41 protein-coding genes and 1 tRNA gene are annotated in these 42,519 nt (G+C 37.2%); 17 read left to right on the top strand and 25 right to left on the bottom strand.

What is annotated here, in order from left to right; genetic code table 11:
• The first annotated feature begins 213 nt into the window (after positions 1-213).
• Entirely contained in the window at positions 214-681 is a 468-nt protein-coding gene (locus V7068_RS08255) for a thioredoxin family protein (protein WP_499712164.1), read from the top strand.
• A gap of 138 nt (positions 682-819) precedes the next feature.
• Here the strand turns inward: V7068_RS08255 and V7068_RS08250 are convergent, their stop codons facing one another.
• Positions 820-1,236: a DUF5365 family protein gene (locus tag V7068_RS08250; RefSeq protein WP_252293072.1), complete on the bottom strand. Its 417-nt coding sequence runs from the start codon at positions 1,234-1,236 to the stop codon at positions 820-822.
• Positions 1,237-1,466: 230 nt separating this feature from the next.
• Here V7068_RS08250 and V7068_RS08245 point away from each other — a divergent pair, with 230 nt between their 5' ends.
• Entirely contained in the window at positions 1,467-2,372 is a 906-nt protein-coding gene (locus V7068_RS08245) for an RluA family pseudouridine synthase (protein WP_499712169.1), read from the top strand.
• A 41-nt stretch (positions 2,373-2,413) separates the two neighbouring features.
• On the opposite strand, the gene V7068_RS08240 is transcribed toward V7068_RS08245, so the two are convergent.
• Both V7068_RS08240 and V7068_RS08235 read right to left on the bottom strand, forming a co-directional pair.
• Positions 2,414-3,880, bottom strand: a complete 1,467-nt coding sequence (locus V7068_RS08240) for an alanine/glycine:cation symporter family protein (protein ID WP_499712161.1) — start codon at positions 3,878-3,880, stop codon at positions 2,414-2,416.
• A gap of 476 nt (positions 3,881-4,356) precedes the next feature.
• Positions 4,357-5,187, bottom strand: a complete 831-nt coding sequence (locus V7068_RS08235) for an aldo/keto reductase (protein ID WP_499712159.1) — start codon at positions 5,185-5,187, stop codon at positions 4,357-4,359.
• 277 nt (positions 5,188-5,464) lie between these two features.
• On the opposite strand from V7068_RS08235, the gene V7068_RS08230 reads away from it, so the two are divergent.
• From V7068_RS08230 to ald, 4 genes are all read left to right on the top strand, one after another.
• On the top strand, positions 5,465-6,082 hold the full coding sequence (locus V7068_RS08230; protein ID WP_499712157.1) for a DUF47 domain-containing protein: 618 nt from the start codon (positions 5,465-5,467) through the stop codon (positions 6,080-6,082).
• Between the two features lie 16 nt (positions 6,083-6,098).
• Positions 6,099-7,097 carry an inorganic phosphate transporter gene (locus V7068_RS08225; RefSeq protein WP_499712155.1) on the top strand — a complete coding sequence of 333 codons (999 nt, stop codon included), beginning with the start codon at positions 6,099-6,101 and terminating at the stop codon, positions 7,095-7,097.
• A gap of 109 nt (positions 7,098-7,206) precedes the next feature.
• Positions 7,207-8,469 carry a helix-turn-helix domain-containing protein gene (locus tag V7068_RS08220; RefSeq protein ID WP_499712153.1) on the top strand — a complete coding sequence of 421 codons (1,263 nt, stop codon included), beginning with the start codon at positions 7,207-7,209 and terminating at the stop codon, positions 8,467-8,469.
• Between the two features lie 114 nt (positions 8,470-8,583).
• Positions 8,584-9,717: an alanine dehydrogenase gene (gene ald / locus V7068_RS08215; RefSeq protein ID WP_252293064.1), complete on the top strand. Its 1,134-nt coding sequence runs from the start codon at positions 8,584-8,586 to the stop codon at positions 9,715-9,717.
• Positions 9,718-9,878: 161 nt separating this feature from the next.
• Here ald and proC read toward each other — a convergent pair whose 3' ends face one another.
• Entirely contained in the window at positions 9,879-10,688 is an 810-nt protein-coding gene (proC, locus tag V7068_RS08210) for a pyrroline-5-carboxylate reductase (protein WP_499712151.1), read from the bottom strand.
• A 119-nt stretch (positions 10,689-10,807) separates the two neighbouring features.
• On the opposite strand from proC, the gene V7068_RS08205 reads away from it, so the two are divergent.
• Positions 10,808-11,416: a DNA-3-methyladenine glycosylase gene (locus tag V7068_RS08205; RefSeq protein ID WP_252293060.1), complete on the top strand. Its 609-nt coding sequence runs from the start codon at positions 10,808-10,810 to the stop codon at positions 11,414-11,416.
• 96 nt (positions 11,417-11,512) lie between these two features.
• On the opposite strand, the gene cobT is transcribed toward V7068_RS08205, so the two are convergent.
• Positions 11,513-12,547 (bottom strand): nicotinate-nucleotide--dimethylbenzimidazole phosphoribosyltransferase, encoded by a 1,035-nt coding sequence (cobT, locus tag V7068_RS08200; RefSeq protein WP_286676632.1) that lies wholly within the window; start codon positions 12,545-12,547, stop codon positions 11,513-11,515.
• Between the two features lie 408 nt (positions 12,548-12,955).
• Here cobT and V7068_RS08195 point away from each other — a divergent pair, with 408 nt between their 5' ends.
• The 5 genes from V7068_RS08195 to V7068_RS08175 all read left to right on the top strand — a co-directional run bounded on the left by V7068_RS08195 (position 12,956) and on the right by V7068_RS08175 (position 18,484).
• Positions 12,956-14,038, top strand: coding sequence for a GerAB/ArcD/ProY family transporter (locus V7068_RS08195; RefSeq protein WP_252293058.1), 1,083 nt, complete (start codon positions 12,956-12,958; stop codon positions 14,036-14,038).
• Between the two features lie 153 nt (positions 14,039-14,191).
• A complete protein-coding gene (locus V7068_RS08190) occupies positions 14,192-15,790 on the top strand; it encodes a spore germination protein (protein ID WP_252293057.1) in 1,599 nt (532 codons plus the stop codon).
• Positions 15,791-15,823: 33 nt separating this feature from the next.
• Positions 15,824-16,054 carry a hypothetical protein gene (locus tag V7068_RS08185; RefSeq protein ID WP_252293055.1) on the top strand — a complete coding sequence of 77 codons (231 nt, stop codon included), beginning with the start codon at positions 15,824-15,826 and terminating at the stop codon, positions 16,052-16,054.
• A 35-nt stretch (positions 16,055-16,089) separates the two neighbouring features.
• Positions 16,090-17,298: a Ger(x)C family spore germination protein gene (locus tag V7068_RS08180; protein ID WP_499712148.1), complete on the top strand. Its 1,209-nt coding sequence runs from the start codon at positions 16,090-16,092 to the stop codon at positions 17,296-17,298.
• A 70-nt stretch (positions 17,299-17,368) separates the two neighbouring features.
• On the top strand, positions 17,369-18,484 hold the full coding sequence (locus V7068_RS08175) for a GerAB/ArcD/ProY family transporter (RefSeq protein ID WP_499712146.1): 1,116 nt from the start codon (positions 17,369-17,371) through the stop codon (positions 18,482-18,484).
• Positions 18,485-18,510: 26 nt separating this feature from the next.
• On the opposite strand, the gene yhbH is transcribed toward V7068_RS08175, so the two are convergent.
• The 7 genes from yhbH to queG form a co-directional block, all read right to left on the bottom strand.
• Positions 18,511-19,680, bottom strand: coding sequence for a sporulation protein YhbH (yhbH, locus tag V7068_RS08170; protein WP_499712144.1), 1,170 nt, complete (start codon positions 19,678-19,680; stop codon positions 18,511-18,513).
• A gap of 305 nt (positions 19,681-19,985) precedes the next feature.
• Positions 19,986-20,279, bottom strand: coding sequence for an SCP2 sterol-binding domain-containing protein (locus V7068_RS08165; protein WP_499712142.1), 294 nt, complete (start codon positions 20,277-20,279; stop codon positions 19,986-19,988).
• 131 nt (positions 20,280-20,410) lie between these two features.
• Positions 20,411-22,306, bottom strand: coding sequence for a PrkA family serine protein kinase (locus V7068_RS08160; RefSeq protein WP_252289011.1), 1,896 nt, complete (start codon positions 22,304-22,306; stop codon positions 20,411-20,413).
• A 381-nt stretch (positions 22,307-22,687) separates the two neighbouring features.
• A complete protein-coding gene (gene nfsA, locus V7068_RS08155; protein WP_499712140.1) occupies positions 22,688-23,437 on the bottom strand; it encodes an oxygen-insensitive NADPH nitroreductase in 750 nt (249 codons plus the stop codon).
• Positions 23,438-23,726: 289 nt separating this feature from the next.
• Complete coding sequence (gene trmL / locus V7068_RS08150) at positions 23,727-24,251, bottom strand: tRNA (uridine(34)/cytosine(34)/5-carboxymethylaminomethyluridine(34)-2'-O)-methyltransferase TrmL (protein WP_499712167.1); 525 nt, start codon at positions 24,249-24,251, stop codon at positions 23,727-23,729.
• A gap of 32 nt (positions 24,252-24,283) precedes the next feature.
• Positions 24,284-25,150 carry an amidase domain-containing protein gene (locus tag V7068_RS08145; protein WP_499712138.1) on the bottom strand — a complete coding sequence of 289 codons (867 nt, stop codon included), beginning with the start codon at positions 25,148-25,150 and terminating at the stop codon, positions 24,284-24,286.
• Between the two features lie 209 nt (positions 25,151-25,359).
• A complete protein-coding gene (gene queG, locus V7068_RS08140; protein ID WP_499712137.1) occupies positions 25,360-26,493 on the bottom strand; it encodes a tRNA epoxyqueuosine(34) reductase QueG in 1,134 nt (377 codons plus the stop codon).
• Between the two features lie 92 nt (positions 26,494-26,585).
• Here queG and V7068_RS08135 point away from each other — a divergent pair, with 92 nt between their 5' ends.
• Positions 26,586-27,254: a B3/B4 domain-containing protein gene (locus V7068_RS08135; protein ID WP_499712135.1), complete on the top strand. Its 669-nt coding sequence runs from the start codon at positions 26,586-26,588 to the stop codon at positions 27,252-27,254.
• Positions 27,255-27,402: 148 nt separating this feature from the next.
• On the opposite strand, the gene V7068_RS08130 is transcribed toward V7068_RS08135, so the two are convergent.
• From V7068_RS08130 to V7068_RS08120, 3 genes are all read right to left on the bottom strand, one after another.
• Positions 27,403-27,476 (bottom strand) — tRNA-Gly (locus tag V7068_RS08130).
• Between the two features lie 241 nt (positions 27,477-27,717).
• Positions 27,718-28,509: an HAD family hydrolase gene (locus V7068_RS08125; RefSeq protein WP_499712133.1), complete on the bottom strand. Its 792-nt coding sequence runs from the start codon at positions 28,507-28,509 to the stop codon at positions 27,718-27,720.
• Positions 28,510-28,755: 246 nt separating this feature from the next.
• On the bottom strand, positions 28,756-30,081 hold the full coding sequence (locus V7068_RS08120; RefSeq protein ID WP_499712132.1) for a short-chain fatty acid transporter: 1,326 nt from the start codon (positions 30,079-30,081) through the stop codon (positions 28,756-28,758).
• 238 nt (positions 30,082-30,319) lie between these two features.
• Between V7068_RS08120 and V7068_RS08115 the strand changes: the two genes are divergently transcribed.
• Positions 30,320-31,234, top strand: a complete 915-nt coding sequence (locus V7068_RS08115) for a LysR family transcriptional regulator (protein WP_499712130.1) — start codon at positions 30,320-30,322, stop codon at positions 31,232-31,234.
• A 150-nt stretch (positions 31,235-31,384) separates the two neighbouring features.
• On the opposite strand, the gene fabG is transcribed toward V7068_RS08115, so the two are convergent.
• The 3 genes from fabG to phaQ all read right to left on the bottom strand — a co-directional run bounded on the left by fabG (position 31,385) and on the right by phaQ (position 33,250).
• A complete protein-coding gene (fabG, locus tag V7068_RS08110) occupies positions 31,385-32,119 on the bottom strand; it encodes a 3-oxoacyl-ACP reductase FabG (protein WP_499712128.1) in 735 nt (244 codons plus the stop codon).
• A 90-nt stretch (positions 32,120-32,209) separates the two neighbouring features.
• Positions 32,210-32,740, bottom strand: coding sequence for a polyhydroxyalkanoic acid inclusion protein PhaP (gene phaP, locus V7068_RS08105; RefSeq protein WP_499712126.1), 531 nt, complete (start codon positions 32,738-32,740; stop codon positions 32,210-32,212).
• An 81-nt stretch (positions 32,741-32,821) separates the two neighbouring features.
• A complete protein-coding gene (gene phaQ / locus V7068_RS08100) occupies positions 32,822-33,250 on the bottom strand; it encodes a poly-beta-hydroxybutyrate-responsive repressor (RefSeq protein WP_252293033.1) in 429 nt (142 codons plus the stop codon).
• Between the two features lie 176 nt (positions 33,251-33,426).
• Between phaQ and V7068_RS08095 the strand changes: the two genes are divergently transcribed.
• The 3 genes from V7068_RS08095 (at position 33,427) to phaC (ending at position 35,838) form a co-directional block, all read left to right on the top strand.
• The gene (locus tag V7068_RS08095; protein WP_499712124.1) at positions 33,427-33,882 is read left to right on the top strand and encodes a polyhydroxyalkanoic acid synthase subunit PhaR; all 456 of its coding nucleotides are present in this window, start codon (positions 33,427-33,429) and stop codon (positions 33,880-33,882) included.
• A 65-nt stretch (positions 33,883-33,947) separates the two neighbouring features.
• A complete protein-coding gene (locus V7068_RS08090) occupies positions 33,948-34,691 on the top strand; it encodes a 3-oxoacyl-ACP reductase (RefSeq protein ID WP_499712122.1) in 744 nt (247 codons plus the stop codon).
• Positions 34,692-34,743: 52 nt separating this feature from the next.
• Positions 34,744-35,838, top strand: coding sequence for a class III poly(R)-hydroxyalkanoic acid synthase subunit PhaC (gene phaC / locus V7068_RS08085; protein WP_499712120.1), 1,095 nt, complete (start codon positions 34,744-34,746; stop codon positions 35,836-35,838).
• Positions 35,839-35,923: 85 nt separating this feature from the next.
• Here phaC and V7068_RS08080 read toward each other — a convergent pair whose 3' ends face one another.
• The 7 genes from V7068_RS08080 to V7068_RS08050 all read right to left on the bottom strand — a co-directional run bounded on the left by V7068_RS08080 (position 35,924) and on the right by V7068_RS08050 (position 42,190).
• Positions 35,924-36,655 (bottom strand): alpha/beta fold hydrolase, encoded by a 732-nt coding sequence (locus V7068_RS08080; RefSeq protein ID WP_375351081.1) that lies wholly within the window; start codon positions 36,653-36,655, stop codon positions 35,924-35,926.
• 468 nt (positions 36,656-37,123) lie between these two features.
• Positions 37,124-37,666, bottom strand: a complete 543-nt coding sequence (locus V7068_RS08075; RefSeq protein WP_499712118.1) for a histidine phosphatase family protein — start codon at positions 37,664-37,666, stop codon at positions 37,124-37,126.
• A gap of 71 nt (positions 37,667-37,737) precedes the next feature.
• Positions 37,738-38,199: a hypothetical protein gene (locus V7068_RS08070; protein WP_499712116.1), complete on the bottom strand. Its 462-nt coding sequence runs from the start codon at positions 38,197-38,199 to the stop codon at positions 37,738-37,740.
• A 169-nt stretch (positions 38,200-38,368) separates the two neighbouring features.
• A complete protein-coding gene (sdaAA, locus tag V7068_RS08065; protein ID WP_499712114.1) occupies positions 38,369-39,931 on the bottom strand; it encodes an L-serine ammonia-lyase, iron-sulfur-dependent, subunit alpha in 1,563 nt (520 codons plus the stop codon).
• 372 nt (positions 39,932-40,303) lie between these two features.
• Complete coding sequence (locus V7068_RS08060) at positions 40,304-40,933, bottom strand: carboxypeptidase regulatory-like domain-containing protein (protein WP_499712112.1); 630 nt, start codon at positions 40,931-40,933, stop codon at positions 40,304-40,306.
• A 243-nt stretch (positions 40,934-41,176) separates the two neighbouring features.
• Positions 41,177-41,731, bottom strand: a complete 555-nt coding sequence (locus tag V7068_RS08055) for a DUF6241 domain-containing protein (RefSeq protein ID WP_499712110.1) — start codon at positions 41,729-41,731, stop codon at positions 41,177-41,179.
• A 237-nt stretch (positions 41,732-41,968) separates the two neighbouring features.
• Positions 41,969-42,190, bottom strand: coding sequence for a hypothetical protein (locus tag V7068_RS08050; protein WP_499712108.1), 222 nt, complete (start codon positions 42,188-42,190; stop codon positions 41,969-41,971).
• Between the last annotated feature and the right edge of the window lie 329 nt (positions 42,191-42,519).

The following is a 42,519-nucleotide window of genomic DNA, read 5'->3' as shown; positions in this document are numbered from 1 at the left end:
TTCATTATAGAGACAAATCTTAGTTCATAAAAGAACATATATTTTACACAAGCGCTTTAAACATACTATAATTTCAACAGAAAAGAATAAAACAAAAACATAAAAGAGGGTCTTATACTGAGCTATATAGTAACTTCCATTTTTAGTTCTAACGGCATTTTTCATCCTCTATCGTTATATCATTTGGAACAAATCTAAGGAGGCCAAAGCTTCATGAAAAAAATGCTGATTCTTTCAACGGCCCTGATTGCCTTTACCGCCGTTATCTTAATTACAAATACAAAACAAGAAGAACAATCCAATAGCAACCCGTATGGTAAAAAAGAACTTCATCCTGCGACTATTAAGCAATTAACAGATCCTAATTATCAAAATTTAATTTTACCAGACGAATTAGCAGCAGATCTTCACAACAAAAAAAACAAGACCGTCTATTTCTATAGCCCTAAAGATTCTCAGTCTCAACACATAACACCAATTGTTGCTCCACTAGCTGAGAAAATGGGAATTGATTTAGTTCAATTTAATCTATTAGAATTTAAAGAAAGTCAAGACGACTATCATATAGATATACTGCCAACAATCGTGTATTTTGAAAACGGAGTTGAAGTGGAACGGATAGTAGGCTCTAACGAGGAAGCCACCTTTCGAAAGTGGTTTGAAAAGAATGAAATCAATTAAAATCTAGGGTTTGTTAACGATTATGGTTAATAACACGTTCTCACACAAATGAGCCCCAATCTAATACAGAAAGAGCCAGCTTATATGAAAGAAGGACAAACCTTTCCCATTCATATAAACTAGCTCTTTCTTTAACATTTAAATTAAAAATTCGTTATCCGGCTGAGTGTACATCATATTTGTATTTTCAGGACTTTCCTTTTGAATACGATTAAAATGTTTATAATAAAAAGGAAAGAAAATCCCGTATTCATTCAAAAGTGTAATATTTTGCTCAAATTGTTTAACTAACTCAGAATCAACTGAAGAAGCATCCTGTTCTTTTTTCTCAAGAATAACAATCATTACTTGTAAACATGCGATAACTTGGAAAGCCGCTCTTAACGTACCGCTATACGGAAAATCACTCTTATTCACTTGTAGTACACCAATCTCTTGAAAGTGTCGAATCTCTTCTTCTGTAAAAAATTTAGGAAACACAGAATCATAGAGATACGAGACAAGGTTAGCAATTTCTTGTTCCTGTTCTACCGTTGAAGAAAGTACAATCTTCATAAAAACACCACCTTCTTTAACACATTAGACCTATAGCCATATGTATAGATAATCTGTGTAACAATGCTTTCTCTAGAATAACATAATAACTGTAAAAAAACTGTGGGAATTATCCCCACAAACAAAAGAACAATAGGTCTAACGATAGAATAAAAATCCTTATATTGTTATCGTTGTACCTACATTCACCAAGCTATCCATATTATATTTTGAAAGTAGGAAGAAAATTGATTCATACTAGTAAAAAAGCCAACCACTTACTTATAGAGGTCCCGGAAAAATGGAGTAAACTTACAATCGAAGATCTTTTTAAACAATACTGGCAAGCTCCCAAAAAACTCATACATGAGTGGCGAATGAGTAAAGAAGTAACGATAAACAACGAACAAATGCCTTGGTCAACGAAGCTTGTAAAAGGGGAAGAATTGAGCATCCCTCTTTTTAAAAATAATGCAATAGAAAAGGTTCCTCCTACAAATTTACATATTTCTATTTTATATGAAGATGATCATATTTTAATTGCTAATAAACCCGCGCAAATGGATACTCATCCTTCTCAAGAACATGACCATAAAACATTGATTAACGGTGTTGCTTATTATCTACAACAAACGGGCCAAAACTGTATGATCAAGCATATCCATCGTCTAGATAAAGACACAACAGGAGCAGTTCTTTTTGCCAAAAATCGTCTTGCCGGATCCATGTTGGATAAAATGCTGGAAGAACGGAAAATCAAACGAACGTATTATGCCTTAGTAGAAGGAATTATGAAGCTAAACCAAGGAACCGTTCAAGAGAAAATCGGCCGTGATCGCCATCACGCTACAAGACGCAGAGTTTCGCCTACAGGTCAAACTGCCCGAACAAACTATCAAGTGTTACAGCGTTACCCAGATCAAAATAGAACACTCGTTAGCTGTACATTAGAAAGCGGAAGAACACATCAAATTCGCGTCCATTTCAGTCACATTCATCACCCTTTAGCAGGTGATACATTATACGGCGGAAAACGAACATTCCCCCGCCAAGCTTTACATGCAAGAAAAATTGAATTTATCCACCCTATTACCGAAGAAAAAATTGTATGCATAGCTCCTTTTTTAGACAAACCAGCTATTTTTCCACATATATAAGAAGAAGAGCATCCGCCAATGAAGCGGATGCTCTTCTTTTATTATGATACTTGATCCTTTTTCTTTTCTGGATGTTTATAACCATTCGCCCAGAAATCAGCGTTCTTAATACCGAGTTTCGTCGAGTTAAAAGTAGGATCCAATCCTTGCTTCTTCTGTTTCTCATAGTCTCTTAATGCGATAAACGCCGGTTTAGCCAATAGAACACAGGCAATCAAGTTCAACCACACCATAATTCCAAGTCCGATATCCCCTAATGTCCATGCTAACGTAGCTTCTTTTACAGCTCCATAGAAAACAGCTGCTAAGAAAACAATTTTTAACGCTGCTGAAGCTACCTTACTACTTTGCCCTTTTAATAAATAAGCTACATTGGTTTCAGCAATATAGTAATAAGCCATAATTGTTGTAAAAGCAAAGAATAGTAAAGCAATCGCTACAAACCCGGATCCAAAACCTGGGATAATTGTTTCAATAGCTGCTTGTGTATAACCAGGTCCTTCTTCTACACCTTCAATATTTTGAACAATATATTCTCCAGATTTTTCATCAATCGTATTGTACGTACCTGTAAATAAAATCATAAAAGCAGTTGCTGTACAGATTAAGAATACATCAAGATAAATCGAGAAAGCTTGTACTAAACCTTGTTTAGCCGGATGAGATACTTCAGCTGCTGCCGCTGGGTGAGCACCTGTACCTTGTCCAGCTTCATTAGCATAAATACCACGTTTTACTCCCCAAGCAATCGCAGAACCAAGAATACCACCAAACAACGAATCTGCTCCAAAGGCACTGCTAAAAATAAGACCAAATACAGCTGGAATTTGAGAGAAATTCATAATAACAACAATAATAGCTACAAGAACGTAGGCACCAGCCATAAACGGAACAACATATTGTGCAACATTAACAATCCGCTTTACTCCACCAAAAATAATAAGAGCTAATATGACAATAATAACAATACCGACCCAAAGTTTATTGATATGAAAGGCATTGTCAATAGCTACAGCAATTGAATTGGATTGTACTCCAGGCATTAGCACCGCCATCGCAATTGTAATAGCAATGGCCATAATGACCGCAAACCATTTCAAACCTAACCCTTTTTCAATATAATACGCGGGACCACCACGATACTCTCCATCTTGCTTCTCTTTATAGATTTGAGCTAGCGTCGACTCAACAAACGCTGTCGCTGCACCTAAGAATGTAATCATCCACATCCAAAAAACAGCCCCTGGTCCACCGAACGCAATCGCTGTTGCTGTACCTGAGATATTCCCTACCCCAATACGACCAGATAGCGCCAACGCTAATGCTTGGAAAGATGAAACACCGGCATCAGAACTTTTCCCAACAATCAACAATCGCACCATATCTTTCACATGGCGGATTTGTAGAAAACCAGAACGTACACTAAAATATAATCCCACTAGCACACAAAAGATAATCAGTGGTGGGCTCCATAAAAACTCACTAATTTTCGTTACTAATTCTTCCAAAGAAATCCCTCCCTTAGCCTATTCATTTTTTATTTATAAACCCAAGTATAAAGTATATCATTATATCAATTCAATATTTTTTTCAAAAATTAACAAAATTTTCTGAAATTTATTCCCCTTAAATCACCTTTTATCCCCTTATAAACGAACGTTATTAATAAATAAAAGGCGAATATTCGCTAAAATTAGACACCCTTCAATATGTAAATAAGTAAATCGCATGAAATATGGATAAATATGTATTGTGGAATATCATCAATACTTTCTGAATCCTATATTTAATCAAAAATAACTAAAACGATTTACTGAACGAATAGAATAGTAGATACATTAACCGATAATCAATCTATTTCTACGATTATTATTTTAAAAATAGTTTTTTTCTAAATATTTCCTTTAAAAAGCATGGACTATACATAAATTCGGCTCCCTTCAACAATGCTGAAAGGAGCCGAACTATTCACTCATATCATGCTTTAAAAAAGCAGCTCATCTGGATTGCTTCCAACCCGTTCATTTGCATGTAATCCATCAATTTCCTTCATTTCTTCAACACTTAACTCAAAATCAAATACTTGAGCATTTTCTTCGATTCTTGCAGGTGTCACAGATTTCGGAATTACGACAACCTCATGCTGAAGATGCCATCTAATAATAACTTGAGCTGAAGTTTTACCATGTTTCTTTGCAATCTCACCAATCGTTGGATTATCTAATAAAACTCCGCGTCCTAAAGGAGACCAAGCTTCTACCTGAATATCATGCTTTTGGCAAAACTCACGAATTTCCACTTGGGTTAAACGTGGATGAAGCTCAATTTGATTAATAACCGGTTTCATTTCACTAGACTTCAACAAGTTCTCTAAATGATGAATATGAAAATTACTCACACCAATCGCTCTTACTTTTCCCTCTTTATACAGCGTCTCCAGCGCTCTCCATGTGTCTACATATTTATCTTTACCCGGCCAATGAATTAAGTATAAATCTAAATAATCCAGCCCTAATCGTTTTAAACTAGCGTCAAAAGCGGCTAATGTCGATTCATACCCTTGATCCGTATTCCACACTTTAGACGTTACAAAAATGTCTTCACGTGGAATGCCGCTCTCTCGAATCGCTTGGCCTACTCCTTCTTCATTTTGATAAATCGCAGCTGTATCAATGGAGCGATATCCTACCTCTAAAGCTTTTTTCACAGATTGTACCGTCTGACTTCCATTCTCTACTTTAAACACCCCAAAACCGAGCTGTGGAATTTTTACTCCATTATGTAAGGTGATGGTTTCTTTTATATTAGAGATCATTCGAACCCCTCCTTTTTTCATTTTCCAATTATATCATAAAGGCCCTTTATATCCCAACTATCCAACTTGGGATTGATGAACCACCTCCACTTTTATTAACTTTGTGTGGAGAATATTTATTCCCTTTTGTTTTTTTGTAAAGTTTTATTAAGATTTTGTAAAGATTCATTAAAATCTCTTCATGTTCGATAATGTATTCGCTACAATGATTTAGCAAATACTATTGATACATAGCATTTTGCTTATACGTTTTACTAATTTTAGGGGGCTTTTAAATATGGCTTTTAAGAAAAAAGATAAGTTTGCAGTAATGCTGCTAGACATTGCACACAATATTAAAGAAGGAGCAGACTATTTCGCAGACTATAAACTAAAAAATATTAGTGATTTAAAGGTATTTTCTGAAAAGATGAAAGAGTATGAGCATAAAGGCGACTCTATGGTTCATACAGTCATTAAAGAATTAAATAATGCCTTTATCACACCAATCGAACGAGAAGATATTCTTGAATTAACAATGAGAATGGATGATGTGCTAGATGGCCTTGAACATTGTGCCGCTCTATTCGAAATGTACTCAATCGTAAATGCAGACGAATACATGGTGAAGTTTGTTGAAGCAATTAAACAATGTGGTGCTGAAATTGAAATAGCTGTTGATAAGCTTTCCACGAAAAAGCTAGCAGCGATTCGTGAAAATGCGATCAAAATTAAAGATTTAGAATCAGTTTGTGACGGTGTTCAACGTCAATCCATTAAAAGCTTATTTACAAATGAAAAAGATCCGATTCGCATTATTCAATATAAAGAAATTTATGAAAGTCTTGAAGACATCGCTGATGATTGCCAAGCCGTTGCCAACACATTAGAAACAATCATCATGAAAAATGCGTAAGGGGTCTTCCTAAAACATGGATACTTTATTAATTTTAACTATACTTATTGTTTTCTTTGCTTTAGCATTCGACTTTATTAACGGATTTCATGATACAGCGAACTCAATTGCTACTTCCGTTTCAACAAAAGCATTAAAACCGCGTCATGCGATTATTTTAGCAGCCACGATGAACTTTGTCGGTGCGCTGACTTTTACAGGTGTAGCAAAAACGATTACAAAGGATATTGTGGACCCATTTACTTTACCTAATGGTTCATATGTCATTCTTGCTGCCTTAATTGCCGCAATCGCCTGGAATTTAATTACTTGGTATTACGGAATTCCAAGTAGTTCTTCACATGCCTTAATTGGTTCTATTGCAGGCGCAGCCATCGCAGCCGCAGGCTTCGGTGCAATTAAATGGGAAGGATTTCTTAAAATTGTCCAAGCGTTAATTATTTCACCATTACTTGCTTTCGCTGTCGGTTTTCTTGTATACAGCATTTTTAAAGTAATTTTTAAAAACAACAATTTAGCAAAGACGAATAAAAAATTCCGTATGATGCAAATTGCAACAGCGGCTTTACAATCGTATACACATGGTACAAATGACGCTCAAAAAGCGATGGGGATTATTACAATGGCCCTTATGACTAATGGATACGCTACCACAAACGATATTCCATTTTGGGTTCAATTATCCTGTGCACTAGCTATGGGGCTTGGAACATCAGTTGGTGGTTGGAAAATTATCAAAACTGTCGGCGGTAAAATTATGAAAATCCGTCCTGTTAACGGAGTTGCTGCTGATTTAACCGGAGCAAGCGTTATTTTCGGGGCAACAGCTATGGGAGTACCAGTAAGTACAACACATGTTATTTCATCTTCTATTCTTGGGGTAGGTTCCGCTCACCGTGTAAAAGGGGTTAAATGGGGCACTGCACAAAGAATGATTATCACATGGTTTATTACATTGCCGATTTCTGCTACTATCGCAGGGTTGACATATATCATCATTAATTTCTTATTTTAAGTAAAAAATCCTTTCTAATTCTTTTTAGAAAGGATTTTTTTGTATGAGTAAATATGGTAAAATCAACTAAAATTCAACCCGATAGTATAGAACGCGAGGGGCAAAACGTATGACAGAATATATGAACAACAGACATATTTTCAAAGATTTATATGGAGACTTAATGGAATTCGCTGACCGAATTAGTTCTGTTTTAGGCTGTCCAATTACAATAGAAGATGGCAATCATCGTTTACTCGCCTACAGCACCCATGAAGATACAACTGACCAAGCACGAATCTCCACGATTATCGGTCGCCGCGTCCCAGAGAAAGTCATTAATAGCTTATGGAAAGATGGTATTATTCCCGCTCTTTTAAAAGATGATACACCGATAAAGATTATGGCTATTCATGAGGTTGGTCTCGGCAACCGTGCGGCCGTCTCTATTCGGAAAAACAACGAAATTCTCGGTTTCATTTGGGCATTAGAAGCCAATAAACCATTTAACGAAGAAGATTTAAACTTCCTACAGTTTGCCGCAAAAGAAGCAAAAAACCAACTTCAACAACTTCAATTAAAGAAAAAAAGAACAGAAGCCAGTCAACAAGAATTTTTATGGCGTTTAATCACTGGACATTACCAAGATGAAGCAGAAATTACCGCTAACTTCAAGAAACTTTCGCTTTCTACACCACAAAATTTCGCCATTATCGTCTTCGAATTTCCACAGGACATTACTAGGGAAAGCGAGCGTTATATTTCCTATATGCTAACAACCTCTCAAAAAATAAAAACTTTTTTATTTACGGTTGACCAAAACAAACTCATTATTTTAACTGGCACAGAACGAACCAATGATGCTTCCCTCTCTTCATCTAGTTACGAATTTATCCCGTTTTTTATTTTAGAAATGAGGAAGCGCTTCGGTGTAGAACCTATTCTCGGCGCATCAGGTCATTGCTATCAACAGATTGAAAATGTCAGGCTTAGTTATGAGGAAGCACTATACACATTAAAATTAAAACAGATTTTCCTACTAGAATTAGCTTCGGTTCTTCACTATGAAGAATTAGGTATTTTTCAATTACTAGAAAAACTAAGCAACAAGAACGATTATCTCCCTCATCCGTGCATTCGCAAATTACAAGAATATGATGAAAAACACCAAACAGCATTATTGCATACCCTGACTGTATATTTAGGAATGGATGGAAATCCAAATGATGCATCCAAGCAACTTCATATACATGTCAATACACTTACTTATCGTTTAAAGCGCATAACGGAAATCGGGCATGTTCGACTGAAAGACCCTCTCCAAAAGATGTCAATCTTTTTAGACCTAAAGCTTGTACAATATCAACAAGCCGTAAAAAAAGAGTCTTTGTGAAATTCCACAAAGACTCTTTCTTACGTTCTTTCTTTTTCACAAACACGCCTTCCTCATTTCAAGCTTATAATATTTATATTAAGAATATTCAGAACAATAGGGGGACTGAAAAATATGCGTATAGGTATTCCAAAAGAAATCAAAAATAATGAAAATCGTGTAGCCATCACTCCAGCCGGTGTCATCGCATTAGTCAGTGCCGGTCATGAAGTATTCATCGAACAAGATGCTGGACTGAGTAGTAGTTTTACAAATGAAGCTTACCAACAAGCAGGAGCTGTACTTGTTGAAGATGCGTCTAGTGTTTGGGCAAGCTCCGACATGATTTTAAAGGTAAAAGAACCAATTGCAGAAGAATATCAATATTTCCGTAAAGATTTAATTCTATTTACTTATCTGCATCTAGCAGCTGATTCAGCATTAACACAAGCATTAAAGAACAGCGGCGTTATGGCCATTGCCTATGAAACAGTATCCGTTAATCGCACCCTGCCGTTATTAACGCCAATGAGTGAAGTAGCAGGACGAATGGCGGCACAAATTGGCGCTCAATTTCTTGAAAAACCAAAAGGCGGAAAAGGAATTCTTCTCGGAGGAGTGCCTGGTGTCAAGCGTGGAAAAGTCACGATTATCGGCGGCGGGGTCGTTGGAACAAATGCAGCGAAAATCGCTATCGGCCTAGGAGCTGACGTCACGATTCTTGATTTAAGCTCAGAGCGTCTTCGCCAACTGGATGATATATTTGGAAACCAGCTGACTACTTTAATCTCTAATCCTTATAATATTAGCGAAGCGGTAAAAGAAGCTGACTTAGTTATTGGCGCCGTGTTAATTCCAGGAGCAAAAGCACCAAAGCTTGTCACAGAAGAGATGGTTCAATCAATGTCACCAGGTTCTGTCATTATCGATGTAGCGGTTGACCAAGGAGGCATTTTTGAAACGGTTGACCATGTTACAACACATGATTATCCAACGTATGTCAAACATGGTGTTGTACATTACGCAGTTGCGAATATGCCTGGTGCAGTTCCACAAACTTCCACAACTGCATTAGCGAATGTCACAATCCCTTATGCTTTACAAATTGCTAATAAAGGTGTCATAAAAGCCATTCTCGAAAATGACGCACTTGCACAAGGAGTAAACGTAGCGAATGGCGAAATCACCTTTGCCGCCGTCGCACATGATCTTGGTTATACGTACGTACCTGTTCAAGATGCAATAAATCCGAAAAATATTAGTGCTTAATAAACAAGGAAACCCCACTGTAAGTTTAGTCTTCGCGGGGTTTCCTTTTGCTTTATCCCAACACTTAACGGGCAGTAAGACCCCCACTGATGGAAGTTTCACTTTATCGTTAAAATACATTATGTATCAGCGAGAACCCCTATTAAGTTAAACGGGAAAAATCAATGATCCTTTAAACCTTTTGTCTTGCTCGTACAAGCTTTCATCGCTTCTAAAATCGAAGCTCTAAATCTATTTTCTTCTAATGCAGCGACTGCCTGAATGGTTGAGCCGCCTGGCGTGCATACATCATCCTTTAACATACTAGGATGTTGCTCGGTTTCTAATACCATTTTAGCCGCACCTAGTACTGCTTGCGCTGCCATGCGATACGCTTGTCTTCGTGGAATCCCATCACGAACTCCCCCGTCTGCTAACGCTTCAATAAACATATAGACATAAGCTGGTGAAGAACCACTAATCGCAGGTACAGCATCCATTAATGCCTCTTGAATTAACTCTGCTTTACCAAAACTATTGAATAAACGTTCTACTTCTACTAATTCTTTTTCCGTCATTTCCTTGTTTACACTCATTGCCGTCATCCCTTCTCCAACTAACGAAGGTGTATTCGGCATTGTCCGAACGACTTTCACTTTCCTGCCTACCCCTTTTTCAATTTGTTCAATACTCACCCCGGCAGCCATCGTAATAATCGTGACCTCTTCCTTTAGAACAGATTTTATTTCCTTCAATACATCCTGGTGAAGGGCCGGTTGAATCGCTAAGAAAAGGTAATCAGCGAACTTGGCCACCTCTTGATTATTTAAACTTCCTTTTATCCTATATCTTTGTTCAACTTTTTTAAGAGTAGAAGCTGTTGAGGCACTTACTTTTATATCAGCCGGCTGTATAACTTCTGCTTTTAACATCCCTTCTATCATGGCACTTCCCATTTTTCCACAGCCGATAAACCCAATTTTCTTGTCCATCTACATTCACGTCCATTCTTTCCTTATCTCAACCTTCATTATATCCAAACAAAGCTGAATTTTAGAACTGATTCCCTTTTTGTTAAAATACAGTTGAGACATTCAAATAGGAGGATACTATGAATTATACTCAAGGTCTACCTGCTGACTTTTTTCAACAACCAACCCTACAGCTTGCTCAATCATTGCTTGGCTGTCTTCTCATGAAAGAAACAGCAGAAGGAACAGCTTCCGGCTATATCGTTGAAACAGAAGCCTATATTGGACCGGAAGACCGTGCCGCTCATAGCTATAACAATCGACGGACAAAACGGACAGAGGTGATGTTTGGAGAAGCAGGCTTGATTTATACATACAAGATGCACACTCATACATTGGTGAATGTTGTCAGCGGCCCACTTGAAAAACCAGAGGCAATCTTAATTCGAGCCGTCGAACCTTATATGGGCATTGACTTAATGCAAATAAGACGTGGTACAGACAATCTAAAAAACTTAACGAGCGGACCCGGCAAACTAACGAAAGCATTGGGCATCACGATGGAAGATTACGGACATTCTTTTTCAACCCCTCCCCTAGTTATTGTCCAAGGGAAAATTCCAGATGAGATTTCATCTGGAGCTCGTATCGGAATTGACAATACAGGGGAAGCGAAGGAATATCCTTGGCGTTTTTGGGTTACTAATAACCCCTTTGTATCACGTCATCGAAAAGGCACCTCTAAATAGATTTTTCTCATTCTTTCTTACCTATTTAATCTAGCTAAAATAAAAAACGTACCTGAAATAGTTACTGATTATAACCATTCAGATACGTTTTTATCATTAATTTGAAGACACGCCTGCATCTGCAAAAGTTGCCATTTCTTTAAGCGCAAGTGTCGCTGCTTGCAAAATCGGAAAAGCAACAGCGGCCCCTGTTCCTTCACCTAATCGCATGCCTAAGTCTACAAGCGGTTTCTTGCCTAGTAATTCAGCTGCCGCTTTGTGACCTGGCTCAACCGACTGATGACCAACAAACATATAATTAGAAGCACCTTCTGCAATCATGTTAGCTATTAAAGCAGAAACAGTCGCGATAAATCCATCAACAAGAATTGGTACACGATGACTAGCTGCCGCAAGCATCGCTCCAGCCATTCCTGCAATTTCTAAACCGCCAATTTTTGATAAAAGATCAATTGGATCTTCTGCATTCGGTTGTCTATTATGAATCGCTTCTGTAATGACTTTTTGCTTATGTAAAACACTCTCACTTACAAGTCCTGTACCAAAGCCAACAAGCTTCTCCATATCTTGTCCGCTTAAAACGGCGGTAATTGCACTGCTCGGTGTCGTATTGCCGATTCCCATCTCACCAAGAATGAAGCACTTCACTCCTTTGGCAAGCATTTTTTCTCCTTCTTCATAACCGACTTTCAGCGCTTGAATCGCTTCTTCACGCGTCATCGCTTCTTCTCTATAAAAGTTGCCTGTACCACGGCGTACTTTTTTAGATGTTAAACCTTCTGCTTCTATATCTGAATCAATTCCGATATCCACAATCGCAAACTCGGCACCAATCGCTCGGCTAAATACATTAATCGCCGCTCCACCATTTAGAAAATTTCGCACCATTTGCTCGGTTACTTCTTTTGGAAATGCCGACACACCTTCCGCAGTAATCCCGTGATCTGCAGCAAACACAATCACACCTGGTTTTGTTACTTGCGGAAAAGCTTCCCCTGTCATTTTTCCAAGCTCAATCACTAATTCTTCTAATCTCCCTAAACTGCCAGGCGGTTTTGTTAAAGTATCTAAATATTTTGTTACCTGTTCCCCCATTGCTTCATCAAGCGGTGGAATCTTAATTTCTGACACAAATTCTTCCGTCAATTTTATATCCTCCTATGCCAAATCCATATAACTTGAAGACATTTTCATGTACAATCTCATCTCATTTTATCATGACTCGTCAAGGAAGGTAAAACAAACACTTTGGGAAGCATTTTTCACTAATGGCTGGCGATTTCGGAGTACTACTTCTTACCTCTGCTTGCACATCCCCATCAAGCTCAATTGACTTGTGATGACATTTCCTCATTTGTTTGAACAGTTTTTAGAACAAGGATCTACGGGGATACAATCGTAAAAAATGTTAAAATCAACCTTCGTCAATTTAGTATATTGGTAAGTATTTACATGCCGATTAAAACCCTTTAGATAAGGGAAAAAAGAAATGATAGGGCCATACAATTTTGGCGATAATTCTAAGGGAGGTGTGGAAAGGTGCTTAACAATGAGAAGATATCTGTACGTCAATTTAGAGTGTTAGTAATCTTGTTTACGATTGGAACAATTATATTGCAAGCCCCTGTTGCCGAAGCAAAGCGAGATGCTTGGATTGCGGTCATATTTAGTGCGGGATTAGGACTATTGGTAATTTGGTTGCTTAATACGATTGCTTTATTATTTCCTACTATGAATTTTGTTCAAATCATTGAGACACTTTTCGGAAAATGGTTGGGAAAAGCCATTTCTCTTTTCTTTCTTTCCTTACCTTTCGTTTATACGGCTGAAATGTTATATTATTCAGGAAATTTTCTCAATACACACCTCCTGCCAGATACACCTGTAGAAGTGCTTTATATCCTGACAGCCATTATTGTCGTAATGGCTGTCCGCCACGGACTAGAGACATTTTCACGGACCGCAGAACTTTTATTTATCGCCTTTATGATTCTTTTTTTATTATTGCTATTTATTTCTCCTCAAATTAAGTTTGAAAACATACAACCTGTATTGGAGGATGGCATAAATCCTTTGCTGCACCCAACCATACAATTATTAGCGCTTTTCGCTTTCAATGCTGTTATTTTATTAATGATTTTCCCCTCCGCTGTGAATCAACCGAAAGAAGCTCAAAAATCATTTTTTATTGGAAATCTAATGGGTATTTCTATCATTTTAATTATAACCATATTATCTATTTTGGTTCTTGACCCGTATCAGATTGAAAGAAGACTATACCCTAATTATGCAATGGTCAAAATGATAAATATTGGTGACTTTCTACAACGAATAGAAGTAGTCATAGCAACCATGTGGATTATAACAGTTTATTGTAAGACGGTTCTTTATTTTTATGCTACTTGTTTAGGGATTGCACAAGTTTTAAATTTGAAAGATTATCGACCTTTAACTTTACCTTTAGGAATGATTATTGTGACTTTTGCTTCAATGCTCTTTCCTAATGTTATTGAACAGCGATATTGGGATAGTGAAATTGGTTTTGTATTCTCTTTAGTCATTGGTGGACTTTTGCCATTATTCATGTTAGGCGTAGCCATATTCCAAAAAAAACGTACATGAGTTAATCTCTCCCAACCCATTATGAAATGTAGTTAGTATAAAACAACCAGCAATAACCTAAATGTATTGAAAATTGGAAAATCGACATGCTAATAAGGAACCTAATAAGTCTACTTTCTGAAGAATCGAAAGACTAAGAAGGGGATAAAATGTATGAGTTTGTTTAAGAAACAACGAGGGAAAAACAACGTTAACCGCTCCTTATTCAAGAAAGACAATCAAAATAAGGAAACAAACGAAGACTTATTAAAAACAAACCTTCAAGAAAACATTCAACAGGTACAGCAACTGCTTGGAAATAGCAGTGACATCGTGATTAGAGAAGTCCAAATTGGCAAAGAGCGATTCATTAGAGCCTGCATTTTTTATACGGATGGATTGGTAGACACTAATGCTATTCAGAACTTTATCATGGAATCACTCCTATTAGATATCCATACCGATCAAGAACAAATGATAGCATCTCAACAGAATGTTTTACAAGTATTGAAGGAGCGCATCCTTGCAGTTGGAGATATACGAGATGTGACGGAATTCAATTCTTTATTCACTTCCTTGTTATCAGGGGATGTTATTCTCTTATTGGATGGCTATTCACAAGGTTTTACAATCGGTATGCGTGGTGGAAAAGACCGTGGTGTAATGGAATCCACCACAGAAACCGTCGTTCGGGGCCCAAAGGAAGGTTTTACGGAGAACTTGCGTACCAATACGGCGTTAATTCGCCGAAAAATAAAAACGCCCCAACTTTGGTTAGAGTCGAAAAAAATTGGAAAATTGACCAAAACCGATGTAGCGATCATGTATATCGATGGAATTGTGAATGACAAAGTCGTCGAAGAAGTGCACAGGCGTCTGGATCGGATCGATATCGATGGAATTTTAGAAAGTGGTTATATCGAGGAATTGATTCAAGATGAAACATACAGTCCTTTTCCGACTATCTATTACTCGGAACGTCCTGATGTGATTGCCGCCGAGCTTTTGGAAGGGAAAGTCGCCATACTAGTCGATGGAACGCCTATTGTTCTAGTCGTCCCGGCACTGTTCGTCTCCTTTATCCAATCTCCAGAAGATTATTATCAGCGTGCAGATATTAGCAGCCTTATTCGTTTGACTCGTTTTTTTTGTATTTTTATTGCTCTACTAGGACCATCCCTATATGTCGCCATCACCACGTTTCATCAGGAAATGTTACCTACTCCACTGCTGCTAAGTTTAGCCGCTCAACGGGAAGGGGTCCCCTTTCCTGCATTCATTGAGGCTACCATTATGGAAGTGTCGTTTGAAATCTTGCGTGAAGCTGGTTTACGCATGCCCAAGGCTGTAGGACAGGCTATATCTATTGTAGGGACACTCGTGATTGGGACAGCGGCTGTAGAAGCCGGAATTGTATCGGCTGCCATGGTAATCGTTGTTGCAGTCACTGCAGTTTCAAGCTTTGTACTTCCTGGCGCAACTATGTCTATGTCCGTTAGAATGCTTCGTTTCCCATTGATGGCGCTTGCCGCTTCGTTTGGCTTGTTCGGGATATTAGTCGGGGTCATTGCACTTGTACTTCACATGTGTAGCTTACGTTCTTTTGGGGTTCCTTATATGAGTCCTTTAGGTCCTTTTATCAGTAAGGACCTAAAGGATACGCTTATTCGGGTACCTCATTGGGGTATGTTTTCTCGCCCTCGCTTAATCAGCCAGAAAAACAGCAAACGTGAACAAACGTCAGCCCCGAAACCGCCACGGAATAAAGTGTGAGATTGACAACGAAGAAAGGAGTAATCGAAAGTAATGGCTGTTGCAGGAATCCTTCTCATCGTCGCGGTAATCATCGCGATTGATGTTCCTCCTCTGTTGAGGAAAAAATTTAAAAAGGAACTATGGATATTTTCCATTCTTCTACTATTCGGAACTGTGTTAAGCATTGCTCAAGCCTTGAATATCAAGATTCCTAATCCGATAGATTGGATTACAGCCATTTATAAACCGCTTTCCGACATGCTTGAGAAATTATTAAAGTGAAAATAGAAATAAATAAAGCGAAAGGAGTTTAATCTATGAAACGGAGCTTGACAATTCTGATCATGCTGATTGTATTTCTATTATTCACTACAGGTTGCTGGAATAGTCGTGAATTAAATGAACTTGGCATTACACTGGCCATGGGGCTAGATCGTGCAACGGACGGTCAATATCTTGTAACTGCCCAAGTAGTAAATCCAGGGGAAGTGGCCGGAAAAGGCGGTGGAGCTACTGGCCATTCACCGGTCGTCATCTATCAAGCGAAAGGAAAAACTGTATTTGAGGCTATTCGAAGAATGACAAAGGAATCTCCAAGAAAAATTTATCCCTCACATCTTCGAATACTCGTGATTGGAGAGTCTTTAGCAAAAGAAGGGCTTGGAAAACCATTAGATCTTCTCTCAAGAGACTGGGAACTTCGATCAGATTTTAATATCGCTGTAGCTAAGGGAATGAGAGCAGAAGATATCTTGAAGGTACCCACATCTTTAGAAAAGATACCTGCCAATAGTTTATTTAGTACTCTTGAAACTTCAGCAAAAGCATGGACAGCGACAAGTACCGTTAAGTTAGATGAATTGATCGCGAATATAGTAATGGACGGAAAACAGCCAGTGTTAACTGGAATCCGCGCCGATATAAAAGGCGACAAAAAAACAGCTTTAAGCAAACAGGATGTAGAAATGATTGATTCCCCTGCTCGATTACGCTTTCAAGAATTAGCGGTATTTGATCGAGATAAATTAGTTGGCTGGTTAAATGAGAAGCAAAGCATAACGTATAGCGTCATTACCAACAAAGAGCACAGTACAACTGTGAATATAACGTGCCCTAAAGGTGGAAAAGCTGTGTATGAAGTGAAAAAATCAAATACGGAAATGAAAGGAAAGGTAAATAACGGAAAACCGGAGATTGATCTACATATTTATGTCGAAGGCAATCTAGGCGAAGTAGAATGCCAAATCGATTTGACAAAACCAGAATCGATTGATCAATTAGAGGATAGTTATGAAAAAGAATCGGAGAAAATGTTTCAACAATCAATCAAACAAGTACAGAAAAATAATAAGGTGGACATTTTTGGATTTGGTGAGGCAATTCATCGAGCTGATCCTAAAGCCTGGGAACAACTCAAAAAAGATTGGGATAAACATTTTGAGAACGTACCTGTAAATATAAAAGTACAAGGAGAAATCCGACGCGTAGGTACAATTGGTAATTCACTCCTAGACAAATTAAAGTAATAGGCTTAGTTTGGGAATTCTCTTTAATAACAAAGAACTAGGATAGCACATAACAAGAAAGGAGGATACAATGGTAAAAAACGTTAAAATCAGCTCTCGTCAATTTGGCATTTTGGTGATTTTATTTTCAATAGGAACGACCATCTTAACTATTCCAACAACTATCATAGGAACGGCACAACAAGATGCCTGGATCTCAGCTATACTCGGTATAGGACTAGGTTTATTACTAGTAGCGTTAATCACTACCTTAGCAAGCCGCTATCCGAATATGACATTGGTCGAAATCAATGAAAAACTTCTCGGAAGATGGTTAGGAAAGACCGTTTCTCTTGCGTTTGTTTTCTTTTCTTTTATCTCTGCATCAGGACTATTATTCCAAGTTGGGACTTTTTTGACGACACAAATAATGCCTGAGACACCCATCGAAGTGATTAATTTTATTTTTATGTGCGTCGTGATTATGGGAATTCGCCTTGGACTTGAAACCTTGGCTCGTTCAGCCGAGATTTTCTTTGCTTTTTTCATTACCGTATTTATCATTTTGGTCGTTTCTATTGCTCCTCAAATCGATTTTCAGAACATACAACCTGTATTCGAAGTGAGAATGAAACCCATTATATGGTCAAGCTTAATTTTTGTCAGCATTTTTTGTCTGCCTTCTGTTGTATTATTAATGGTTTTTCCCGTTTCAGTAAATCAGCCTAAACAAGCCAAACAAGTCTTTTATTCAGGAATAATCATTGGGGGACTCTTGTTAACCATCATTATCATTTTATGCATTTTAGTTTTAGGTGTTGATGCTTCTTCGAGACACATGTATCCAAGTTATGTGTTAGCCAGAAAAATCAATGTAGGAAATTTTCTCCAACGAATAGAAGCCCTAATGGCCATCATGTGGATTATCACGATTTATTTTAAAATGATCTTTTATTTTTACGCAGCGATTATAGGGCTTGCCCAAACATTAAATGTAAAAGACTATCGACCACTTGCTTTACCATTAGGGATGATTATGGTTGTCATGTCCCTGACCTTACATCCTGATAGCCTCGATTATAATCAATACAATAGGGGCATTTTCATGGTACACGCTTCAACCTATGGACTATTTCTTCCTCTATTATTGCTGGGAATCAGTCTATTACGAAAAAAAAGAAAGCCCCCTAAGTCCATATCGACTTAGGGGACTACCTCTTTATGAATAATCGTTTAAACATACTGCTGATCTTCTTGTTGCTTGAAAAAACTCTTCATTGCATGAAAAACATCGGATTTTTGCTTTAAAATATAATAGTAAAACTTCTCATTATTAATATTTTTATAGGCAGTCATTAAGGTAGAATGGCGATTATACTGATTTACTTCCCCATATCCGAACATATTCGAAATCTTCATTAACTCCTCAACAAGCTTCACGCAACGAACATTATCTGAAGTCAAATTATCTCCATCGGAAAAATGAAACGGATAAATATTATATTTAGCGGGGTCGTACTTATCTTCTATGATTTCCAAAGCTTTACGATAAACGGAGGAGCAAATGGTTCCTCCACTTTCACCTTTTGTAAAGAAATCATCTTGTGATACTACTTTCGCTTCCGTATGATGCGCAATAAATTCAATTTCCACTGTTTCATACTTTGTCCGCAAGAAACGGGTCATCCAAAAGAAGAAACTACGTGCCATATACTTCTCCCAAAGTCCCATAGAGCCTGACGTATCCATCATCGCTAACACAACAGCTTTAGAGTCCGGCTTTTGAACCTCATTCCACGTTTTAAATTTAAAATCTTCTTTGTAAATCGGATGAAAACCTGGTTTACCGCTTAACGCATTCCGTTTAAAAGCAGAAATCATCGTTTTCTTCTTATCAATATTCCCCATTAACCCTGTTTTACGAATATCATTAAATTCAATATGCTCCAATGTATGCTCTGCCTGTTCTTTTTTCTGAAGGTTAGGCAACTCTAGTTGTTTAAATAAAGCCTCTTCTAATTCCATCATAGATACTTCAGCTTCGTAATAATCTTCACCAGCTTGATCTCCTGCTCCTTTTCCTTTTCCAGGGCCGCTTTCAGATGGAGAGCCATCACGCGCAACAACATCCCCTACCTTGCTGCCCCCGCCTCCTTGACCTACATGCTTATTTTTATCGTAATTATAGCGGATCTTATACTCATCGAGAGAACGTATCGGAATCTTTACAACATCGCGACCATTAGACATAATGATACTTTCTTCAGAAATTAAATCCGGTAAATTGTTTTTGATTGCCTCCTGCACCTTTTCTTGATGACGCTGCTGATCATCATATCCTTTTCGATGGAGGGACCAATCTTCCTTAGAAATTGCAAATTGATGGTTATTTTCGTCCTTCATCTTCTTCCCCCTCAAAAACATTATGCACCTTTTTTGGCATTCCTTCATAAGATAGGTTAGTGTGATATGAATACAATCTTTCATTTTTGCCCATGATTTCCCTTGCTCTTTCACCGTAATAAAAGAAAAGTATTACTCTATCCTATGCAATAAAATCAATAAATTTACACTATTTTTCAAGATTAGACGATTGCCTATGCTCAAATGTTAACTAAACATGAATAAATAAAGATACAAGCCCTCTAAGCAAGAAATCACTCGACCTTACAGCCGAGTGATTTTTTACTTATTAATATTTTGCAACTTTAGGTGAAGTCCACCTTCCCCTCTACTTTTAAAGGGCCAGCCATAAAAGCTTCCGTTGCATTTGAATCGTCGTTTAGCAATTTGAATAAATTCTCAGCTGATAGTTTTAGAGTGATTTCAGGATGATAAGGCGTTCCCTCTAGCACTTTCACCTTACCCTCTTTAATCAGTAATTGAAATGAACCACTTTCTTCTAAATCAAACTGATACACACGTGCCCGCTTACCAAAAGTTTGCTTTCCATTACTATTTAGTTTCTCCGCTAATTTGTTCAACTCATCTAATATACTCATGCCAGCCCTCCCTTATTGGATTACAAGTCGATAGATAAGGAAACTTTTCCATCCCAAGCAGGCACTCTTATTTAACATACGTTTAAATAAGAATAACCCCCCACCTCTATTTGGCAGGGGAACATCTTCTGTTAGCGATTTAACAAGCTGCCTACATATCTCAATAACTCATTAGCAGAAGTTGAGTTATAGCCATGCTCTTCAATTAATCTAGCAATCACTTCATTTACTTTCTTCAATTGACGTTCATCCGGTGTTTTGGTTGACGTTGTAATCTTCACAACATCTTTTAAGTCAGCGAATAACTTTTTCTGAATCGCTTCACGAAGACGATCATGCGAGCTATAATCAAATCGTTTTCCTTTACGAGCATAAGCCGAAATACGAATTAAAATTTCTTCTCGGAACGCTTTTTTCGCATTTTCTGAAATGCCGATTTGTTCTTCAATAGAACGCATCAGCTTTTCATCTGGATTGATCTCTTCTCCTGTTAATGGATCGCGTAATCTTGTTTTATTGCAGTAGGCCTCGACATTGTCGAGATAATTGTCCATAAGAATTTTGGCAGACTCTTCATATGAATAAACAAACGCCTTTTGAACCTCATTTTTAGCAATCGCATCATATTCCTTACGCGCAAGTGAAATAAAGTTTAAATAACGCTCCCTAAGCTCGTTCGTAATCGAAGGATGCTGATCAAGTCCATCCTTTAAGGACATTAATACATCCAGCGCATTAATCGATGGATTTTCCTTTCTTATAATCGTCGAAGAAATGCGGTTAATCACATAACGCGGATCGATTCCGCTCATTCCCTCATCTTGATGTTCTTTTTTCAATTCACGAATATCAGCTGAATTAAACCCTTCTACATTTTCTCCATCATATAGACGCATTTTCTTCACTAAATCAATATCGCCTTTTTTAGGATCCTTCAGACGTGTTAAAATACTAAACATCGCGGCAATCTTTAACGTATGCGGTGCAATATGAACATTGGAAACATCGCTCTCACGAATCATTTTTTCATAAATTTTTTCTTCTTCCGACACTTTTAAGTTATATGGAATCGGCATCACAATAATCCGTGAATGAAGGGCCTCGTTTTTCTTATTAGAAATAAATGACTTATACTCTGTTTCATTCGTATGGGCAACAATTAATTCATCCGCTGAAATTAACGCAAAGCGGCCTGCTTTAAAATTTCCTTCCTGTGTAAGAGACAATAGGTGCCATAGGAATTTCTCATCACATTTCAACATTTCCTGGAACTCCATCATCCCACGATTTGCTTTATTTAACTCCCCATCAAAACGGTAGGCGCGCGGGTCGGATTCTGAACCAAACTCCGCAATTGTGGAAAAGTCAATGCTTCCTGTTAAATCGGCGATGTCTTGTGATTTAGGATCAGACGGACTAAATGTACCAATCCCTACTCGACGGTCCTCCGAAAGAAAAATTCGTTCAACCATGACATCTTCAATACGATTTCCATACTCTTTCTCCAGCCTCATTAAGTTCAATGGAGATAAGTTTCCTTCAATTCGAATACCATACTCTTCATAGAAATCATCACGTAAGTATTGTGGAATCAAATGTAGAGGATCCTCGTGCATTGGGCAGCCTTTAATCGCATAAATAGCACCTTGCTCCTTTAAAGAATATGACTCCAGCCCTCTCTTTAATAAAGAAACAAGCGTCGATTTCCCACCTGAAACAGGACCCATCAACAACAAAATTCGCTTACGAACATCTAGTCGCTTTGCCGCTGGATGAAAATATTCTTCAATCAAGCGCTCCAATGAATCTTCTAAACCAAATAATTGACCACTAAAGAAGTTATATCGCTTCACACCATTGACTTCTTCTATCCCAGCATCTTTAATCATGTTATATACACGCGAATGTGCAGACTGTGCGACCAAAGGCTTTTCTTTAAGGATCTCTAAGTATTCTGCAAAAGTCCCTTCCCACTTCAGCTTCTGTTCATCTTCTCTAAACTTTTCAATTTTTCTTAAAATGTCCATTACTGGAGCCTCCCCCTATCCCTTTATAGAGAATACTTAAATCTATGCGACAACTTTGACAAACATGTGCATAGTTTCAAAAGAGGTTGTTCAAACTACGATTGAATTGCGATAAAATCAGTAAATATTCTCTAACAAATTATACAAGCAATGGAAACAAATAATTCACATTTTTTGGTAACTGAGGTATACTACATGTATAAATTTGGACAATTCGGTTTAAAGGAGGACTGCGATAATGGGCGCAGGTACAATTATCATTCTTGCTGTAATTGTGACATTTTTATCCGCTATCTTTACTGCAGGTTATAACGACAAACCGAGTGTTAAATAAAAAAAGCTGAGTTGCCTATTTTTAGCAACTCAGCTTTTTTACTTTCTTTAACGCTTTTTCAATCCTTTTCCTTCCACGTACTCTTTCATGTACATACGGCTTTTTTTCCCTAACATATCAGCCATTTGCTCTGTCCATGTATCTTTACGCTTTCCTTTTGTTCTTCTATCATAATAACTTGAGATTGTTTCATTATATGCTTGTAACTGTTCAATGAATACTTGTTGGTCCGCTTGGTAGCCATTCTCATGATACACGTTAGCAAGCGGTAAACGCGGCTTCTTCTCAGAGCGATTTTTCGGATGACCGATAATAAGTGCAAATAACGGAAGCACACGATGTGGAATATTTAAAATTTCACTAACTGCACGTAAATTATTACGAATACCACCAATATAACAAATACCAAGATCCATCGATTCCGCAGCGATTGCAGCATTTTGTGCAGCAAGAGCGGCATCTATGCAACCAACCATAAACTTCTCTGTACTTTCAATCGACTCGGATAAATCTCGTCCTTCCATCTCGGCAACCATATCATGACGGTGTAAATCAGCACAAAAAACAAACACGTGCGCGCTTTTCTCTACATATGTTTGCGGCCCAGCAAGTTCAGCTAGCTGTGCTTTCTTCTCCGAATCCGATACCCCAATAATGGAATATGCTTGAATATAGCTTGAAGTGGATGCTGCTTGAGCACACTCCACGATTGTACGAATTTGTTCCTCCGTTACCGGCTTGTCCTCAAATGAACGAATAGAACGGTGATCTAGTATTTTTTCGATAATCTGATTCATCTTTATTCCCCCTGTACATTATGTATAAAAAACTGCAAGACGCCCGTAATTGGCGACAAACATAAAGCGGGTACTTCTGAAGGCGCTTTCTTCCTTTAGAAATACTTATCGAACCACTGACATACCTAGAGCTAACTAAACACATATCAAAAGCGCTTGACGCTATTGATTTCTAGCTCTCATCTTAGCGCTTTCTCTAAATACTTATAGAGAAAGCGCCCGCCGTCAACATAGTTAAAACGTGTGTGAAACCCCGATCTCACACATATGAGCGAAAAAATGAATGATGTCAGCCTTCTCTTATAATATCTAAATCACGATAATTTTGCTGTCTTAATGCTTCATATATTAAAATAGCTGCCGTATTTGATAAATTTAACGAACGCACCTTATCCGTCATCGGAACACGTAAACAACGATCCATATTCTCCTGAATTAAATCTTTCGGAAGGCCTGTTGTTTCTCTACCGAAAATAAAGAAGATTTCTTTATCTTGATTACTATAATCAAATGTCGTATGAGGCTTTTCACCAAATTTAGATAAATAGTAGAAATCCCCACCAGCATTTTTCTCAAAGAATTCATCCAGAGAATCATAATAATGAATCTTTACATGTTCCCAATAATCAAGACCCGCACGCTTCAAATATTTGTCATCTGTTGAAAATCCAAGCGGACGAATTAAATGTAACGTTGTATTTGTTGCCGCACAGCTTCTTGCAACGTTTCCTGTATTTGCCGGAATTTCAGGTTGATATAAAACTACATGTATGGCCAATTCCTGTTCACCTCTAGTATGAGTGTCTCCCTTCATTATATCATTAATCAAACCGACAAAAAAACGTTTCATCTTCCATCTAAAATTCTAAAAAACTTATATACAATATTTGGAGTATAACGAGTAGAATCTTCGTACGTCCAATAACGCCGGCGGCTGTTTACCGTATGAGCATTCACAAGCGGCATACCGTATATATCTTTTGCTGTTACAATGAGGGAGTGATCAAAACGGCCATCTCCTTCAAAGTCAATGCATATAATGTCTCCAGGGTTTAACTCTTGTGCATACGTCACTGCTTGCGTCCGAATACCTTTACCACCTGCCAAAAGCCTATAGAAACCATGCGCAGACGTCCAACTATAACTCCAGCTTTTTCCGCCCATCCACCAGCCTTTAGTTCGAGTGGGACTCCCCCACATTGGAATATTTCCCGCATGTAAGCATTGTGATATATAATTTGTACAATCATCCGCGAATTTATTATAAGCAGGATTAAACTCATTCCACCACCGCTCAGCATATTGAACCGCTTTTCTTCGATCGTACGTATACGTGATTCTTTGTACATCCTCTACCCTTTGCTCAGGCAGAAAAGTATCTTCTGAAATTAGCTCTACCTCATAATCATTCACAATGAGACCATTTTGAAACCTAGCCTCACGTTCTTCTATCTCTTCTTCAATAAAAAAAGTATCTCCTTGTTTAATTAAACATTGCAAATGAACTTGATAGGCCAGTACTGTATCTTGTCGATCATAAAACAAAGAATGCACTTTACCTGCTGCATGAACCCGAACAATATCGGCCTCGCGCTTCTCTAACAATTGCTTCTTTCGAAATGACTTCTCATCCGTTTGTTCCGCCCGCCTCTCATCACTCGATATATACTGCTCGATGCGTGTCTGTAATAATTCCTTCAATTGTTCCCTCAAGCTCAAGCCCTCCTTTATCACTCCTACTCAATATGTATGAGAGAGGGCTTGATTAAAAATACAAAAACTACATCAACGTTTCTCATTCGCTAACAGTATCTACAATCTAATTGTATAAAAAAAATCACTCTGAATAATACGAGTGATTTCCTCTACTTAATCCAACGCTTAACGAGCAGTAAGCTCCCACTGATCGAAATTTCACTTTATCAATGTGCCGCTAGCATTAACCCCTTCTTTATTTCTGCTAACACGTCTTCATCTTTCTCTTTATCTAATGCACTTTGTAAAATGCCTTCTGCTTCTCCTCCACCAATCTTTCCGATTGCCCAAGCAGCTGTGCCGCGAATGACAGGGCGAGGATCTTCTTTCATCACCTGAATTAATTCAGGCAAAGCCGTTTCATCTTTAAAATGTGCCAGCGCCAAAATTGCATTTCGTTGAATCGGCTTTTTTCCGCGCCATGATCCAGATACATGACCGTACTTCTCTTTAAATTCCTTATTCGAAATCGTCAATAAAGGCTTTAACAACGGTTTTGCAATGTCTGGGTCTGGCTCCATTTCTGCATGAATATGAAAATCGATGCCTTTATTTTTCGGACAAACCGTCTGACATGTATCACAGCCATACAAACGATTCCCAATTTTAGAACGAAATTCGTCTGGCAAGAAGCCTTTTGTTTGAGTTAAAAAAGCGATACAACGCTTTGCATTTAACTGTCCGCCTTGTACAAGTGCTCCCGTTGGACAAACATCTACGCATTTATTACATGTCCCACATTGATCTTCCATCGGTTGATCGGGTTCAAACGGTACATTCGTAATCAAATCACCTAAATATACATACGATCCAAACTCTGGAGTAATGATCATCGTGTTTTTCCCGCTCCATCCAATGCCAGCCCGCTCAGCTACTGCTCGATCAGACAATTCCCCTGTATCAACCATTGATTTCGTCAATGCATTCGGTATTTTCTCTTTAATAAACGATTCGAGTAATTGTAACTTCTCTCTCAACACAACATGGTAATCTGTTCCCCAAGAAGCTCGACAAAAAATACCACGTCGTTCTCCTTTTGTACTTAACGGAGCGTCCTTCATTTTAGAAGGATAGGCTAACGCAATGGAAATAATCGATTGCGGATGTTCTATAATTAACTCTGGCCTTACTCGCTTTTCAATATTTGGCTCCTCAAATCCAGACTGATAATTTAGTGTTTGCTGCTCTAATAAACGATTCCTTAACGAATCAAACGTCGAAGCCGTCGTAAAACCGATTTTATCGATACCAATTTCTTGACTATAAGCAATTAACTCTTTCTTCAATTCTTTCGTATACATCTCTATTCACCTTCGTACGTAAAAGTCTGTATTATGTTCAACCATTTCCATCTATGTTAAACTATTTTCAATCATTTTTGGAGGTGAAACACTTGGAAACAACCATTGCTGGCAATCTTAAAGAAAAAATTCCACACTTTAAAGTCGGAATCATTACATACAACGATATCGAAGTCGGACTATCCCCTCAAATGTTAAAAGGAAGATTACAACTATTTCAAGAATCTTTATACTTTGATCTTCAAGAAAAAGAATGGACGGCTTTCGACAAAATTCAGGAATGGAGAAATGTATTTAAATTAACAGGAACAAACCCGTCAAGATATCGCCCATCTGCAGAAGCACTGTACCGCCGCATCCAAAAACAAAATTATTTATCACCTGTGCATTCAGCCATCGATTTAAATAACTTCTTCTCCCTTTTATTCGAAGTACCTATTGGCATCTATGACCGTGCCAAGCTTACAGGAGATATAACGATTAAAATTGGGGAACATGGGGATACATATATGGGGCTTAACGGTCGAATGAACTCTATGGAGCATATGATTACGTCCGTTGATCAAGAAGGGCCTTTCGGCAGCCCATTTGTAGATTCCGAGCGTACAAAAGTAACGGAAGAAACAAAACAAGCCTTACAAATTATTTATTTCACTCCTTCTACTTCAATAGAAGAAGCCGATAAGCAAACAAAATCTTTACTAGATATGTTTCTGCAAATTCATGGCGGAAAAGGACATTACTCGATTTCAACTAATTAAATAAAAAAGCGTATCTCCCAAATCGATGACAAGGCGATACGCTTTTTCCCAACTATAAATATAGCAGTTTTTTACATTTATAAAATTTAAAAAACGCAAAGCTTCGTTCTCTCTGTGTAACGAAACTCTGCGTTATCAACGTATGTAATGGAGCGGGTGAAGGGAATCGAACCCTCATCATCAGCTTGGAAGGCTGAGGTTTTACCACTAAACTACACCCGCATTTTGAAGGTTTGTGTTGAACTTTGTCGAATCAACATAAGTAATTATATATCGAAGTTTATGAGAATGCAATAGCTTTATTAAAAAAAAGTAAAATTCACATAAAGTTTTGTAAAGCAGATTATCTTCCGCATACTTACTTCATCGCAATGTCACACAAATGGCACATAAAAACGGATTTTAGTGAATTCTCAGTGCAGCTAAAAAAGGACTTCGGCAATCATACCGAAGTCCTTTCCTTTTATTTATTCTTTAGTTCTTCAAGAATCGGATAAAGTTCTTCCAAATGAGTAATTTCATAATCTGGTACAACTTCATTGCGTTCTTTATTATGACGATTAATCCAAACTGATTTAATTCCTGTTCTCGAAGCACCAAGAATATCTGTCATTAAATTATCTCCGACCATAATAACTTCGTCTTTATTTAGACCAATTCGCTCTAAAGCATGTTCAAAAATCGTTTGATCAGGCTTTCCTCTGCCAAATGCCCCAGAAATGATAATTTCATCGAAATAAGGCACTAATTCAGACGTAATCGTCAACTTTGTATTTTGTAAATCTGGAGAACCATTTGTTAATAGCAATAATTTATATTTACCTTTTAGCTCATCTAACACTGTAAATGTTTCATCATAAATAAAAGGTTTTTTGCGACGCTCTGCTGGAAAACGCTCTGCGAGTTCCGCTCCAAATGCCTCATCGTCAATCCCTAAAGCCTTTAATCCACGTGTCCATGCCTCTTTACGATAATTCGGTACAATCTCCGCCATTTTGCGGAAATCATCTGTATCATCTAGGAAATTTCCCCATAGCCCTTCAAAAGGATTAATACCGATCATTTGTGTAAATTCATACGTCTCATATGAAGCATACAGCTCTCTTGCTTCCTTTCGAACCGCTTCTTCAAACTCTTCAACATCTACTCCATATTTCTCTTTTGCCACAAGACATGTTGCTACAAACGCTTCTTTAACACTCTTTTGATCCCACAATAATGTATCATCTAAATCAAAAAATACTGCCTTCACCATAGCTGCAACCTCATTTCTTTCACAATAATCTCACTATTTTAATAATAAACTACACGAATGTGAAAATAAATAACTATTGAAAAAAAGATAGACGAGCTTAATGAAAGCGATGCAGAAATCCTCCTGCATAATCTCTAAAAAAGACCTCAACATAATCGTTGAAGTCCTTGATAACTCAATCATTCATTTACTATAAAGGCTATATGATATAACACTTCGAATTACCGTTATTATCCAATATACCCATCATAAAAAGTAAAAGACGGCAGAAATAAAAATCCCTGTTATACACATGATTACTAAACCATACCCCATAATATCCTTTGCTTTCAAACCGGCAATGGCTAATGCCGGCAATGCATAGAATGGTTGAATCATATTCGTCCAAGCGTCTCCCCATGCAACAGCCATCGCTGTTTTTGGTAAAGAAACTCCTAAGTCTTTTGCAGCCTCCAACATAACAGGAGCTTGTACAGCCCACTGTCCTCCACCTGAAGGAACAAAGAAGTTTACCAAACCTGCACTCCATAACGTGAACATATGGAATGTATTCTCATTTGAAATAGATATAAACGCATTGGATAAAATCCCAGCTAGTCCTGAAGCGGTCACAATACCCATTAACCCTGCGTAGAACGGAAACTGAATAATAATTCCACTTGCACTTTTAACTGAACTTGAGATGGCTTCTAAAAATAACCTCGGTGTCTTGTGCAATATTATCCCAATAAAAAGAAAGATAAAGTTCACGATATTAAGATTAATAACAAATCCGTTTTTCACGATATAATAGGCTAAAAAGGAAAGGCCTAATAAACCAATAAGCAAAGATAATATCTTACTGTTTTCTAAACGCTCAGCAGGTGTCAATTCAGCCTGTTCTACTGCACTTGCCTGTACACTATCTACATCTTCTAATAGCTTGCGATCAATCAAAAAAGCTTGTTCTTTTGAAGGCACCATAAATCGGTTTATAATTGGAACTAAAATAAGCAGCCCGATTACAACAATTAAATTAAATGGCGAAAAAAGAGTTTCACTTGTTGGAACAACCCCTATAAGATTTTCCGTAAAATGACCAGGTGTAGCAATCGTTAATGCAACAGATGAAGATAATCCCCCGCTCCAAATAATAAATCCACTATAGGCACTTGCAATTAACAATCGATAATCGACACCATCGACCTTTTTAGCAATCTCTTTTGCAAACAACGCTCCAATGATTAGACCAAATCCCCAGTTAATCCAGCATGCAATTAGAGCTACAAGAGTAACGAGAATAATAGCTTGCCCCGGTGACTTTGGGATATTGGCTAAGTTCCCCAATAATTTCTTAAAAAATGGACTGCTCGCCATAACATGTCCTGTTACAACAATTAAAACCATTTGCATAGAGAATTCTAATAAATTCCAAAAACCATCTCCCCAGTAACCTACAATTTGAGCAGGTGTACTATCTGTCAAAAAAATAGCAAGACCGATGACAAAAAAGGTAAGCACAATAACAAGCAAAAATGGATCAGGCATATACCTTTGCATCAATCTGTTCGAAAATGAAATCATCGCCTTCAACTTATTCTCCCCCTTTGTTTATTTACTATAATTTTGTATATAAAAATAAGATGAAGCTACAAAATAAAAGGTGATACATCCTTATTCATCATCCAAGAAATTATTAGCAAAAAATATTTTTAATTATTTGGAAATACTAGAATTATCTTACTGGGATAACTTTACTATTTTAGTTATTGTAAGTAAAATAGTAAAAAAGAATAATAGTTATTAAAAAAATGAATAGAAGGGGTTTTTTATGGAGATACAACAATTAAAATGCTTAATAGCTGTCGCTGAACATCAAAGTTTCACTAAAGCTTCTTCTCATGTTCATTTATCACAACCATCATTAAGCAAAATCATTAAAAACTTAGAAGAAGAACTACAAGTCACACTATTTGATCGTACAACGCGACAATTAAAGCTTACAGACGCGGGAGAAATTGTATATGATTCGGCTCTAAAGCTTATTTCCACATTAGATGACCTTTCTGGACGTTTAGATGACTTAATGCATATGCCATCAGGTGAAATTAAAATTGGAATACCACCTTTAATCGGAACGCTATTTTTCCCTTCCATAGCTATTCCATTTAGAAAGCTTCACCCTAAAATTTCATTAAAATTAGTTGAGTTAGGAGCAAAACGTGTAGAAAGTTTAATAGATGAAGAAAAAATTGACTTAGGCATCAGTGTTCTTCCAACTAATACAGAAAAGTTTATTGTCCATCCCTTTACGAAAGATGAGTTTGTAATTTATGTCTCTCAACACCATCGACTAGCCCATAGAGACTTTGTCAGCCTACATGAATTACAGGATGAACAGTTTATTATTTTCAACGAACAATTTGCTTTACATGATCGAATAATCCAAGAGTGTCTAAATGCTGGGTTTAGTCCTCAAATTACATACCAAAGCTCTCAATGGGATTTGATTGCCGAGCTTGTTAAAGAAGGTTTAGGGATTACGATTCTTCCAAAATCGATTTATTCAAAAATAAATCACCATAATATTAAAATGGTCTCTTTAGTCAACCCAACTCTCATGTGGGAATTGGGAGTTATCACAAAAAAGGACTGTTATATCCCATTCGCAGCAAAAAAACTACTCAACTTTTTAGTGAATAATCCAGTCAATCAGTTAAAACAACTTAATAAAAGGTTAGATTAAACCATATTGTTGATAAAACGATTGGGGCCCCAGACCAAAATCAACAGCGTCCTATAACAAAACCTAATAAAAATACCGATATGAAAAGAACTACTTAAAACAGCAGCTCTTTTCATATCGGTATTCATGTAACTGTTATATTTGTAACTACTAAACTACTAATCCGCCATCCACACTTAAAATAGTTCCATTAATATACCCTGCAGTATCCGAAGCTAAAAATAAATAAGCCTCTGCAATATCTTCTGGTGTACCTAGCTTTTTAAGCGGCGTCTTTTCTTTCATTGCATCAATGACTTTTTGCGGTACGGTCGAGACCATATCCGTCGCAATGAAGCCTGGTGCTATGGCATTCACACGAATCCCTTTTGGACCAAACTCTTTTGCCCACCCTTTAGTCATCCCAATAATACCTGCTTTTGTGGCCACATAATTACTTTGACCAATATTTCCATATATTCCAACTACAGAAGAGGCATTTAAAATAACTCCCGATTTTTGATCCAACATAAATGGAGCGACAGCTTTTGTACATTTAAAGACACCTGACAAATTGACAGCAAGCACCTTTTCCCAAGCCTCTTCACTCATCTTTACAAGAAATCCATCATTTGTAATCCCTGCGTTGTTAATCAAAATATCTATTCTGCCATATGTATCAATTGTTGATTGAACCATCGTTTCTACTTGTGCAGTATTCGTTACATCGACTTGAAAGAAACTTACGTCATTACTTCCAAGGTCGGCTAATGCAGCTTGACCAGCCGCCTGGTCATAATCACAGATTACTACTTTAGCACCTTCTTCAAGAAATCTTTTGGCTGTTACTTTTCCAATCCCTTTCGCACCACCTGTAATGATGGCCACTTTTCCCGCTAACTTCACAGCCTTGCACCTCTTTTCTTAATCTTTATAAAGTGAGAGGACACTAAATCCTCCCACTCTACTTGTTTGATTATTCCATTGGCACCTTACTTAAATTTTATAAAGACTCAACGCTAGTTTTGTATTAGATTCCACTAAATCAACAAACCCTTTTTGAGCTGATTTCATTTGGTTTAAGAAATTTTCACGAAGGCTTTGTTGTTGAGTGATTCCTTTTTTAATAGAATCTTGTAATTGATCTTGGGATTGATTTAAAAGGTTAAAAGTTTCTTTCAAAGGAGTTACTGTAAATTGCTGAACACGAAGGCTCACCTCATCAAAGTGCTCATTCCATTTATCAAAAGTCTCCCCTGCTTCTTCACCGTAAAGCGTTTGAATATTTTTCTTTCCTACTACACGAAGTTCCTCAACTAATTTCTTTTGTTCTTGTTCAATTCTTGTTAAATCTTCCGTCAATTTCTCCCACACCTCTCTTTGATATCCGATTGCTTGAATTGACACATTCTCCACCTCTTTTTGAGAAGCATGAATTGTATTCAAACTATTTGTCCAGCTGTCCAGCAAAGAATCACCTAAATTACGAGCATCCTTATTATTTTGATCTTTTTTGTTTACTGCCATGATAAAAACCTCCTGAAAATAGAAATTTATTGTGATTGCAGGAATACTGCAAATTCACTTTATAAGTAAGTACAACAAGCATTAATTCTCCTCTTTATCATCATGATGCTGTGATAAAGATGTGGGTAGGAACATATCCATATAGATAGTAAAAAAGCGATTTAATATGGATTGATATTGTGTAAGCGAATCAGTGCAAGTTTGTAAGTAAGCCTCACCAGCCTCTGTTAATGAATAAATTCGCTTAGCTGGACCTCCCGTTGACATATCCCATTCAGACTTCACCATGTTCTCTTTTTCTAGCTTTCTTAATGTTCGATACACATTTCCTTGATCTACAGATGTAAATCCAAATCGAGATAATTCTTGAATTAATTTGTAACCATGTAAATTCCAACCTCTAAGACTTAACAGAAGAACAGGTATCATTAAGTTTTTGGGCATATTGTTTACCATATTCTCATCTTTGGATGCCGAATCTATAGAAGTGTTTTTCTTGTTTGTTGTCATTTTGTATCACCCACTCAATTTGTTAAATAGTCCTTATGTGTAATTTACACCTATGTGTTCCAATTGTCAATTAGTTTTGGTAAATATTTTAAATTTTACCTTTCCTTATTTTGGTTTAATTGTTATTATAGACTTGTAATATATTTCAAACAAAACTCATGGACGGGAGAGGGCATATGACTCAGCAAAAAAACTTAAACCCATTTGAATTGTGGAAAGACTTTTTTAATCAAAGCAGTAACATCATTGATGAAAATCTGAAAGACGAATCAACTTCTAAAGTAATGGGGCAGGTCCTTGAGATGAATCTTCTATATAAGAAGATGCTAGATGAAACAACAGAACAGTATTTCGAGCAAGTTAATATTCCAACTCGCACTGATCTGTCAAACATCTCAGCCCTAATTATCAACGTGGATTCGAAAGTGGATGATTTAGAAGATTTAGTTGAAGAAACTGCCTCTAATTTAGTGAGCCAGGTAGAATTAAAGCGAGAAATGACAGATGTAAAAAATAAAATTAAAACCCTAGACACTAAACTTAATGAAATTATCAATTTATTAACAAAAGAAACTACTACTACTAATAATAAAGTAGCCAGCAAAGAAACAACTAAGGTACAGCAAGGATAACTAAGTAATCTATAAAGATCGTTTACTATCTTTATGTACATAGTAACTAAAAGGAGACTAACAAAATGACAGAGTTAACTAACAAAGTAGCTATCGTTACAGGCGGTAGCCGAGGAATTGGTGCAGCAATCGCAATGGAATTAGCAAAAAACGGAGCAAAAGTTGTTATTAACTATAACCGCAGTGCGGGATCAGCTGAGCAAGTCATCGAAAGCATTAAAAAGATTGGCGGAGAAGCCTATGCGGTTCAAGCAGATGTTTCGAATTCAGAAGAGTCGGATAATTTAATAAAAGAAACTATTAATCATTTTGGTAGATTAGATATTCTTATCAATAACGCCGGAATTACAAGAGATAGCACATTCAAGAAGCTAAGTGAGGAAGATTGGAGAACTGTTATTGATGTTAACTTAAACAGCGTTTACAATACTTCTTCTATCGCTCTTCCATATCTTTTAGAATCAGATGCAGGAAGAATCATTAACATTTCTTCCATTATTGGACAAGCTGGAGGCTTTGGACAAACAAACTATGCTGCAGCAAAAGCTGGAATTATTGGGTATACCAAATCTCTTGCTTTAGAACTTGCAAGAAGCAGTGTAACAGTAAACTCTATCTGCCCTGGATTTATCGACACAGAGATGGTTCAAGAAATTCCAGAAAATATTCGTGAAAACATTGTCGCTAAAATTCCAGCACGTCGTTTTGGACAACCGGAAGAAATTGCACGCGGAGTTGTTTTCTTATGTAAAGACGGTGGATATATTACAGGTCAACAGTTAAATATTAACGGTGGACTTTATATGTAATTGTTTGAACATGCTATAAAACTCTTCATACTACAACGAAAGGTGTGGAAAAATGAGCAATACTAGTTTAAAAGAATGGACAGAATTCGCGAATTTAACTTTAGTACCTGAGGATGTTAAAGGTCAATATGAACGCTTTACGAAAGCAACGAACGTATTGGTAAAAGAACCCGAGCCAGAAGTAGGCCAGTCACCGAAAGAAGTGATTTGGACTAGAAATAAAGCGAAGCTATATCGCTACACATCTGAACAGCCTCGAAAGCATGCTGTTCCACTTCTACTCGTTTATGCATTAATCAATAAGCCATATATTCTAGATTTAACAAAAGGCAGCAGTTTTGTTGAATACTTAGTTGACCGTGGCTTTGATGTTTATTTACTTGATTGGGGTACACCAGGCTACGAAGACAAAAATATGAAAATGGATGACTATGTTCTAGACTATATTCCTCGTGCTGTTCGAAAAGTATTGAAAGCATCCAACGCAAAGGAAGTTTCAATTCTTGGTTACTGTATGGGAGGAACATTGACATCTATCTTCGCTGCTCTTCACTCTGAATTACCAATTCGCAACATCGTGTTTATGACGAGCCCATTTGATTTTGAAGATACAGGCTTATATGGTTCTTTCCTTGATGAGAAATACTTTGATGTCGATAAAGTCGTCGAAACTTTAGGAAATATCCCACCAGAAATGATTGATTTCGGAAACAAAATGTTAAAACCGATGGCAAACTTCTACGGACCTTATATCAGTCTAGTAGATCGAGCTGACAATGAACAGTTTATCAAGAGCTGGAAGCTTATACAAAAATGGGTAGGCGATGGTATTCCGTTCCCAGGTGAAGCTTACCGTCAATGGATTAGAGACTTCTATCAACAAAACAAGCTGATTAAAGGAGAACTTGTCATCCGTGGTCGTAAAGTTGATTTAAAAAATATCACGGCAAATGTCCTTAATTTAGCAGCTGAAAAAGATAATATTGCTCAACCACATCAAGTAGAAGCATTGATGAATGCTATCTCTAGCAAGGATAAAAAGTACGTGCTTCTTCCTACTGGACATGCGTCTGTAGCATTTGGACCTAAAGCTTCCAAAATCACTTACCCAACCGTTGCAGATTGGTTAGAAAAACGCTCATCATAAAGCGCTAATATCATCTGAATAAAAATAAAACAAGGGACAAAGTCATATTGTACTTGTCTCTTGTTTTTTTAAGCACTTGATTGAATTACGCACATGATTTTAAAAAATCCGTAACATATTGATTAAAAAGCTCCTTCTGTTCGATATTACTTAAGTGACCGGCATTTTTTAAAATCGCTGAATGTGCTTTCCTTAAAAACGCTTTCATTAAATAAATATTTACAGACGGTGTCACTTTATCATGCGTGCTTCCAATTAGTAATACAGGTTTTTGTATACTAGGAAGCATTGAAAAGTAATTGACTCCAATTGGAGCTTTGGCTGCTTCAATATAGGTGTCCCGTATATGAAAAGCCTTCTTAGCCTCCTCTTTATACACTTCATCATACAGCCCTCTTGTCACAATATGTTCAATTAAATCCTCTTCACCTTTTCGAAGAAGCTTAGATGATTCATTAATAATACTGCTAGCTAATACAGATGGTACATAAGATGTTGTATTTGAAAGGATAAGCCCCTTTACTAAATCTGGACGCTGCTTATATAGTTCCTGTGCGACAATTCCTCCTAAGGAAAATCCACATATGAACGCTGACGGAATCTCTAAATACTCCAATAAATCAATAATATCTAATGCGAAGTTCCCAACGGTAAGGCTTTCATTAATTTCCGTTTCTCCGTGACCTCTCATATCTGGAATGACCAATCTATACTGATTTGCTAAATCATGCTGCGGGATCCAAGCTTCCTTCTTGCTCCCTAAACCATGTATAAATACAACTGGCGTTCCTGTACCTAAATCGTTGTACTTTAACATTTTCAGTCCACCTTTCAAATGATGAGGCTTTAAAAATGAGTGTGGTCGAACTAGTCCTGTAAACGTTTTCACATTTACTTTCCAACTTCCATTACTCAACTCACCTTTTATATTGTATTACCAACGTAATCAAACCGTTAATTTCCTTTTTTATTATTTTATTGTATAACCGAAGAAATAATTTATAAAAAGTGTCTCAAATTCATAATTTCTTAAAGATGAAGATACTCTCGTTATTTAGAATATCCAAAAAACACCCAAATTATAATCGTATTTATATAAAATATAATTATTCTCTTACTTTAATCGAAATACAAAAAACGTCTCCCTACAAATTAATGTAGAAAGACGTTATAAAATAGCGATTAAAAGAAAAAACGATTCCTTCATATGAGGCAGATATTGACGATGGCAGTTACATTGAACAAACTTCCATATAAATGACCGATTCTCTCCTTATGTGAAAAACTACACGTTTTCCTTCTCAAATATATACAATTGTCCATTATTCGCCACTTTAAACTTCGGACCCTTAAATCCTCGGTTTAGTAATTCCTTCCGTATATAAATCATAATGGCTGCATGACTGACGATTAAAACATCCTCCCTGCCACTCTTTATTATCTCATCAAACACTCGTTTAATCTTCTCTTTTGTTTTTCGAATATCTGAACGAGTGTCCTTTTTTAAGTAAGCAAAAAAACGAACCCCAATTGCCCAGAAAAGAAAAGGCAATTTAATTTTGCCATTAAAAGTAGGAGCTGGAATTTCACAAAGATCATCAAGATGTATAATCTCCCCTTGATAAATGTGCTGCGCCGTCTTAACAGCTCGCGGTAGCGTACTTGAATAACACTGTTTCCATTCAATATTTCCTAAGTCACATTTCATATATTCAATATCTGCCACATCATATTCATCAAACCACTTTTTTAAATCCGCTGGTGTAGCCATCTTGCCTTTTGGCAAATCCTTTTGGACTTTAAAATGTCGTACTAAACCAATTTTCATTTCTCTTTCCCCTGTTCTCTAAACGAATAATTTATCTATATGATTAGACGTATGATGTGGTTTCTCTATTTCTATTCACTGACTATAGATAACTCTTGAATGTTACATATTTTTCTAAACCTGTATTTCCCACTAGGATCTGTAAATTGATAATCATTTAGTAATTTCTCCAGAGCCCCTTTTAATTGTTCCTCAGTGACATAAGCGTTTATTTCTTTTTTCCAATTCTCGTTTTCTATTAGAACAGTATATGGAATAGTCGTTAATACTTCCTCATAAATTCCAATTCTCTCATCAATTCCAAAGCTAGAATAGATACTCTCGCCTTGCTCCGCATAAATATAATCGGACTCTAGTTCCTCTACTAACACCTCAACAAATGCTTTTGCTTTTACAGACTTCACCCGAATTTCTGCCTTCGCCTTTACTTGATCAATGCGTTTATCTTGAATCCCCATCGTTAACTGGACATACACTGGTCCATACATCTGCTCAATATTTTCAAACAATTCTTCTTCTGATTGAAATAACATCTGCCATACCTCCTCGATTTCTCTCAATTATATAATAAATTACATCAGTAAAAAGTAAACAGACTCCACACAATTTAGTGTGAAGTCTGTTTTTTAACCTAGTTGATAGCGCTTAATGAATCATTAATTTTTTTCATTCTGGAAAACTAATTAATATCCTTCTAGGGAGCTAATTAGTTTGAACCAAGACAATTTCGTCAATAATCGGAATCTCCTTTTTTAATAAAGATGAGAGAGTCTCTTCCATTTTATTGTCGATTTCACAAATCGTGATTGCAGCACCATTGATTTTTGAACGTTCATTTGCCATACGGGCGATATTAAATCCATTTTGATAAAGAATCCTCGATAATTCGGCAATAAACCCTGTTCGGTCGGTATGGCGAATTACAAGTGTTGGCCGTTCTCCTGAAAATTTTAATGGATAGTCATCAAATTCCTGAACCTCTACTTTACCACCGCCTAAAGAGCTGGCCAATACCTTGACAGTACGTGAAGCCCCTGTCAATTCTACAAGAACTGTATTCGGATGATAGCTTCCAAGCACCCGTTTCGTAAATTCGTATTGTAAGCTATTTTCTTCAGCAATTTTTTTGGCATTTGGAATGCCCTCATCCATTGTAGATAACCCAAGAACACCTGATAATAGAGCTAGGTCTGTTCCATGGCCTTGATAGGTTTCAGCGAAGGAGCCCATCAATGAGAACTTTACATATAATGGAGTTTCGTTTAATAGCTGGCGGGCAATATTCCCGATTCGGACAGCTCCAGCTGTATGAGAACTCGAAGGGCCGACCATTACGGGACCGATAATCTCATACGCACTTTGGTATTTTGCTGGCCCAAGGCCGCTAGTTTTTTTGCTTAGAATCTGTTCCTTTAATTTTTGCCCTGTGGGAGTTCCGGCAAGACCGCCTATCCCCGTTTCTCTCAATGATTCGGGCATTTGCTGTCCTACTTCATGCATCACATGGATGACTTCATCTGCAGGAATGACGCTGGTTACCCCAGCTAAAGCCATATCTGCCGCAGCTTGGGCGGTAATTGCATGTAAACCGTTGCGAATGATGCAAGGAATTTCCACTAGTCCAGCAACGGGATCACAAACCAACCCCAGTGAATTTTTTAACGCAATTCCGATGGCATTTCCAACCTGCATCGGTGTTCCGCCGGCAAGCTCAACTAAAGTACCAGCTGCCATTGCGGTTGCTGATCCGACTTCAGCCTGGCACCCGCCAGCAGCCCCTGATATCGAAGCTTTATTTGCAATTACTAAGCCGAGGGCGGAGGCAGTGAATATCGACTGTACAATCTGCTCACGTGTAAACTTTCCGCTGTCAAGGGCGTGAACAAGTACAGCTGGCAAGATTCCTGCTGAACCAGCTGTTGGCGTCGCCACAATCCGCCCCATTGCCGCATTTACTTCTGATACTGCAAACGCATTCGCTGCGGCATTTAATGTGGTAGGATTGACAAAGGAATTCCCATCTTTAGCATACTGATAAAGACGGTTTCCATCCCCTCCTGTTAAACCAGTACGTGACATAACAGGACTCAGTGTCCCTCTGCGAACAGCCTCTTCCATCACCGTAAATTGTTCCGACATTTTTTCAATGATCACTTCTCTAGGATAACCTTTCTGATGTACCTCAGTTTTGATCATTAATTCCGAAATGGTTGTTTTCTCTTGATCTGCCAGTTCAATTAATTCTTTTAAACTTGTAAAAGACATGTGATCACTCCTAAAAAAAGACTGTCTCTATGCCAAGATGCATAAAGAACTGCTCGCTTTATTTACTCTTATCCAAGACATTCTATTATAACAGCTGCCAGGGCTTTTGCTGCGATTATTAGGGTATCTTCGTTAATGCCAATATTTCCTTTTCGTTAATGTTCGGATTATCCCTTGATTCTATTCCAGTTCATTTCACTTTTACGAATTTTACCATGCAAACTAACTTAATCCTTTAGTTGAAGAACAACAATCCTATAAACATTCATTTTCAGTGCTTTGTTTCTACCAGCTGTTTATACTTTAAATACGGCAAAATTTCCTATATATCTAATTGTGAATCATCAATATCAGCTATTTTTAATTCTTTATTCATATTATAGATTGAACTTCAATAAGAATGTATTTGATCATTTTAAATATGGACAAAAACCCAGACTTAGAAGCATCAATGAAACAGGTTCCATTTACCAGACTTCCAAATAAATACTGTCCTTGCGAGTTAGTACTAACCGTTCCTGCTAACTCAGGTCCTGTACCTAATACCCTGAAAAGCTGAACGGTAGCTCCTTCAAGAGGCTCGGTGATAGTGGAGTTTTTAACGATTCCAAAAATAACATTCTTTCTTCCATCTGGATCTTCTTGCATTGTGATAATTACACTTGTATTTCTATTTGCTTGTACAGTAATCGGAATTCTAATCGGTGTTAAATAGCTTGGCTCAGCAGCCGTAATAAAGTAAGATCCTACAGGAACCCTTGGGAAACTGAACTGTCCAGCGGCGTTACTATTCGTATGGTCAAATGGTACATTATTTGAAGTAAATATCATTATGGTCGCAAGCGGAATAGGCGTTCCATCTGAACGTCTAACAGAGCCAGTGATATTCCCGGCATCCATGGTCTCAGATGCTTGAGGACTGAAATTTACCGAGACTTCTTCATGTCCATTGATAGTCGTTAAAGGGCTCGGTGAAAGACCAAACGTTTCTATAATCGCCATTCTTTCATCTTCCTTGCATACATAGTTATGTTATTCTATGAAAATAAAATCCAGAAGGAATAGATGACTACCCTTTTTAAAATTTTTGATGTTCTTTACCTAAGCAAAACTAAAAAGTTTAGTTGGTAGCATAAAATATCACCTTGACATTGGTATATCGAAGTGACTGGATTGGTTTGTCAAATAAAATTTAGAATTTATAATAAAAAGGCAAAAAATAAGCCTTGCCGGACTATGCAAGACTCACTTAAAGTTATTTTCAATAAATTTATCTTCTTCTTCCTCGCTCATTATTCCGTAGGCCTTACCAATATTTCCGTTTTGTAATTCCCAAAAATAATTATGGTCTTGAACGATAGCATCAAAATCTCCTCGTTTCCAATTGTTCAAAATATTTAGAAGATTATCTTCGTACTCAAAATCATTTGTTTCGACTACATTTATCACTTCATGGATATTAGCCGACGTCATTGGAACTGCACCCCATTTGTCATCTGATGCAACTTTTTGATGTGTCATTTTGTGCATAACAGAGATTACTTCATATTCACCCGAATCGTTGGTAAGTCCTGTCTCAGAATTCACCCCACCGACTTTAGCAGTTTGTTTTTCTGACTCTTTCTTATCCTCTTTAATTTTGTCATACTGATGTTCCGACATACCTTCTGCCAAAGCTGCTTCTTTCTTTTCATATTCATGGGCGTTTTCCAAAACCTTGTAAAATGTAAAACTTCCAACGACTATAACTCCAGCAACAATTCCAGTAATAACAGCAATCTTTTTAAATTTTTGTTTCATGGTTAATTCTCCGATTATGTTTATTTTAGCCACCACAAATCCCCAACAAAAGTTGAGTTATCTATTAATCTCTATATTCATTACATTAACACAACTAGGGAACAAGCACACAGATATATGCAATTGATTGAATGCTTATGTCGCTATTCCTCAAATAATAAAAAAAGCCTATCAAGAAAAAATAAACCCCTGGAGACCAGGAATTTATTTTCGCTTATTTTCCATTGTTATTGTTGCCTAGTTATTCAGTTTCCAATAAAAGCAAAACGGATCTTCGTAACCTATCTCTTCATCAGTAAAAGTTGCTGTCCAATTTCCTTCTTCAACAATAACTGCTTTATCTTCTTTGGTCTTCATTCCATTCATTCCAGCATTCAACCCAGCAAAAATTCTATAAGGTAGGTGAGGAGATCCTCCACTTTCCCAATCAAAGCCATTCTCCATTTCCCCTAAAGCCATGTATAAATCTCTATCAAGATTGGCGTTTTTAGTTGGCAATAAGGCTTCAAGTTCTTTTGATTTCTTAGCTGTTTCTAATTTGATTTCTTAACATCATCCTTAGTTTTCATATTATTCTCTTGTTTCCGAGTTCGAATAGTATCATAAAAAGATGATCTCCAACTAGTATCTAACATTTAATCATCCTCTCCTTTCACCCTATAGTTCTACAAAAGGATCTATTTTCCTTCAATTTAAATTTATCAATAATAATGTTAAGTAAATCAATCATAAGTAGCAGTCACTACCAGTTCAGACCAAACTTACCACCGTAGTCAGTACGCTATTCA

Source organism: Bacillus sp. JJ634 (assembly GCF_036962285.1).
Classification (GTDB): Bacteria; Bacillota; Bacilli; order Bacillales; family DSM-1321; genus Peribacillus; species Peribacillus asahii_A.
This window is presented reverse-complemented; position numbering and strand designations above follow the sequence as displayed.

Bases quoted from the DNA above. Each gene is read 5' to 3' on its own strand.
- V7068_RS08250 (WP_252293072.1), bottom strand. From the start codon at position 1,236: ATGAAGATTGTACTTTCTTCAACGGTAGAACAGGAACAAGAAATTGCT.
- V7068_RS08190 (WP_252293057.1), top strand. From the start codon at position 14,192: ATGAGTTTGTTTAAGAAACAACGAGGGAAAAACAACGTTAACCGCTCC.
- V7068_RS08225 (WP_499712155.1), top strand. From the start codon at position 6,099: ATGGATACTTTATTAATTTTAACTATACTTATTGTTTTCTTTGCTTTA.
- trmL (WP_499712167.1), bottom strand. From the start codon at position 24,251: ATGAAGGGAGACACTCATACTAGAGGTGAACAGGAATTGGCCATACAT.
- V7068_RS08165 (WP_499712142.1), bottom strand. From the start codon at position 20,279: ATGAGTATATTAGATGAGTTGAACAAATTAGCGGAGAAACTAAATAGT.
- proC (WP_499712151.1), bottom strand. From the start codon at position 10,688: ATGGACAAGAAAATTGGGTTTATCGGCTGTGGAAAAATGGGAAGTGCC.
- phaQ (WP_252293033.1), bottom strand. From the start codon at position 33,250: ATGACAACAAACAAGAAAAACACTTCTATAGATTCGGCATCCAAAGAT.
- phaP (WP_499712126.1), bottom strand. From the start codon at position 32,740: ATGGCAGTAAACAAAAAAGATCAAAATAATAAGGATGCTCGTAATTTA.
- V7068_RS08090 (WP_499712122.1), top strand. From the start codon at position 33,948: ATGACAGAGTTAACTAACAAAGTAGCTATCGTTACAGGCGGTAGCCGA.
- V7068_RS08175 (WP_499712146.1), top strand. From the start codon at position 17,369: ATGGTAAAAAACGTTAAAATCAGCTCTCGTCAATTTGGCATTTTGGTG.
- V7068_RS08255 (WP_499712164.1), top strand. From the start codon at position 214: ATGAAAAAAATGCTGATTCTTTCAACGGCCCTGATTGCCTTTACCGCC.
- V7068_RS08075 (WP_499712118.1), bottom strand. From the start codon at position 37,666: ATGAAAATTGGTTTAGTACGACATTTTAAAGTCCAAAAGGATTTGCCA.
- V7068_RS08115 (WP_499712130.1), top strand. From the start codon at position 30,320: ATGGAGATACAACAATTAAAATGCTTAATAGCTGTCGCTGAACATCAA.
- V7068_RS08095 (WP_499712124.1), top strand. From the start codon at position 33,427: ATGACTCAGCAAAAAAACTTAAACCCATTTGAATTGTGGAAAGACTTT.
- sdaAA (WP_499712114.1), bottom strand. From the start codon at position 39,931: ATGTCTTTTACAAGTTTAAAAGAATTAATTGAACTGGCAGATCAAGAG.
- V7068_RS08050 (WP_499712108.1), bottom strand. From the start codon at position 42,190: ATGGCTTTAGGGGAAATGGAGAATGGCTTTGATTGGGAAAGTGGAGGA.
- nfsA (WP_499712140.1), bottom strand. From the start codon at position 23,437: ATGAATCAGATTATCGAAAAAATACTAGATCACCGTTCTATTCGTTCA.
- ald (WP_252293064.1), top strand. From the start codon at position 8,584: ATGCGTATAGGTATTCCAAAAGAAATCAAAAATAATGAAAATCGTGTA.
- V7068_RS08185 (WP_252293055.1), top strand. From the start codon at position 15,824: ATGGCTGTTGCAGGAATCCTTCTCATCGTCGCGGTAATCATCGCGATT.
- V7068_RS08055 (WP_499712110.1), bottom strand. From the start codon at position 41,731: ATGAAACAAAAATTTAAAAAGATTGCTGTTATTACTGGAATTGTTGCT.
- V7068_RS08180 (WP_499712148.1), top strand. From the start codon at position 16,090: ATGAAACGGAGCTTGACAATTCTGATCATGCTGATTGTATTTCTATTA.
- V7068_RS08235 (WP_499712159.1), bottom strand. From the start codon at position 5,187: ATGATCTCTAATATAAAAGAAACCATCACCTTACATAATGGAGTAAAA.
- V7068_RS08125 (WP_499712133.1), bottom strand. From the start codon at position 28,509: ATGGTGAAGGCAGTATTTTTTGATTTAGATGATACATTATTGTGGGAT.
- V7068_RS08060 (WP_499712112.1), bottom strand. From the start codon at position 40,933: ATGGCGATTATAGAAACGTTTGGTCTTTCACCGAGCCCTTTAACGACT.
- V7068_RS08205 (WP_252293060.1), top strand. From the start codon at position 10,808: ATGAATTATACTCAAGGTCTACCTGCTGACTTTTTTCAACAACCAACC.
- phaC (WP_499712120.1), top strand. From the start codon at position 34,744: ATGAGCAATACTAGTTTAAAAGAATGGACAGAATTCGCGAATTTAACT.
- V7068_RS08080 (WP_375351081.1), bottom strand. From the start codon at position 36,655: ATGTTAAAGTACAACGATTTAGGTACAGGAACGCCAGTTGTATTTATA.
- V7068_RS08220 (WP_499712153.1), top strand. From the start codon at position 7,207: ATGACAGAATATATGAACAACAGACATATTTTCAAAGATTTATATGGA.
- V7068_RS08160 (WP_252289011.1), bottom strand. From the start codon at position 22,306: ATGGACATTTTAAGAAAAATTGAAAAGTTTAGAGAAGATGAACAGAAG.
- yhbH (WP_499712144.1), bottom strand. From the start codon at position 19,680: ATGAAGGACGAAAATAACCATCAATTTGCAATTTCTAAGGAAGATTGG.
- V7068_RS08070 (WP_499712116.1), bottom strand. From the start codon at position 38,199: ATGTTATTTCAATCAGAAGAAGAATTGTTTGAAAATATTGAGCAGATG.
- queG (WP_499712137.1), bottom strand. From the start codon at position 26,493: ATGTATACGAAAGAATTGAAGAAAGAGTTAATTGCTTATAGTCAAGAA.
- V7068_RS08230 (WP_499712157.1), top strand. From the start codon at position 5,465: ATGGCTTTTAAGAAAAAAGATAAGTTTGCAGTAATGCTGCTAGACATT.